Origin of the sequence: Belliella alkalica (assembly GCF_022549785.1) — a bacterium.
Lineage (GTDB): Bacteria > Bacteroidota > Bacteroidia > Cytophagales > Cyclobacteriaceae > Belliella > Belliella alkalica.
In genome coordinates this window covers 230,687-288,357 of record NZ_JAKZGO010000004.1, presented here as the reverse complement: position 1 = coordinate 288,357, position 57,671 = coordinate 230,687, and the positions used below count along the sequence as shown (strand labels likewise).

Sequence of the window (57,671 nt, the reverse complement as noted above, 5' to 3'; positions counted from 1 at the left end):
TTCCGGATCTTATCAAAACGACAGTGGATTCTATAGCCAAAAAATTTGGCATCTCTTCTTCAATGAAGAATTGGGTATCAACCAAAAAAATCAAATTCGCGGAGGAACTTCTATTGCTTCAACAAAAAAGTCAGTTACAGCCTCATTATATTTCAAATAGTCTTGCAGTATTTCTATAACCACAGGTGTTGGAAGGTTGGCGTCAACCTGAGTAGCTACAAATTGTCCAAAATCAATGGAAAAGGAATATTTGCTGTTTTGCTCTTGTTTTTCCCTTTCGGCTTTCAATTGCTGAGCAAGGTAACATTTACCATCGCACTTTAGCTCAGGCTGGCTTTTGTTGACACAAAAACGCTCTACGATAGCCGATTTATTTAATTCATAAGATCCCTGTATCACGGAATATACCATGCCGTTCATGAGCAGAAGTGCACAAAGGAATATATGAAATAGGCTTTTCATTTGGCAAGCAAAATTATAAGCCAAAAAATCATTTACCAACTTAAATCAAACAATTCTCACTTAAATCTCCATACTTCAATACAGCCGTCAATTGATTAGTCAACCTGTTACGCTCTTCTTTCCAGAGTTCGATTTGAGTTTTTATATTTTTTTCAACAAGTTATAAATTCAAATTATGTATATCCGTTTTCATACCAGTAGAATCTAAATAATTGAATTAACCTGTGATTTCGAACCAATATCTATTAGTATCAGTTTGCCAAAAAACCTTCGTTTAATTGATTAGTGGCATGATTGCGGACAATCATAATTCAAATTCATTTGAAACATAATAGCTAGTATCAATAAATGAAACCCACCAAGGTTTTGGAAATTTCTAAAAAAACCAATATGTTAGTTTTATGATTAAAATTTTTACCAAAATACAACTGATACTTTTCGTTTTTATCTTTGGATTACGCTTTACATCCTATGCGCAGGAAAGGAAAATAATCCCATTGAACGAGCACTTTTTTGCTATTGAAGCTGGAGGTGGAGAACACGTCTTCAATAATGTCATTAGCGCTGCAATTGAAAAAGAGCTAAATGAAAAGATTTATACTTTGGACAATCGACTGGTCATGTCAATTAAGCATACTTTTGGAGATGAGGAAAAAGAAGTGCTGCTGTGGACACAAGAACAAAAACTAGAATCAAACGGAAAGCTTCAATTCACCAAATTGAGTTTTACAAATGCTGATACAGCTTTCACAAAAATCATAGTAGACGATAATCTTATTTTGGATTTGGCTTGCCTTTACAACAATTGTAATGGCTTATTTTTGAAATCAGATGGAGATGTGGAAATAATTGATAGAAACATTTTTGAACCCAGCTTCAAAAGTAAAATGATCTGGCAGGAATTTTTAAATAGCAACCTAACTTACCCCTTGGCCGCAAGAAGAGTCGGGGCTCAAGGTGAGGTTATGGTTGGAATGCAAATCAGTGACTCAGGTGAGGTGATTGAGAGCAAAATTTTAAATTCAAAAATCATCAACCAGGCTTTAGTCAAAGAAGTGGAACGTATAATTAAAAAATATGATAAAGGATTTGTTCCTGCGAGAGACTTGAATGGCAAAAACATGACTGCATGGCTGTACTTTCCAGTAAAATTTGTCCTAAACTGACTTTTTCTAACTTAATCTAAAATACAATACAAATTTATTTGATCATACAACTATCTATCGTAATATTGCAATGTAATAACAAATGAAATAAATTTGAAATAGACTTTCAAAGATTCATCCTTCTACCTTCTTAATTTCTCCTTTATAAAATGGGTGTTACCAAAACAGATCTCTTCACCGACCACCAAAATGAATTGGCCAAAGTAGCCAAAGTATTTGCACATCCTGCCAGAATAGCCATCCTAGAATATTTGATTCACGCAGACTCTTGCATCAATGGAGACTTGGTTCAGGAACTGGGTCTTGCTCAAGCGACCATCTCACAACACCTACGCGAGCTCAAAGAAACCGGCCTGATCAAGGGAAGCATCGAAGGTGTATCAGTATGTTATTGCATCGACCCGATCCGCTGGACAGAAGTACAAAATTTGTTTCAAGGACTATTTGATGGCTTCCCTAAGATCTCTGGATGCTGCTAGATTAAGATACAAGAAATTAGATGCAAGATTCAAGACTAGGTTAGTTGTAGTTTCAAGTATCCCGTCAAATCACAGTTTAAAATAAATTTATCAAGTTCATTTAAAATATATCGTGAGCCAAAGACAGCGTTTTAAATTTAAAAGTCTTATGTCTTGCGTCTCATATCTAAAATCTAAAAAAATGAAAACTAAAGAATTTATACAGATCCTACAAGAAAACCCTGAAAAGGCACTTTTCTTCGAGTATCAAAGCGGTCAATATGTAAGAACTGACTTCCACATCACTGAAATCAAAAATGTCAATTATGACACTGTGGACTGTGGCGGAATCCGCAATCAATGGTCTGAAGTACATATTCAGCTTTGGGAAAATGAAATCCCTGAACCTGATCATTCAGTGGATAGTGACAAAGCTCTAAAAATCTTTGAAGTAGTGAACAAAGTAAGAGAAACCTATCCTGATACTGAAATTAAATTCGAATATGGCAATTCTCTATTCCCTACTGCCGTACTTCCAATCCACAATATCAAAGACACCGGCAATGCCTTGATCGTACAACTCACACCTGACCAAACGACCTGCAAAGCCAAAGACAGAGCTACTACGCCTGAAGAAAAAGCTGCTGCTTGCTGCGGTCCAGTATCCGAAAAACCAAAAATAAGAGTTTCCCTAGCTTCCCTTCAGACAGCGAATAGCTGCGAACCTGGATCGGGCTGCTGCTAAGAAACCTTTGAGGTCTTAAAGACCTCGAAGGTTTAAAGAAACCGAAATATTATTTAAAAGCTTCAAAACCATAAAAACCTCGAAGGTTTGAATGTATATCCACAATTTTAACTAAAAACCTTCGGGGTTATGGAAACCCCAAAGGTTACTGCAATACACCATGAACCTATACCCAGCACTCCAAGAATACATAGAGAAGGCTCAGGCACTTCCGATCTCAGAAGAGCGAAAAGCTGTCCTTCAAGTTCTGATTGATTATATCCAAAAGAAAATCGATCAAGAACAGGATATCAATCTGAATTATATCTGCACGCACAATTCCAGAAGAAGCCAATTTTCTCAAATTTGGGGAAAAGTCGCAGCTGCATATCATGGAATTCATATGAGCTCTTTTTCAGGAGGCGTAGAAGTTACAGCATTCAACGAAAGGGCGGTTGCTTCTATCAAAAGATTTGGTTTCAAAGTCAGCAAAGAAGGTGAAGACAACCCAAAGTATTTTGTCTTATACTCAGATGACGAAGAGCCAATTGTGGCATTCAGCAAAGTATATGATGATGTAGCCAATGCCCCTACTGGCTTTGCAGCAATCATGACATGTTCCCATGCAGATGAAAACTGTCCATTTATTCCAGGTGCAGAAGCCCGGATCCCAGTCAGGTACGAAGACCCAAAAGCATTTGACGACACAGATCAAGAAGCTGAAAAATACGATGAACGATCACTTCAGATTGCTTCGGAGATGTTATTTGTTTTTTCAAAAATTGTAAAAGTTACAAATTGATATTGGATATTCTTTGATATTGATCTATTACAATCACCAGAGAAGAGAAGCTATATTATCCGCAAAGGTCTGAAAAATAATATCTAAAAATATCGCATAGCTAATATCCATCAAATATCAAATCTTACAATATCACCCTATTTCAATTAGATAAAAAAATGCCTGAAACTAAGAAAATAGCCTTTTTTGAAAAGTATTTGACCCTCTGGGTCGCCTTGTGTATAGGTGTAGGAATCCTGATCGGGCATTTGGCGGGAGAGGATATCACCTTTTTGTCGGACATGGAGATCTACAATGTCAATATTCCAATAGCGATATTGATATGGTTGATGATCTATCCGATGATGTTGCAGATTGACTTTAGTAGTATCAAGGGAGTGGGAAAAGCACCAAAAGGATTGATCTTGACTTTGGTGATCAATTGGCTGATCAAACCATTTACCATGGCATTCTTTGCTTGGATATTCTTTGACAAGTTGTACTCAGCTTACATCGATCCCGATCTTGCAGGAGAATATATAGCAGGTGCTATCCTTCTGGGTGTAGCACCTTGCACGGCAATGGTTTTTGTTTGGTCTTACCTTACTGATGGCGACCCTAATTATACTTTGGTACAAGTTTCTGTCAATGACTTGATTATTTTGGTGGCATTTGTCCCTTTGGTGGGCCTTTTATTAGGCATTACTGATATCACGATCCCTTATGGAACTTTGGTTGCTTCCGTTTTGATTTTTGTGGTTGTGCCATTGGTGGCAGGAGTAATTACAAATAAAATAATGATCAAAAGCAAAGGTGAAACATGGTTTAAAAATGAATTTTTGCCAAAGTTCAAGCCTGTCAGTATTTTCGCCTTATTGCTTACTTTGGTGCTATTATTCGCCTTCCAGGGACCAAATATTTTGAACAATCCATTGATCATTGTCTTAATTGCTGTTCCGCTAATCATCCAAACCTACTTTATTTTCTTCATCGCTTGGTTTGGTGGGCGAAAGCTTAATCTTCCGCATGCCATCTGTTCCCCTGCTGCGATGATTGGAGCAAGCAATTTCTTTGAGTTGGCCGTAGCAGTTGCGATTGCTTTATTCGGATTGCAAAGTCCAGCTGCTTTGGTAACTGTGGTGGGTGTATTGGTAGAAGTTCCGATTATGCTCAGCTTGGTGGCTTTGGCAAATAGGTGGAAGTATTAGGAGGGAATTTTATGAATTAATTTTTGAAAATAATAGAACTAGATTGATGGCAATAGGTACAGTATGATCTACGCTTTGATTGAAATCATAAAGTATTACAGTAAAGAAATTTCATTTTATATTTTTTAATTTATACTTTAATTCTGGTTAGGTTTTTTCTTTTATATTAAAACTTTGGCTTTTCTATTTCTCTCAAAGAATCAGGAGAAAAACTGTTGATTTATAATTGATTAAATTATTTTTTATTTAGAAATAATTTAACAAAATGGCTATTGCAAATGATTTGATTTCTATCTAGATTTCGAAAGATTATCCTTCCTATATGAAAAAAAAACTTTGGCTATTTGCACTTCTTTTTGCATTCCAATTTCAAATTCAGGCTCAAAGTGAAAAAGCCACGGTTTATATATTAAGACCTGATGGACTTGATGATTTTGTCCCATACTACACCTATTTCAATCAAAAATTAATAAGCAAGTTGGGCGAAGGAAAGTATTCTACTCACCAAATCGATCCAGGATTCTACGAAATCCATACCCAATACAGAGGAAAAATTAAGCAAGACCCTGAAACAGTTCTCTCACTAAATATTGATGCAGGCCAAACTTATTATATTACCCTCACTACAAAAACAAAAGCCTTTGGAAAAGGGAAGTTTTACTGTAATCAAATATCCGAAGAAGAAGGGAAAAAATTGATAGGATCTTCTGGAAAATAAAGATTGTCTATAAAAAAGGTCTACCTAAATAGGTCAAATAAACCCTTTTGCTAGATCACTGAAACATTCTAGTCCTCAAATAGAACCTCTTTATTTATTGCCATAAATAGCAAAGCAACAGCCCTTTTTGTTTACTCACCAAAAAAACTTCCTGCCATAAAAAATTAACGCACCCCTTTCCTAAAATCAAGTGTATTCTTCAAGTTTTAATAACCTTAAAAAAATCATATGAAAAAAATAATTCTTGCTTTGAGCTTCTGTCTTTTTTTTACTAATTCGCTTGTTTTCTCACAAGAGGCTGAGAAAGCAGTTAGCGTCAAATTGCTTTTCGAAGGGGGCTTCGAGTTTGGTGGTGATGAAATATTACAAGTATTTTTTACCAATGGTGGTGATCAAAAGATGCGCGCTGGGCAGGGTATCAACCTTGGCCTTGGAGGAGAACTTCAATTTGCCAATTTAAAACAGTTTATGGTTCGCTCTGCAATAAGTTTGAAGTGGACTCCCACAGCAGCAGATGATGCAAACATTATGTTTTTGAGGTTCCCAGTCCACTTGACTCCGTTTTGGAAAATAAATGATGACTTCAGACTTGGGGTAGGTATTACAACGCATTTGAACCCAAAACTAAGAGGTGATGGTTTCTTCCCTGATGTCACTTACACCAGCACATCTGGACCGCGATTTGAGTTTGGATACAAGTGGGCAGCCTTGACATATACTCCTATGACCTATAAAAATAAACAAGGTGAGTCGTTCTCGGGCAATTCTATCGGCATCTCCTTTTCGGGTTCACTTCCATCTAAGAGATAACTCAATAGAAAGTAATTTTACTCAGTGAAAAGATTGGTTGGATGGCTGAGGAAATTTAGAATTGACAACTATTTAGTTTATAAAACCATTCTCTTTAAGTTTACTTGCAAGTTCTTTAGATATACGATCATACAATTCTGTAAATTGATTTGTACCTCTTCCAATGGCATCCGATTCAGCAATCCATACATTTTGGTAGTCGTATTTATCTATCAAAAACATGTGAAATTCAGCATTTAGTCTTATTTCTAAAATGAATGTTTTGGTTAAGTTGAAATATGTATGATTTTGGTGATTATCTTATAAAACATTGACTTCAATTTTAACCACAAGGAACACTAAGATTTCCACAAGGGGCACTAGGAAGGAAAAAAGTGTCATTTAGGGGAAAATTGCCGCCGTGCACTTTGGAAAAGTTAAACCCTCAGTAAACACGCCTAATTTTTCGAACGTAATCGAAAAATTAGGCGTAATTTTTAGATTATAATCTGAATATTAGGCTTAAAATTTAGATTACATGATTAATTTTTCTAAATTTATGAGTCAATTTTAGTATTTATGGTCAATAGAGAGCTTTTAAATAAAATCATAGATAATTGCTTCAAAGGAAAAGTGATCCTGTTGCTTGGAGCCCGTCAAGTAGGCAAAACCACCTTGTTAGAAGAATTGACAAAAAAGATCAACCAACCTTCCGCATGGCTCAATGCCGACGAAGCAGACATTCTTGAGGCATTCACCGATGCGAAGACAAGTACCCAACTGATTCAATTAATAGGCCCTAACAATAAGTTGGTCATAATCGACGAGGCTCAACAAATCCCAGATATTGGTAAAAAGCTAAAATTGATATACGACAGCAAAACTGAAATCCAAATAATCGCAACAGGTTCGTCTGCATTTGATCTCCAAAACAATACAGCAGAACCGCTTACCGGACGGAAGAAAACTTTCCAACTCTTTCCTTTGAGCTATTCTGAAATAGCCCAAAACACGTCTCTTTTGGAAGCAAAGAGGCTTTTGGACACAAGATTGATTTATGGCTCATATCCAGATGTAGTCAACAACCCTGGAAATGAAAAGGAAATATTGGTAGAAATAGCGCAAAGCTATCTCTACAAAGACATTTTGCAAATTGACAATATTCGCAAACCAAGCCATATAGATAAGTTGCTCAAAGCTTTGGCATTTCAGATCGGCAGTGAAGTCAGTTATCACGAACTAGCCCAGACGATTGGAAACATTGATACAGCCACTGTAGAAAAGTACCTTGACTTATTGGAAAAAGCTTTTGTTATCTTCAAACTTCCTGCATTCAACAGAAACCTTCGGAATGAAATCAAAAAGGGCAAAAAGTACTATTTTTTCGATAATGGAATCAGAAATGTCCTGATCAATAATTTTACAATTCCTGAAATGCGTTTGGATAAGGGAGCTCTATGGGAAAACTTCCTCATCACAGAGAGAATGAAATCCAACCATTACAATCGTAAGTTTGTCAACACCTACTTTTGGAGAACACATGACAAAGCTGAAATCGATTATATTGAAGAAGAGGGTGGAATACTTGATGCTTATGAATTCAAATGGAAAGATCAAAAAGCAAGATTTCCAGCATCTTTTCTCCAAGCTTACCCTGAACACCTGACTTCATTGATCAGTAAGAGCAATTTTGTAGAATTTTTATTTCAATAAGTAACTTTTCCAAAGTTCAACCTTCAGAAAATCACGCCTAATTTTTCGATTACGTTCGAAAAATTAGGCGTATTTTTTAGATTATAATCGAAAAATTAGGCCTTATTGAACTACATCAACCTCAGCTTCACTCCTCCATTGATCACAAATCCATCCAATGGCGCATAGATTTCCCTGAAATTTGGATTGTCTATATTGCCTGTGAAAATGGTGTCAAAACGCGTTTGACGGGCATCTAGGAAATTTTCGAAATTAATAAATACCGAAAATTTCTCCCAAATCTTCTCCGCCATAAAACCCATGATCCAATAGGACTGCCCCACCGAACCATCACTCAAGCGCTGTTGGCTGAAATAATAGGACTCCCAGCCAATTTTCCACTTATCATGTACTTCGTAGAATAGCACGGAATTGATTCTATGTTTTGGAGTCAATGGATTGTCTCTTCTTATCCCATTCGAATTGATCCTAGCGTGGGTATAGGTATACCCCATAAACCATTTGAAATCCCTAAACATCCATTTGACATTGGTCTCTGTTCCTTTGGTATCACTATATCCATCAATGTTTATGAAGCGATAATCTGTTCCACCTACTTGCTCCAAGAACAATGGATTGTTCAGATATGTGTAGAAAAACAAATGGTTGACGCTGAAAAACAGTTGGTCATTGAATAAGGAAGTCTTGTAGTTCAAATCCCAATTGAGTCCATAACTTTTCTCCAAAGTATTGAAATCAGCGTCGATTGGCTGAATATTCTGATACTGCAACCTTTCACTTTCTTCGGTGAAAATCGTCGGAGCCTTGTAGCCCAATCCTCCTCCAAACCTAGAACTGAAATTCATATTTGCCTTGTACATCAAGGCTACTCTTGGTAATATTGCCAGCCCATAATCCATCACATAATCCGTTCTCAGACCAGACTCCAAAACCCACTTTTGACTCAAGTTAGTATTGTTCTGTACAAAAGCACCAAAAGTATTGAGGTTATAATCTCTCACTGGAAAGCTGTTGGTCTGCTCTTCCTTGAATGCTTCCGTCCAGAGATTCCCTCCTATTACCCAATCTGTAGCTTCACCATCTATCTGGTAATTGATTTCAGTGAATGTAGATTGTTGCACCGCATTGAAATCATAAGCATTTGTCCCGAGTTTACGATTGAAGACATTGTAACTGTTTTTTACCTGAAGCCTTTTCTTTTCTTCCAAGCGATGGTTTAAGACAAACTGAGTGCTGAGTCTTTCACTTTGGTTTCTTTCAAAAAAAGCATCTGGATTTGACCGATTTCCCTTAAGATAATCCATATTTCCCCCAACCCTGTCTTCCAAAGACAAGTTTACGCCAAATTCCAAGTCAGTAGAGCTGGAAGGATAAAGAAAGACTTTTGGATTGAAAGTAAAGCGGTCAAACTTCGGAATTGCACTCAATCCAATTGACGATGGATCGAAAGGTGAATTGGTGTTGTAAGCCCCGAAAACAGTCGTGCCTATTTTATCATTTCGCTTACCATAGAATCCTGAGGCATCAAAACCACTAGCATTGGTGGCATTGAGCACAAAGCTCAACTCTCCCTCTTCATCAGGTCTTTTTGAGATCAAATTCACCAATCCAGCGATGGCCCCTCCACCATAAAGTGTAGATGCCGAACCCTTGATCAGCTCCACTTGCTGCAGATCCAAAGGTGGGATCTGCAAAAGCCCCAATCCACTTGCCGCACCGGAATACAGCGGAAATCCATCTTTCAAGATTTGGGTGTAGCGGCCATCCAATCCTTGAATTCTGATCCCTGCATTGGCTGAAGTTGGAGAAGTCACCTGTACTTGAATCCCTGTACTTTCACTCAAAAGCACCCTGATATCTCCAGGTTTCATATTGACTTTTTCGTCCAATTCTTCCCCTGCTATAAATTCCACCCTGGTAGGGATATCCTCTATGGTTCGCGAACTTCTGGTGGAAGATACCGTCACAGTCTCCATCTCGTCATGGGATTCATGCAAGGCTACTTCCAAAGGCATTTTACCAACATCATCTGGCCAATTGATAGTGATTTGCTTCCTCTCATAACCGATCAACTGAAACCTCAGCGTCAGCTTCCCAGCAGGTGGATTTGGGAAAATGATCAAACCATTCTCATCCGAAACAGCCCCCTGCTTATTCTCCAAGATAAGCATCGAGACTCCTATTAATGCTGTATTTTCGTGTTCATCTTTGACTACTACTTGTAGGTCTTGAGCCATCAAACAGCAAGTCAAGCTCAGCCAAAAAAGGCCAAGCATGCAGATTTTTTTCATAAGTAAATATTGTAATATGATTAAAAATAAATTTTGACAATCCTCTCAGTAAGAAGTGGAAATTGCAATCTTACCTTATGAAAAAGAGGATGTATAGACTCCTTTTGTGCACACTTCGCTACAAAAGGAATTAGAAAAATTTAGGCAAGCTTGGGTGGTTGCCAGATTTGGATGTTGGATGTTGGGTATTTTGACTGGATCAAAACAGTATTTGTAATTTGAACAGACTCAAATTCAAGAGATTCAAACTGCCAAATCATTTGATAAACAAAAAGCGAACAAACTTTGCACACCGAAAAAGGCGGGCAGCACTGATTCTCAGCATGATCAGATTCATGTTGCTCCGTGTGTTCGGGTCCATGATCACATTGATCTGCTTCATGAAGGGGTGCTATCAGCAATAGCATCAAATAGCCAAGCAATATGAAAGAAATAATATTGTTCACATTTTAAATGTAAGCATTTAAAATAAAAAAATCTATTCATCCCGTGAAGCGATTGCATATTGTGCTTGAAGCAATTCCTTTAATGCCAGAATCCTTTTGGCATTATAATGTTGCTCTGCATTTTGGACCATTTCTAAAGCTTTTACTACCTCTCCAGAATTATTAAAATAAATAGCACGATTAAAAAAAGTCAATCCATGAAGCTCCTGTAGCTTGATTTTTTTGAAAATAATTGGGGAAAAAACCTCAGCTAGCAATTTGTGGTTTGGCTCAAGGTAAAAGTCTTTCGCATCCACAGTCTTTAATTCAAAATCATTAAAGAAACCCTTTACTTCTTCAGTATCCGTGATGAAGCCATTATAGGGATCTGTTGATTCCAAAATGAGTTCCTTTCCATCTATATTCACACTGATAAATACATGAAAGGAGGTTTCAACAATTTGATAATCGAAGTCATATTTTTCCAAAAATACAGCTAAAAGCAAAGAGCCACTTACACAATCATAATTCCCATCAGAAATCAAAGCATCGATTGGGGCATATTGTTGATAAGATTTTAGCAATGTTTTTTGACTTCGATAAAAAAGTAGTTTAAGAAATTTTTGGCTGTGACCGTATTTCAAAAAATCAGATTCGATTTTGATGTTTAGTTTCTGAAAATTCAGGTCATTTTGGCTCCAAAATTCAATGAAATTGGTAGCAGAAAAATTCACTTGAACATTCTCCGCAGAATTTCCAGTTGCCAAACCACTAAAGTTCAGTATAGTTGCCGAAAAAAAAGTGAGAAACCATTTCATATTTTAATGTTACCAAATTGTTAACACAATTTAACATTAAAATAACATTAAAACAAAAAAGCCCTCACCTGAAAGGAGAGGGCTTAGAAATTTTCTATAGTTTTATTACTTACCAAATAGCATATCTAACACTCAAAGAAACTCTACGACCTGGTCTAAGTGACGAGAAAAATTGTTCTTCAGCATTATACATCCTAAATACCTCTTGTTTTTTATCATCTAGGAGATTGACCACATTCATGGAAGTCTGAAGCCTATCTTCTTTACCCCAAGTTTTGTTGATATTGAAATTCAGAGCATGAAAAGGTACTGTGTAAGTATCTGTTCTGTTACCAAACCCGACATAATTCAAAGTAGATCCTTGAACGTTATAAAACAATCCTGCCTCAATTCCAGAAATCATATTGTTGTACGAAATCCCAGTATTGATAATATAAGGAGCTTGGCCAGCCATTTGTCTAGTTCTTGATACATTTTCGCCATCTCTAGCAGTAAGCTCTCTCGACCTAAATTCGGACTCAGACATATCAATTTTAGACTCTACAAAGGTTAAGTTCGCATTAAAAAAGAAGTTCTTCATTGAAGGAGAAATTAAATCAAGTGATTTTCTTAGCTCCAATTCCAAGCCTAAAACTGAGCCATTTCCAACATTTCTAGGCTGGAAAGATCCAGGGTCAGAAAGAAATTGAACCATTTCTATTGGACGATCAAACATTTTGTAGAAAATACTCGCTGAGAAAATTTCATTTCTCCCAGTAAACTTTTCCCATCTTACATCAAAGTTATTGATCCTAGTTGCTTGAAGATTTCCATCCCAAAGAATTTCTGTTCCCCCTTCAGAAGTTTCAGGAAACAATGCCCCTATGAATGTCCTTCCTGTGATAGGGTCCAAAATCTCTGCAAAAGACAACTCTTTGAAAGAAGGACGAGCTATAGTTCTCGAAGCTGCCAGTCTAAGATTTTGGTTTTGTCCAATGGCCTGAACCAAGTTTAGTGTGGGAAAGAAATCCAAGTCATCCAATACTTTTTCATTATCAAAAATAATTGTATTGGTTTGATTCGTGCCTGTATAGTATTGTGTGTATTGCTCAACTCTCAACCCAACAATTGCTTTCAAGTTTGGCAGAGGATTAAATTCATTGGAAACATAAGCTCCAATATTTGCCAAGTTAGAATTGTATTGATTAGGATTGATTGGGATAAATGTGGGCTCGTACCTGATTCCATTTCTATTTTCAGCCGAGAAAAGGTTTTCTTCCAACAACACTCTATTTGGATCACCATCAAATTGGGTATTTCCAACATTAAACTGGAAGCTTTCGATCAAGAAATCTCTATTTTTATAAACATAAGCACTACCAAATTTAAGTTTAGCTGCTTTGCTATTGAACATATAGCTTTTTGTCAAATCCACATTTCCAAATAAACTTTGTTCTTCAAGACTCCTCCAAATTCTCGTAGGTAGACCTACCTCAGTTCCTATAGTGTTTGTTGGTACTCTGAACCTTGTAATTCTCACATCCGGGTCATTGATTGTGCTCAAGGTAGGTGAGACTTTCCAGTTCAACTGCCACTTTCCTCCATCAATAAAATGACTTGCACTCAAAAGCAAATTTGTCAAAGCCCTTTCACTGTATTCTACATTATACTGATCTGCTTCAAATTCAGCTCCTAAATTTGTATTGATAAAATTAAATTGAGCGACTTTGGATTCCCCACTTTGAATTCTCAATAAATTCAGTTTGATTTTCGTAAAATCAGATTTGTAAGCTAATCCGGCAATCCCGCCCAACAAAACATTGTTTGTAGAATAGTCTCCTGACGATCTCTCCAGAGCTTCAAGCTCAAATACATCAGATGTTCTGGGCTTTCCAAACAAATTAAATTCTGCTTCTTTGTAATACTCGGTTTCGTTTCTGTATGTCAATGCGAAATTATATCCTATTTTCTTATCCTTAATATTAAACTGATCACCGACAGAGTAACCTAATCCAAAATCCATTGGACTACGCTGTCTTGTTCCGCCCAAAGTAGGATTAAATTTCCTCAATATGGATTGGAACTGTTGTCCTCTTTCAGAGTTAGGACTACCGATAACATCCGGAAATTGTGGTATGTCTGCCACACCAGCAGTCGGAATCTCCCTCCCACCATCATCAAAACCTAACCAATCAGTTTTACCACCCCCGACACTTAGTGCATTAGGATTAAAATGCATGTTTGGATTGTAACCACCAGAAACACTGAAGTTCATTGTTTTCTCTTCTGGAAAATCTTTGGTTTCTAAGTTTACCACCCCACCTGTAAAATCTGCTGGTAATTCTGCAGTAAAGGATTTAGACACAACGATGTTGTCAATAACATTTGTAGGAAAGATATCCATTTGGATGGTATTTCTATCAGGATCAAGTCCTGGGATATCTACTCCGTTTAATACTGTTTTTGTATAGCGATCACCCAAGCCTCTGATATAGACATATTTGCCACCTTCGACTGAGACACCAGTCACTCTTTTGATAGCACCGGCAGCATCACCATCTCCAATTTGTCTAAAAGTAGAACTTGAAATTCCATCCATTAAGTTTGAAGCGTTTCGTTTTACCGACATCAAAGCAGCTTCTGTTGTCCTAATTGCTTCAGCAGAAATGGTAACGGTCTCCAAATCGGAAGTAAATTCAGCCATGACCAGATTATCCAATACCAATACTTTGCCCGCTTCAACCTTAGCATTAGGTATTTCTACAGTATTATAAGATACATATGAGAGTTTTAATGTATGAACACCTGCACCGATTTGGATCTCAAAATCACCATCAAAATCCGTGACAGCGCCGATTTGTGTCCCTACTACGAGTACAGATACTCCAAATAGCGGCTCGCCGGTACCTTCATCTATGACAGTACCTCGTATAGTCCCGTTTTGTGCGGAGGAATAAATTGGAAAAGCTCCAAGTAAGATGATGGTTATGGTAACAAGTAATGATATTTTCATATTTCAGAATTTTAATACAGCAACAGAAATTTTATATTTTAGTGGAAAAAGTAAAAGGAAGAGATTGTGCATAGCAACCTCTTCCTTAGAAAGTTATATTGATATTATTTCAATGCGTCAAGTTTTCCTGCTACAGCAGTCCAAGACCATCCAGCAAATGCCGACTTATCAGCACCAACTGTATTTTCATTTGCAGCCACTGCAGTCACAGAAGTATGCACTCCATTTCTGAAAGCCACATCTAGTGCAACACCCGAAGCAAGAGTAGTTTGGATATTATTGAATTTTAGCACACCACTTGCAAGGTTGGCCAAACTCTTGTCTCCACTTATAGAAAGATCTCCTCTACCATTACTTGTCGCTGGGTCAGGAAATCCTATGAAATAAAGATTCTCAAAAGTACCTCTTGCTCCATCTCTGAAATCACCCATCTCAGCAGCAGGATGACCGACAATAGTCCCGTTTTTCACTGTGTGTGCTGCATTGAATGAACCTTCAGGGCCATCGATCTCTAAAGCATGATCAGTAGTAGGACCACAGATAACGATAAAGTTATCCATAGTTCCAGACCAAGCTTGATCTGTATCCAATGCATCATCTCCAGAGTTCCAAACTACCGCATTCTTGACATTTACAGTACCTCCAAACCATTCGATTCCATCATCCTGGTTAGCAATCACTTCTACATTTTCTATAACAGTTCCAGAACCTACTCCTCCGAGTGTAAGGCCATTGATTTCGTTACCTTCGCCAATGTTGGCACCACCATGTCTAATTGATATATATTTTATTACACCTGAATTGTCATTAGGGATATTTCCTCCATATCTTCCATTAGTGTCAGAAGCTGGTATACCTTCGATTTGTATCTCAGATACATCTCCAGCAAAAGAACTTGGAGCTCTACCCAAAACAATCACACCACCCCAAAGACCGTCAAGATCCGGATCCAAGTTAGGACTTGCTATCATTCCTGATTCAATTTCATCAGCTACTGATGTAAAAATAATCGGTGCTTGTGCAGTACCATTAGCGAAAATCTGACCTCCTCGAGCTACAATCAAGGCTGTTGCATTTGCTCCAGAACCTGCTTCACCTTTGATAACTGTGCCCGCTTCAATAGTTAATTTACCACCATTTAAAACGAATATTCTACCTCCTAAAATGTATGTTTTGTCAGCAGTCCAAGTAACCTCACCAGTAATATTGGAAGTTATCCTAACAGAAGTAACGGCAGCTCCTACTGTCAATACGTGAGTAGCAGTACCTTTAGACCCATCTCGATCTACAGCTTCAAATTCAAATACAAGGTTTTTTCCAGCATCTGCGGCAACAGCCGTGTATGTGAATTCATAAGTCCCCGTGGTAGCTCCATTAAATTGTTTTGTATCAATAGAGGCGCCATCTTTTTTGACTGTCAAAGAAACAAGTCCATCTGGTGCCGAAATCTGGGCAGTAACTGGACCTAATGTTGCACCAGCTTCAATAGTTGCTGTGGCAGGGATCCCTGTAATACTCACTTGAGCATCAGGTGTTTCTTCATCTCCACAGCTTGTCAAAACCATGATGGCAGCAACAAACATAAAGAGTAAGGAGGTAATTTTTTTCATTGTTGTGAAAGTTTAGTTTTGGTATGAATTTTAACCGCTACAAAACTGACACAAAAAATCTTCAGGATAGAAAAAATGGAATTATGCTTACTTTAAAAATAATTTCAGAATTTAATATTCATTTAAACTTAAATACAAAAAATCCTCCGTTTAAAGGGAGGATTCTGTTTTTTAGCTCAACAAACGCTATTTCAATGTTACGCTTTTGTTAATCGGTATTTTGTCTAAGATGATCTTGATCAAATCTCTTGTATTGATATTGTCTGCCTCAGCTTCGTAATTCAGTATAATTCTATGATTCAACACATCTTCAGCGATCTCTTTGATATCTTCTGGCAATACAAAATCTCTCCCATCCATAAATGCAACCGCACGGGCAGCCAAGTTCAAATTTATACTTGCTCTTGGTGATACACCAAACTGAATGTATTTTGCCTCTTCCTTCAAACCATATTTCTCAGGGAACCTTGTGGCGAAAACCAATTCAATGATATAGTTTTCCAATGGTTCTGCGATTTTCACTTCATTGATCTTATTCCTGATAGCGAAAATATCCTCTTTGGAGAGAATAGCGTTGACTTCAGAATTGAAAGTCATATTGGCCATTCTTCGCATTACTTCCAATTCATCACTCTTCGATGGATAATCTATGTGAACTTTCATCATAAATCTATCCACTTGTGCTTCAGGAAGTGGGTAAGTACCTTCTTGATCTACAGGATTCTGTGTTGCCAATACCAAAAATGGTCTATCCAGCTGATAAGTAGTATCCCCTATCGTAACTTGCTTCTCCTGCATAGCTTCCAAAAGTGCAGATTGTACTTTTGCAGGGGATCTGTTTACCTCATCTGCAAGGATTATATTGGAAAAAATAGGCCCTTTTTTGACTTCAAAATTTGCCTCTTGTTGATTGTAGATCATGGTACCAATCAAATCAGCAGGTAAAAGATCTGGGGTGAATTGAATTCTTCTGAAATCTAAATGAAGCACTTTGGCCAAGGTATTTACCGTAAGTGTCTTTGCCAAACCTGGCACACCTTCCAACAACACGTGCCCATTGGTAAACAAGCCAATCAAAAGTCTATTAACCATTCGGTCTTGACCTACTACTATTTTCTTTACTTCTTCTATGACCTGTTGTATCTTCTCCTGATGCATGGGATGTTTAATTATTTGTTTTATTTCTTATGTTGATGAAGTCTGAAACTAAATCAAACTTGTGACATATATCTACTTGTCAATAGTCAAAGGTCGTCTGACAACAGCGTTTTAGCGCACAAGCTTCTACAAATTTGAGAACGTAATTCATTTTATTACTGTAGATGAAAATTCAAAACGTTAATTTCTCCGATGACAACTATCAATGAAATGAACGAGCAAGCTTCTTCAATCTTATCTCAAATAGGTTTTTTCTTGATTCTTTTTTCAAACTCAGGCTAAATTAGGACAAAATATGTTTTAAGCCAAAATGTTAGTCCTAGGAAGCTGATCTTTAAGTAATTTTTAACAATTCGTAGATTGACTTCTTATCAAATTCACTGATTTCTCCGACTTCATAACCTGCAATTAACAAATCTTCCATGGCATACCTCACCAATCGGAGAGTAGGAAAACCGACCGCTGCTGTCATTTTTCTTACTTGTCTGTTTTTGCCTTCGATCAGATTGAGTTCAATCCAAGAATCGGGGACATTTTTGCGATAGCGAATAGGCGGATTTCGTGGTGGAAGAATCGGTTCTTCTTCGAGCAAAAGTGCTTTGGCTTTTTTGGTATGGTACATTTTTCCATCTACATTTATCTCTACTCCATTTTCCAGTTGGGTGATCGCTTCTGAAGTAGGAATACCTTCTACTTGTGCTAGATATGTTCTTTTGTGTGCAAAGCGGGGATTGAGCAGATGGTGATTGAGGGACTTGTCATTGGTCAGAAGCAGCAAGCCTTCACTGTCCTTGTCAAGCCTACCAACTGGATAGACATCAGAAGGAAAATCACCAAGTTCTTTCAAGGTGTTGGCATCACCACTGAACTGACTCAGAATTCCAAAGGGTTTGTAAATGATAAAGTAGCGGTTTTGTGGCATGGATTGATGATTTGCTTGCAAAGTAAAGTTAGGATAAATTTCTTTATCTCATTTTTATAAATGAATCACTATGATAAATTATAATCGAGGTACAGAAATCCTGAACACATATCAATATTGACTTCACCGTTTTGATTTTTCTTGGAGTAGGCTATTAATTTCGCTCCAGAAGGGATGAATATATCACAAGATGATCCAAAGCCTCCGTCACTTCTGCCATAAACTAAAATAGATTCAAGTTTTTCAGCTTTGAATAATTCATTGACTTCAATGTCAGCCTTATACCAATGTTCATCCTTTTCATTTACACTTAAAAATAAACAATATATCTTTCATAACTAATTGTCACTGTCAAAAATCACTCTTTTCGAACCCTATATCATTTGCTCAAGAAATACTTTCAAAATTTTATTCAAATGCTGTTGATAATCGACGCAAAAAATGCGGTGATTAAATAGGTTAATCGTTGCATAGGTTTAAATTTTTAGAAAAATTAGTAAGACCATAATTGAATTCCCAGTTTTGAAAAGTAAGACACAAAAGGCTATTGCTCAAAAACCGAACTTTAAAGAATTTTGATATCAGCCATCTAAGAAACCTATAGGTTAAACTAAGAGTAGGTTTACCAAAACGGTATCTATAATATTTTTTATCCCTGTTAATCAATTAATTAAAAATTCACCCTAAAAATAATTTATGTTTTATGTTTTATGTTTTATGTTTTATGTTTTATGTTTATAATTAATAGTCGAAAGAATAAAAAAGACTGCGCAGGAATTTTTAAGATTTTGTCACTGGCACTTTGCCAAAATTTAAATTATTTCAAAAAACAAAATTTCATTAAGTATGAGAAAGTTATTTTCATTATTATTTATTCTTGGAATGATAACTTATGGTGGTCATTTGTCTGCACAAGAATCTGTAGATCCTGTAGGACCGGGAATGGGAGACATTAAAGTAAGGACAGATGAAGAAGTTGTGAAAAATAGATGGGGCGATGTTATTGCAAAAATTTGTGAAGATTGCAACGAAAATGGGATTTGTTATGTGTTACAGTGTAAGCTAGATTGAAATTCTTAATGGATTTTTATCTTTAAACAACAAATTCTAAATTTAATTTTAATAAGGTGATTGTTAGGTTTATTTATAATTCTAGACTAGACTCAAAATTAATAGTTAACCATATTCCAACAATCACCTTTATTTTATTATATAATATACATGAAAAATATAAATTATATTTTAGTATTTCTATTTTTTTTCCAAGCTTGTTCAAAAAATAATTCGCAGCTTGAGGATTTTGATTTTACAGTTGAAAAGCAAATTGAAATTGAAAATGATGTTTATTCTCTTGATTTTTTAAACTTCACAAAAATTAATGATTCCTTGATTTATGGTTATGATGTGACAAAAGCTGTAGTATTTAAATATGACAATAGTGGAGAACTCATTAAGTCAAATCGGTTTCAAAATGGAATTAATGAAATTGATTTCTTGCATATAGGTCATTTATACTCTCTAAATAAAGACTCTATTTTTATTATAGAAAGCGCACGTGGTAACATCATTTTGCTTGATAGCGAACTTGAAATTAAAAATTCTTGGAACATTCGTAAATTAGTAAAAGAAAAAATTTACACAGGGGGAGGTAAAAGTCAAATAATAAAGTTTGAAACCTTAAATAATGAACCATTTATCACTCTTTCAGCTGGTGACAGGAATTACCAATCAAATCAAAAGATGTTTTTTGAAAATTCTTTTCTTGCAATTAAAGTGAATTTAAATACTGGCGAATTTCTACCTCTTTTTCAATATCCGCTAGAAAGTCCTTACAGGCAATATCTTTTTTGGGGAGATGAAACACCTCACTTTATTTATTATGATGGAGAATATTTTACAAGCTTTCCATTCGATCCCAATATTTATATTTTTTCTGAGAAGTCTAATGAATACAAAATTATTCAATATAATGGAGTCCTCAACAAAACGGCAATTGGAGTAGATTTCAATGTAGATCAAGGTGAGTTTCAAAAAAATCATTATATAGATGTAAACCATAATCTAAATGATTACAATTTAATCTCAGAAAATCTATTATCAATTTCAGGGAAAAAGTATTTTGTTAGATGTGTAAGAAAGGCACTAAATCAAAAAAATCTTGAAATTAAAGATTTAAATACTTATGCGATATCATCTCCAAAACACGATTATATCATTCAAATAGTGGATTTGAACAAAAAAGAACCATATAAATGGAAGGAATATGTTTTACCTCAAGAATATAGAAATTTCACATACATTGATAAAAACGGTAAATTTTATTTTGAAAAAGTTAATAAAGATAGTGAAGAATATAAAATTGATATCGTTAGTTGGGATATTAATGATTAATATAAGTTGTGGTGAAAATAATACTCACTCAGTATTTAATAAACTAAATATTAGTGATGATTCTTATAATTTAATATTAACTACAAATATTGATTGTAGCAGTTGTATAGATCAAATTATTTTTGGGAAAAGAGATTCAAAACCATATTACGGCGTAGTATTTTCGCATTCACAAAAATCAAATTTGGAAGATTTTAGCTACGCTGTAGATACTAAAGATTGGGTTTCTTGGCATTTAATATCCGATAAAGAATTGTTTCTAGCAATCCTTGATTTCTCAGAAAATAGACAAACTCCTTTATTGTTTGAAATTGAAGATAATGGAATCAAAACTGTTAGATCTCTTAAGTAAGATAGGGTTATTAAAAGATGTTAGACAAAGTTATTATGAGATATCATAGTTTATTTCTTTTGTTATTTTTATTTGTTATTTCTTCTTGCTCCAAAAGTGATGATATAATCACAGAAAGAAATCAAAGCTTAGAAAACATCTTAACTGAGGATTTTCTTAAAAACCCGAGCCAAATGAAAGCTTCAAGTGATGGGAAAATGGTCATCATAGATGAATTTGGGGTTAATGGGTTTATCAAAGTCTTGGATCAGGACTGGAAATTGCTTCATAGCGTGGGTAAACTAGGGGAAGGTCCTGATGAGTTTTCAACGTACCCATCCTTGTCACTTGGAGATGATGGAAAACCCTATATATTTGATGGTTTCAAAAACACCTTATATAGTTTGGATATAAATTTTGGAGCCTTAATTCAAGAGGAATTTTTAGTCCCTGAAAGAGATATAGTTGAAGAAATAATTTCTATTTCTCAATCTGAATATGTATTCCGGCCTGGAGGTCATACCAATCTTTTTACTAAGATCTCTAGAGAATTAAGAGGACCAAAAAAATCATTTCCCCTATCGATCAAAAATTCACACTTCCAAAGTCAAGACAATACTAAAAAACTAACTTTCTCCTCAAATTATTTGACAAAGAAGCCAAATGAAGAGTTGTATGCCTCGGTCTTTAACTATTATGATGAATTGCTCATAACAGATGGAAAAGAAATCAAATTTCATGAAACGCTTTTTGGCAATTTGTTATATGATACCGACCAGACTAATATAGCCTTTACGGCAATTGCCAGTACTGATCAAAACATCTATGCTATCTATTATGGGAAAAATGTCACGGAATTAGAAAATCCTAGTCAATGTAACTTGTTGGTTTTTGATTGGAAGGGAAAGTTAAAAGAAAACATAGCATTAGATCATCCTTTAAATTTCATCACTATTGACCAAGCGAATGGTATTTTGTATGGCTTCAATCCTATGAATGAAGATAACCCGATCTACAAGCTGAAAATGGAATAAAAAAAGTTTGTCTTGTTTGACCAATCTCAATATTTATTGAATCGAGAATGGTCTAAATCTGCGTCCATCTGTGGTAAAATCCAACCCTAACTAATCCTACTCCAATTGATCTCATGCTTCTTTTGAGCGCGGATTTGTCTTAGGACTAGCGCATTTTCAGGTTGGGAGAGATCGGGGTCGGATTGTAGGAGTTCTTGGGCCGCATCTCTTGCCAAGGTCAAGATTGCTGCATCTTTGCTCAAGTCAGCTATCAACAAATCAGCAACGCCACTTTGCTGTGTGCCCATCAAATCACCTGGGCCTCGGAGCTTCAAATCAACATCGGCGATTTCGAAGCCATTGTTAGTCCTTACCATGGTGTCTAGGCGGATTCTGCTGTCTTTGGAGAGCTCGTATTTGCTCATCAGAATACAATAAGACTGATCTGCACCTCTACCTACTCTACCTCTCAACTGATGCAACTGAGAAAGCCCGAATCGTTCTGCATTTTCTACGACCATCACCGAAGCATTGGGCACATTCACACCCACTTCGATCACTGTGGTGGCAACCATGATTTTGGTTTCTCCTTTGACAAAGCGCTGCATTTCGAAGTCTTTGTCAGCGGCTTTCATATTGCCATGCACGATGCTAATCGGATACTCAGGAAATGCCCGACAGATACTTTCATAGCCATCCATCAGATTCTTTAGATCCAAAGTTTCGGATTCCTCAATCAATGGATAAACGAGATAAACCTGTCTTCCCAATTCGATCTGCTTTCGCATAAAACCAAAAACTTTCAACCTGTCTTTGTCATATCTATGCACAGTTTGGATCGGCTTTCTCCCCAAAGGCATTTCGTCAATCACTGAGATATCCAAATCACCGTAAAGTGTCATCGCCAGAGTCCGTGGAATCGGCGTAGCCGTCATCACTAAAACATGGGGAATAAACCTTTCATTCTTAGCCCAAAGCTTAGCCCGCTGCGCAACCCCAAATCTATGCTGCTCATCGACTATGGCCAATCCTAGGTTTTTGAATTGTACGATGTCTTCTAGCAAGGCGTGGGTTCCGATGATGATATGGAGATCACCCGAAAGCAACGTTTCGTGGATTACTTTACGTGCAGATTTCTTGGTAGAGCCAGTCAGCAGGGCAATATTCAAACCCATCAAATCGGCATATTCTTTCAGTCCTTCAAAATGCTGATTGGCCAAAATCTCCGTCGGTGCCATCAAGCAAGCTTGTGCTCCAGAGCTGATTGCTATCAAAATACAGATAAATGCCACCATGGTTTTCCCACTTCCCACATCCCCTTGGATCAGGCGATTCATTTGTTTGCCTGATTTCATATCCGCAAATGATTCCCTAACCACGCGCTTTTGTGCTTCTGTCAATTCAAAAGGTAAATGCTCTTTGTAGAATTTGGTGAGCAACTCTGTCTGATTGAGGATTTGCCCTTGGGATTTTTCCGTTCGGGTAAGCTTCAGCTTTAGTAGCCTCAATTGTACGTAGAAAAACTCTTCGAATTTCAGTCTATACCTAGCTCTTTTGAGGATTTCGGGGTTTTCGGGAAAGTGGATTTGCTTGAGTGCTTCTTTTTTGGGAATCAGATTGAAGCGTTGCAAGACATTCTCGGGCATTGTTTCCTGAATCTGAGGATAGGCTGTTGCGACAAGCCCTTCCATAATTCTTGATATCCCTTTAGAATCTAAATATTTAGCCCTGAGTTTTTCAGTAGTAGGATAGACAGGTTGGAAAGAATTCCGCTCTTCTTGGGCAGTTGTGAACACATCCATCTCTGGGTGGGCTATGCTAAACTTCCTTCCAAATTTGGCTGGTTTGCCAAAAAACACATAGACAGCTCCCGTCACCAGCTTTTTGACTACCCACTGAATACCTTTGAACCAAGTCAGTTCCATTTCTCCAGTCTCGTCAAAAATATGGGCTACGAGCCTCTTTCTTCTACCTTCTCCTATTGTCTCTACACTTCTTACCCTAGCGATGACCTGGACATGGTCAAGGTCTTCATTCAATTCTCTTATTTTGAAGAATTTTGTACGGTCCTCGTATCGAAAAGGGTAATGCTGTATCAGCTCACCAAAAGTGAAAATATTCAATTCTTTATTGAAAAGGGCGGCTTTTTGCGGACCCATTCCTTTTAGAAATTCTATCTTGGTATCAAAGAATCCGGACAATGATCAATGGCTTTTGTTAAAAAGTCACAAATTAACCTATATGATTTTAAAAAGCTAAAAGGATAAAGAAATTGGACAAAAAGAAAATCATGGCCATTCACTGACCATGATTTTCTTTATTTATGATTGATTTCTAGTTATCCATATATCTCTTCCAAAGCCTGTGCAAGCCTAATACCTGCAGCAATCAATCTTTCTTCTGTGTGGTGGTAGTGCTTGTAAATATATTCATATCCAATTCTGCCATTTTCAGGTATATCATACATATCTGGTCTGATGGCAGCTGCTTCTCTCAACCAATCCGCTGGAGTAGTTTTGGTGTACTTTTCAACCAAACTTGGATTGATTCTTTTCTGAAGTTCTGTTGCTATTTCGGAATAACTCATTTTTTTACCTTCGATCAGATCAGAATCCCAGATCGCATGGATATTTGTTTCCTTGTTGAAAAAGCTCACTTTCACATCATTTCCACCACGATCTCCTGGCTTTCCTACATGAAATGGTTGATGCAAATCTCCTACGATGTGAATCAACATTCTCAATTGATCTCTTTCTTCTTCTGGAGTCAATTTTCCACTCTTCAAATTTTCTTTCAGTCTTAAAAAGGCCTCATAAGCATCACCTGCTTCTTCTTGGATGGTTGGATCATATTCCCCATCTACTGTAGTCACCCAATGCCAAGTATTGGTATAATTGTATTTTTTGTCCGAACGAATGTTATCCATCCAAACACCTACACCAGAGATTGATTCTTGCTTCAATACAGCCTCTACTTTCTCAACAGTTGAGGCATCCATTTGCCATTCGGCAAGTTTACCGATTACATAATGCCCAATCGCACCCCATGCGAAAGACTGAGTTTGAATCCCCAACACTAAAACTAGAGCTAATGCGATTGATTTAATTTTTTTCATAATTCGATTTGAAATACTCGAGAAATATTGATAAAATACTTTTGAAATTTATAAGCCTGGATATATATAGATATTATGATATACGGATATACGGAACTTTGCCACTAACTAAAAACAAGCCTGACTTAGCTTAGATCCGATATTAATTGATATTAGATACTCATAGATATTGAACATTAGCAAGCAATCAACCTTGAAATTAAAGCTACTGGCAAAGAAGCGTATAATCATATTATGATATTTGGATATTGGGCTTACGATTCAAACACAAATATCCTTAATATCTAGAATCTCTCTGTATCTGAAAGTTTTTTATATGACTATCCGTTTTCTTACACGTAGCCAAACAAAAGATTGTCGGATGAACGATTTGTGGTTCTATTGACTGTAAGTTGTTGTCTGTTGACGAGTATCTGCAACTTACGTGGCTACTTCTTACCAAACGTACAACATTGCGGATACTCATGTTTTTTTATGCTTCCAACTCTTTAACAGCAAGGTACGCCATCAAACCCGCACCAATTTCCAGCGCATCTTCATCAATATCAAATGTAGGTGTATGAACGCCAGAAGTGATTCCTTTGGCTTCATTCCTTGTTCCCAATCGATAAAAACAGCCGTCGATCTCTTGTGTGTAGTAAGAAAAATCTTCTGCTGCCATCCATATATCCAAATCGATTACATTTTCTTCGCCTAAATAATCAATAGCTGCATGCTGAGCACGATCTGTGAGTTCTTCAGCATTTTTCAAAAATGGATATCCCTTTCTAACTTCAAAATCCACTTCACCACCCATTCCTTCTACGATTCCTTTGGCTATGCTAATCATGTGCTGATGCGCTTTTGCTCTCCACTCTTCATTAAGTGTTCTGAAAGTACCTTGGATCTTGACTTCGTTTGGGATGATATTAGTCGCACCCAGTGCTTCAATTCTTCCAAAAGATAGCACCGAAGGAATCTTTGGAGATGCATTTCTGCTGACCACTTGTTGTAAGGCAACAATCATATGTGAAGCAATCAAAACTGGATCTACCAAAGTCTCTGGCATGGCTCCATGGCCACCTTTCCCTTTCACAGTGATATATAGCTCATCCGCACTAGCCATATACATCCCTTTACGGAAACCAACTTTCCCTACTGGGATCAAAGGCATCACATGCTGACCAATAATACTAGAAGGCCTAGGGTTTTCCAAAGCTTTATCTTTGATCATTAACGAAGCACCTCCTGGTATCAACTCCTCTCCAGGCTGAAAAACTAATTTAATTGTCCCTTCAAATTCAGTTTTCACTTCATTCAAAATCTGCGCAGCTCCGAGTAAGGAAGCAGTGTGAACATCATGTCCACATGCATGCATAACACCCGGCTTTGTTGATTTATACGGAACATCATTTTGCTCGATAATCGGCAAAGCATCCATATCTCCACGCAAAGCGACCACTTTTTTTTCTGGGTTGTTGCCTTTGATCAATACGACAAGGCCTGTTTCTGCTTTGACTTCAAAATCTGTGACACCCATTTTCGACAATTGCTCTTTTACAAAAGCCAAGGTCTCAAATTCATGAAAAGATAATTCTGGATTGGCATGCAAATGCCTTCTATTGGCAATGACTTCGGATTTATACTGATTTGCGAGTGATTTGATTTTTTCCTTGATCATTATTTAATTTTCTTCAGAATCTACATACCCATTTCTCTTGAATCGATCTTGAATGATTCTCGTCATGGGAAATGTCTCTTTCAATTTATTGTAATAAGCTTGCGCTTCTATTCTATTGGTGAATTTCCCAACTTTTACCAAATATCGTGGCTGCTGGTATTCCATTTCTGTTTTGATATCTGGAAAATTCATGTAAAGATCATTCCTTGTCTTGAATGCAGCATCTCTATCCACTCCACTATAGACCAAAACTGTGAAACCTGAATAGTATCTTTCTGACCTATTTTTGTCTGCATTTCTTTTTAATGCATACTCCAAATCAGAATCCACAGCCAAACTACCACTAAAAGACTCGCCTTCTGCTTTGTCTTCAATTTGGTTTTCCATACCAGGAAAGCTAATTCGGGTAGCGGACAAATCCTCGTTGTATGAATCAAATTCATTTGTATCATTGCTAACCTTCTTGATCACATTACATGACCCTAGCAAGAAAATCAGCACTATTCCACTTAAAAATGATTTCATCATAACTTTAATTTAGCCTTCTATAATTATACATTTTCCTGCTGCCACATCTAGTTCTACACTTTTGAACTTCACGTCTTTTTTGACAGTACCATCTGCATATTGTGCTGTAACTCTGTCATTTCTGCCATAAGCTTTCTCAGATTTCCTTGGAGCTACTACTTGCTGTTCAGCTTGTCTATTGGCCACTGCTGCAGCAGCTTGCCTATTTGCTCCTGGATTTAGAGTACTTCCAACTTCTGCTTTTGATGCCTGCACATTTTCTTGACTTTTTGGTGCTTGGGCAGCTTTTACTTGACTTGGATCTTGTGTTGGCAATTCTGCTTTGGCCAAGAATGAAATTACATCTTCATTCAATCTTCCTACAAAACGCTTGAACATCTCAAAAGCCTCAAATTTATAAATCAACAGCGGATCCTTTTGTTCGTAAACAGCATTTTGTACAGATTGCTTCAAATCATCCATATCTCTTAAATGCTCTTTCCAATTTTGATCGATGATTGCCAAAGTAACATTTTTCTCTATGGCCCTGATCAGATCGCGACCTTCATTGGTCACAGTGGATTCTAGACCAACAACTACGCCAATCTGCTTCAATCCATCAGTTATTGGAACCATTATTTCCTTTACAGTAGCTCCTCTTTGTACATACACATCTTTTAAGATTGGAAGTGCTTTTTCAAGAATCCTTTCGTTTTTGGAAACATAGCTTTTGTATGATGCGTCAAAAAGTTCTTGGGTCAATGCATACACATCTTTATTGGCAAGATCCTCAGCTCTAAATGGATGGTCAATTCCTAGGGAACTGAAAATATTCATTCTCAGATTCTCCAAGTCCTCAGTGGACTTTGCCATCTGAATGATATCAGAACAAACATCGTACATGATATTCAAAATATCCAACTCCAATCGCTCACCCATCAAGGCATTTCGTCTTCTTTTATAGACTACTTCTCTTTGGGAATTCATCACATCATCATACTCAAGGAGACGCTTTCTTGTACCGAAGTTATTCTCTTCGACTTTTTTCTGAGCTCTTTCTATGGATTTGGAAATCATGGAATGCTGAATTACTTCTCCTTCTTCCAGTCCCATTCTATCCATCAGCTTTGCGATTCTTTCCGATCCAAAAAGTCGCATCAAGTTGTCTTCCAAAGACACAAAGAACTGTGAAGATCCCACATCTCCTTGACGACCAGATCGACCTCTCAACTGACGATCGACCCTTCTTGACTCATGTCTTTCAGTACCGATGATAGCCAACCCACCTGCAGATCTTGATTCTGGAGTAAGTTTGATATCTGTACCTCTACCAGCCATGTTGGTAGCAATCGTGACCGTTCCTGGCTTACCTGCCTCAGCGACCACATCTGCTTCACGGGCATGTTGCTTCGCATTCAAGACTTGGTGTTGGATTTTTTTGATCGTCAACATCCTGCTGAGCAATTCCGAAATCTCTACTGAAGTAGTACCTACTAGCACCGGTCTTCCAGCTCTTGTCAGTTCTACAATTTCATCTGCTACAGCATTGAATTTCTCACGGACTGTTTTATATACTTTGTCGTCCCTATCTTGTCTTACTATAGGTCTGTTCGTCGGAATGACTACTACATCCAATTTGTAGATTTCCCAGAATTCCCCAGCCTCTGTCTCTGCAGTACCTGTCATACCCGAAAGCTTATGGTACATCCTGAAATAATTCTGCAAAGTGATCGTGGCGTAAGTTTGCGTTGCATCCTCTACTTTCACATTTTCCTTCGCTTCTATCGCTTGGTGAAGTCCGTCAGAATATCTTCTTCCTTCCATCACACGACCTGTCTGCTCATCGACGATTTTCACTTTTCCATCCACCAAGATATACTCAGTGTCTTTTTCAAACATACAGTATGCCTTCAAAAGCTGGTTGACAGTGTGAATTCTCTGTGCTTTTACACCGTAATCTTTGATGATTTCTTCTTTTCGAATCAACTTTTCCTTATCGTCCAAGTCTGGATTTTTTTCCATCTCAGCGATTTCGACTCCTATATCAGGAAGAATAAAAAATTCCGGGTTTTCGTTTTTCTTGGTGATAACTTCAATCCCGTTGTCAGTAAGCTCTACACCATTTGTTTTTTCTTCAATTGTAAACAAAAGCGGCTCATCTGCCTCAGGCATATTTCGCTTGTTGTCTTGAAGGTAATAGTTTTCCGTCTTCTGAAGAATCACTCTAATCCCTGGCTCAGAAAGGTATTTGATCAATGGCTTGTATTTTGGCATACCTCTGAATGCCCTGAAAAGTGCCAAACCACCATCTTTTTCGTTTTTCTCTGCAATAAGCTTCTTTGCTTCAGAAAGATATCCTTGAACCAATTTACGCTGCTCATCAACCAAAGTGGCAACTCTCGGCTTCATGTCCATAAACTCATGCTCATCCCCTCTCGGAACAGGACCAGATATAATCAAGGGTGTCCTTGCATCATCGATCAATACTGAATCGACCTCATCTATCATTGCAAAATGATGCTTGCCTTGTACCAAATCACCTACATCACGAGCCATGTTATCTCTCAGGTAATCAAAACCAAATTCATTGTTGGTTCCATAGACGATGTCAGCTTTGTAAGCCTTTTTCCTTTCTTCGGAATTTGGCTTGTATTTATCTATACAGTCCACTGATAAACCGTGGAATTCAAATAGGGGTGCATTCCACTCCGAATCTCTTTTTGCAAGGTAATCATTGACTGTTACCAAATGAACACCTCTTCCAGCCAGAGCATTGAGGTAGGAAGGCAAGGTAGAAACCAAAGTTTTCCCTTCACCAGTTGCCATCTCTGCAATATTGCCTTTATGCAATACCATCCCACCGATCAGCTGTACATCATAGTGGACCATGTCCCACACTACTTCCGTTCCCGCTGCCATCCACTTGTTGTGCCAGATAGCCTCATCACCTACTATCTCAACGTTTGCCTTTTTGACCGCCAATTCTTTGTCATAAAGATTGGCTTTGACTTTCAGGCTTCCAGCTTCTTTGAATCTTCTTGCTGTTTCTTTTACTACTGCAAAAGCCAAAGGCATTACTTTTTCCAAGACAACTTCCAGAGCTTCGTCTCTTTCCTTTTCAGTCTTGTCGATTTCATTATAAAGAGCATCTTTTTCATGAACTTTATCTGGTGCCAAAGCTTCAATTTGATCTCTAAAACCTTTTATTTTATCATCAAAAGATTTCAAATCCCCGTTGATAATTGACTTGATCTCTGCTGTTTTACCCCTTAATTCATCATCAGAAAGGTTTTTAAGCTTTTCAAATTCCTGATTGATCAACGCTACTTTTGGAGTTAACTCTTTTATATCTCTATCTGACTTAGTTCCAAAAACTTTTGCCAGACCTTTTGCTATAATTTCTAACATATCATGCTTTATATAATTGCGGCTTAAAATTACTTTGTTTTTATTACAATAGAAAATAAGGAAATGGATGATGAGGCATTAAAAAAGCCAAAAATCACAATTCAATTTTTCTACTAGTTAATTATTTATACTTCACATTTAAATGAAATTTTTATTGATCACTTTTCCATTTTCCCTGAAAAACCTGTTTCGCGGGTCCGATCAAAGTGATATTTTTAAATGAACCATCTGCTAAGGCTGTGAATTTGACTTTCAAGTTCCCACCTTGCGTCTTGATAATGACTTCATTGAGAGAATTTTGGTATCCATACACAAGGGCACAGGCCGTGACTCCAGTTCCGCAAGAGAGGGTTTCGTTTTCTACTCCCCTTTCGTATGTCCTCACGTGAATTTCATCTGATGAAAGGGGTGTTACAAAATTCACATTTGTCCCTCCAGGTTCATACATTTTACTGTATCTAATCTCTGCCCCAGTTTCCACTATTGGATATTGTGCTACATCTTCTACAAATCTGACATGATGAGGAGACCCTGTATTTACAAAGAAATCCTGTCCAGAATTGGAAAGACTCTTTACATCTCCCATTCCCAAAGAAACGATATCATCAGAAATCGATGCTTGATGCGGACCATCTATCGCAAGGAAAGATGCTTCTAAAGCTACTATTTCCAAGAACTTCGAAAATGCAACAGCGCATCTCGCCCCATTGCCACACATACTTTGGGAGCCATCCGCATTGAAATAAATCATTTCGAAATCAAAGCCTTCTTTGTTTCGAATCAAAATCAAACCGTCAGCACCAATCCCGAATTTTCGGTCACATAGCTGCTGGACAAGACTTAGATCTCTTTCAGGAAAAACTTCACTTCTGTCATCAATCATGACGAAATCATTTCCAGTTCCCTGATATTTATAAAAAGATATTTCCATTCTACTAAATCTCAATTGCTCAATGTTTGTAATAATAGGTGGATATCTTCCTTTATTTAAGATGAAATTCCTTTTTCCAACTTTAATAAGGAGAAGCTTATCCACATTCCATAACCCAACTAACCCTAATGATAGAATTACAGATAAAACTTTAATTCAAAAACCAAACCAAGGGTTATTGGTTCTACAAACATAAGCAACTTGTCATAAAATCAGACTTATTGTCCGAAATATGGTTTTATTATCGGCATGAAATCTTTAACTTAGGCCAAATTGAATATAATTGACCCAAAAAAAGCTATCTAAATAACGCAATCAATTAAAAGGAAAACCATAAAAAAATGAAAAAATCATCCTTTAATGTATCAAGAAGAGTATTTTTGAGCCAAAGTTCTAAAGCAACATTTGCTTTAGGTCTCGGATCTAGTGTCATTGGTTCTGCTTTTCTTTCAGCTTGTGGAGGTGGAGCCAGCGAAGAAGAAAAAATAGCGCTGAGTACTGGCTTTGACCAAAATCAGCTCCCATATGACTACAATGCACTCGAACCACATATCGATGCCATGACAATGGAAATTCACCATACCAAGCACGCTGCCGGTTATGCCAAAAACTTAGCTGAGGCAGCTGCTGAAGAAGGTGTAGATGTGAGCAAGCCTCTTGAAGATGTTTTGATGAATATATCAAAGTACTCTACGAAAATGCGCAATAATGCCGGTGGCCATTATAATCACGAGTTGTTTTGGAAAACAATGGGTCCAGATGCTGGAGGGAAGCCTGAAGGAGACCTTGCTGCAGCAATAGATGCCGAGTTTGGTAGCTTCGATGAATTTGTCAAAAAATTTGAAGACGCCGGCAAAACGAGGTTTGGATCTGGCTGGGCATGGTTAGTAGTTGGAAATGACCAAAAACTCGCGGTGGGCTCTACACCAAACCAAGATAATCCATTGATGGATGTCTCTGATTTCAAAGGAACTCCTTTGTTGGGAATTGATGTTTGGGAACACGCTTATTACTTAAAGTACATGAACGATAGAGGTGGGTACATAGGAAATTGGTGGAATGTAATCAATTGGAAAGCTGTATCTGAAAGATATGCTGCATTGACTTAATTTCTTGAAGTTATCTGGATAGTCGCAATCAGCTTATCGATTGCTTCAAGTAGATCTTTTATCTAGTTTCTGCAAAGGAAGTAGATCTCCACTTATCCAATATTATAGGAATGGACAAAAAGGTGAAAGTTGAAAGGAACATTTCCTTTTAACTTTCACCTTTTTCATTTCATACAAGAGTGCTGATATTTCGAATATTTTTTATTTTTTGAACCTCCTATTTGGAGCAGAATGTCATGGCTGCTAAAGCCAAAAATCAATGTTTTTACACCTCTAAGTAAAAGTTAACAGTAAAAAGGTTTAAAATCTCAATATAATGTCATTTTTTAATCCATTCGTTGGCATAGGCATTGCGTAGGTATGGTTCTAAACCAACATATTATGAAGATGAAAATTTTAATGAAAAACTATCAAAAAATTGCTTTTGCTCTAGTTATTGGACTAATCTCTTTTTCTTGTACAGAAGATGATGATGTGAATGCAAATGAACCACAAAGCAATGTAGCGTTAAGTGCCACAGCCTCTAATAGTAATACTGCTGGCGCCCGAATCAATGAAAGGGTAAACGTGAATGGGTTTGAAGTAAGCCAATTTTCAGTCGGAACAAAGGATGTCGAAATGAAGTACGCTGCTAAAGCGGACTTGTTGGCAGGAATCAGCATTGGGGACATTACTTTTAAAACCAATGTAAATACTGCATTCCATACAGAAGCTTCAAAATCGAGAAACCTCATCCTTGTAAACAATGGCAATGTGATGGTTTCTACACTCGCAGAAGGCAGAAGCCCTGATGGGAACTACACAGAAGTTGATTTTAGGTTATTCAAAAAGACAGAAGGAAATGAAAATGACCCAATGTATGAGAAATCTCTATGGATAGCAGGTGAAATCGATGGGAAAATATCAACAATCTGGTTGACAAATGAAAAGATTCTAAAAGCTAAATCTGAAAATGCAACTGGAATAGAAGTAGATGGTGAAACAGAAATGGTTCTTTCATTCGATATGAGCAAGCTTTTTGCAGGAGTAGATTTTAGTACAGCAGTAGATGCAAATTCTGATGGAAGGATAGATATCGGGCCAAATAGTGCTGATGGAAATGCGACTATCTTATCTAGAATCGAAAGCAATCTTGAATCTTCAGTGATTTTGAAGAAAAAATAAAAGGTTTTCACAAAAACTACTTTATTAGGAATTAATTTTTATGAAAAAAGGCCGGATAATTTCGGCCTTTTTTGTTTTCTTTAAGGTTAAATTCAATGCAATAAATCAAAAACCTATTTACCTATGGAAGAACCTAGCACACTTTCGGCAGTTGCTGAATTTCATCAAACCTTCAAGCACCCAGTATTATCAAGCCCGCAGATTCCCGACAAAAAGAGGTGTGACTTGCGCGTATCACTGATTGCCGAAGAGTTAAAAGAACTAGAAGAAGCCATAGCCAGCAATGATTTAGTGGAAGTTGCAGATGCACTGTGTGATATACAGTATGTCCTTTCTGGTGCAATATTGGAATTCGGCTTAGCAGATAGATTTAAGGAATTATTTGACGAGGTACAGCGTTCTAATATGAGTAAGGCTTGTAAAGACATTTCCGAAGCTGAAGCAACTGTCAAACATTATCAAGATAAAGGTGTTTCATGTTTCTATGAAAAGGAAGGGGAACTTTATTTAGTCTTTAGAGAAGGAGATAGAAAGACCCTTAAATCTGTCAATTATTCTCCGGCAGATATTAAGAAGATTTTGGCTTACTAATATTTATTTCCTAACTTTAAAACAGTTCACATTACTATTTTAACGCAAGTCTTAGCAAGGCCAAGAATATCTTAATTCTGTGAAGTAAGGAAGCTGATTGAAAAAAAATCAAACGGTAAACTTACATAAAGGCCATACCCAGCCATCATAAATTAAATTATTCCAATTACCTATATGAACCAATCCATTAAGTTCGTCGACTCGAACAATTCTCAGTTTTTTGCTACTATCAAATCCAGAATTGACCATTATTTCCAGAGTAATAATATATCTAAAACAGCCAACGGTTTGATGGTTTTCAAGACCATCCTATACCTTACACTGTTTGTATCTTTTTATTTTCTGATTCTATTTGAGGCATTTTCACTTTGGGGCAGTCTTTTATTAGCTATTGGACTTGGAGCAACAATGTCCTTTATAGGTTTCAATATTTGTCACGATGCCTTACATGGTTCTTATTCCAAAAAGCAATGGATCAACAACTCCTTGGGATACATATTCAATTTGATCGGTGCAAACGTATATATCTGGAAAATCACACACAACAAAGTACACCATACTTACACCAATATTATGGGGCATGACGGTGATTTGGATGTGGCTCCAGGCTTGATTCGTGTTTCTAAGGATGAAGAAATCAAACCAATTCATAAATACCAGCATTTTTATGCGTTTTTCCTTTATTCACTTGCTTCTATTTCTTGGTTTTTTAGAAAAGACTATGTCAAATTCTTCCAAACAAGAATAGGTGCGCACGTCAATAATCATCCAAAAATTGAATACTTTAACCTGTTTTTCTACAAGTTAGTATATTATACAATGTATATCATCTTGCCATTGGTGATCATGGACATCACATGGTGGCAGTTTTTGATTGGCTATTTGGCTATGAATTTCACGATGGGATTAGTATTGGGTTTGGTATTTCAGTTGGCTCACTTGGTAGAGGAAACACACATACCACATCCCAAAGAGAATGAAAACATTGAAGAATCATGGGCAGCACATCAGATGAGAACAACTGCAAATTTTGCTAGAAAAAGCAAATTAGCAGCCTTTGTTTGTGGTGGGTTGAACTTTCAGGTGGAGCACCATCTTTTCCCAAAAATCTGTCACATACACTATCCAGCTATATCAGAAATAGTGAAAGAAACAGCGCATGAATTTGATTTGCCTTATCACGACAATGAATCTTTCTTTTCTGCACTAAAGTCTCATTACAACTTCCTTAAAAAAGCGGGACAGGCGGCATAAGGAAGATTAAAAAAAAGAGGTTTAAAAATGAAGCTGATATATTTTTCATTTTTAAACCTCTTTTTTAATTCCATCATTTCCTGATTTATCTCACTCAACAGATCTTAAATTGTACGAATACCTTTGAATAATACTAAGCAATGACATTTCGAGGTATATCAAGTGGTAATCTTGTAAGCAATTCGTAATTAATTTGTTGAATAGACTCGCCAAATGAAGCAACTGTGATTTCATTCTTTTTTTGCTTTCCTATCAATACTACTTCATCACCCTTTTTGACACCACTCAAGTCAGTAATATCTATTGCAATGCTATTCATGGTGACTGTGCCTACTACAGATACGATTTTGCCTGAGATCAATACTTTCCCTTGGTTGCTGAGTAAGCGACTATATCCATGTGAATATCCTATTGGAACGAGAGCAATTACCATATCCCTTGGTGCCATATAACTAGACCCGTAGCCTATAAAGTCTCCCATTTTTACCTTTTTCAAACTCATGATACTGCTCTTCCAATTGATCAATCTCTTCAATGGATTTTTGTTGTTTTCGGGAAGTGTCTTGAATTTGTACATATATGTCTCTTGCGTCGGCCAAAAACCGTAAGACGCAATCCCTATCCTCACCATATCCATAATCGTCTCAGGATAGCTAAAAGTAGCGGCTGAACATGCCGTATGGAACTTTTCGAATAGTAGTCCTTTTTCAAGGAGCCAATCTTTATAGGCCAAGTATTTTTTTATTTGGTCTCTAACTCTCACATAATTTGAAACACTCTCCGCACCCGCATAATGTGTACACAATCCAGAAAGTGTCAAATGTTCTAAATTAGAGCTTAGTGTTTTGAATAACTTTTCTCTGTCTTCCCATTCAAATCCAGTACGGTGGAAGCCAGTCTCCACTTCAATGTGAACTTTTGCTTTGAGCTGAAGTTTTTTGGCGGCTTTGATTGTTTCTTCAAGTCTATCAAATTCGAATACAAAAAAACTGATCCCTTTTTCGATCAACCCCTCCAAATCAGTGTTTTGGAGCATACCCATAATCATGATTTCTGATTGCTTTTTACTGGAATTATAAACTCTAATAGCCTCGTCAGCACTGAATGCACTGAAGTGACGGATTCCAACTCCCTCAGCTATAGGTACAATATTTTCGATCCCATGTCCATAGGCATTTCCTTTGACCACTGCCGATATCGTGGTGTTTTCACCTACTTCCGATCTCAAAAAATGAATATTCTTTTTGTATGCTGACTTGCTTATTTCAATATAAGAGGTATGATTCATAGGGAATTTGATAGATTCTAAAGGAAAAACAAGAGGTTTGGGGTAATGTTATACTTTTCAGACAGTTTGTAAATCACAACTTCCATTAGAGGTAAATGAATTAGAGTTTTGATTTATAACGAATCCCTGATTTGCATGGGCTCTAAACTAAATATTGGAATGGATTTTATCCATGTATTTGATTGATGATTTCTTCAAACATCTTTACTCCAGCAGGAATAATGTCGTCTGGAAAATCATAATTGTTTTCATGAAGTTGCGGTTGTTTTTTGCCAGCTCCTAAGCCAAAAAGAAGCGTTTTGGTGTTGTTGGAAAAATGTCCAAAATCTTCAGACCATCGGAATGGAATCCTTATATGTTTGGTCTTAAGTTTTAATTTTTTTGCTGCTTCATTTGCAAACTCCCAAGACTCCTCATGATTATGAGTAGCATCAAATCCTTCCACATATTCAAAAGAAATTTCAAGCCCATACTCTTTTGAAATTTGTGTACAAAGTTTTTCTGCATAAGTGACTAGCAAGTCCCTCGTCTCCGTTTCATAAGCCCTCAATGTCGCCATCACAGTAGCATCTCCTGGTGTAGTCCCAAAAGCAACTTCACCTAGCCTAGCATGAATTACAGTAATCAAAGTAAACTTTTTCATCGCATCAGGCAACTTTTGCAAAGCTACGATGGTTTTGGACATGGCTTCAGCGGGGCTATTACCATCTTCGGGATGTGATGCATGCGCATTTTTCCCTTTTAGTTTAATAATCATGCCAACAGAAGCAGCTGCAAATGCTCCTTTTTTCATCACTATTTGATTTTTGTCATAGCCTGGCAAATTGTGAAGTGCAAAGGCATAATCAGGTCTAATCTGCGAAAACTTCTTATCCTTGATCACCGATTCTGCACCTTTACCAGTCTCTTCAGCAGGCTGAAAAAGCAATACAACGCGCCCTTTTTTTGGACGGTGGTCTTTAAGATGTAATCCTAAACCTGCAACGATTGCCATGTGGCCATCATGCCCGCATAAATGAGAGATACCAGGAACTTTACTCCGATGTTTTATATTGTTGTTTTCTACGATTGGCAAAGCATCAAGCTCACATCTAAAGAGTGAGGTCATTCCTTCCTCTTTCCCTTCAAACACAAATGCCAAGCCGTTTCCTCCAAGCTTATTGATCGTTAAATCAGGCTTAATCAATTCAAAAAACTTTACCACACGATCGGCAGTTTCTTTCTCTTCACCTGATAATTCAGGGTTTTGGTGCAATGTTTTCCTGAACTCTTTTAGTTGATCGAAAATCACTTTCTCCATTGATTTGAGGGTTTTAGGTTAAAAATAGAAACTAACATTATTACTATAAGTGACAAAAATTGTACAAGGATTGTTCCTTTAGAGAAGAAATTAAAGAAATAAGACAATCCGCTTCTTTGTCAGGAAGGAATAAACTAGCTATAATTTTGTGGATAATTGTCAATTATTACACAAAGCAGTCAGCAGATTGGATATAACATCTGCTGGAAAAAAATTAAAAGCCTCATGACAATTTCAGCCACAAATAAATTAAAGTTCTTAGGGTCAACAGTGTGAAAATTTTACAGAACTTTTTTATATTGAAAATCGATTAGAATAAAAACCAAACAAATTATGACTACAGAACAGACCACATCACTCGAAAAAAGAATTGAAGAATTGAAGTCTAGCCTGACTGGAGACATGTTTCAAGACATGGATACAAGAGATCAAATCCACAACTTGGAAATGCAACTCAAAGGAGTAAAGCCGATGGATAGCCACATCGACTGCGTTGGTTGTGGAAGTTGATTTTTGTTAAGTTAAATATTAAATGCAAAACCCTCTGAAAATCATTTCTGGAGGGTTTTTTTATATGAGTATTCGCAATGTTGAATGTTGGGTAAGAAGAGGCAAGATCAGGTGGATACTAGTCGACCGACTACAGCCCATACTTGTGCGCCGCGGCGTGGTCAACCAACTTGAAATCACTCACCCAACAAGCTATCGATTGGCTACGCGCAAGAAAGCGGATATACATATTTTTATATAACAGTCTTTAGAAATAATTTATTGAATAGTGAGATTCCACTAAATGGTAAAATAAAAAATGCTACCTAACCTTTATCTTGGCTGTTTTTATTACAGGATCATCACCGCTGTCATCAGACCAAGCTAAGACAATTGTTTCATCATCAATAGTTAACTGTGGAAAACCGCTCGATCTTTTTTCAGATGAGGAGGCGATAAGAATTGGCTTTGCTGTCACACCATTTACATTGACTTCTCTTAGATAGATATTGGAACCTTCCATCCAGGACACAACTGCTGTTTCTTCATCCAAAAGCGCTATATCTACCCTACCAATTGTTTTCCCTAAATCTATTTTGATTGGCTTATCAAAAGTAGATTCACCTGATTGGATAAAAGACACCTTTACCTCTGATTTACCATTGACTCCAGTGTACCAAACCACAGCGGAGGTATTTCCAAAACTCGCTGCTCTAGGACCATTTACAGGACAGCCTTCGACTTTCCAAAAATCATTGTAAACAGGTTGGGTCTCTTGCCAAGTGTTGTCCACAAATCGAATCATCCCAATATCTCTAACTTCTTGATGTGATCGATCTCTGAAGAATACCATCGGCGAATTTTCAAAAAGTATAATTGCTGTTTGACAACAATCACAAACACGGTCATCTAAAAGCCATTCATCCAACTTCACCCCCTCATTCGTCAATATTGCTGCTCGAAGATTCATTTGACCTGCATGTCCATTATGGTTTGCATGATCGTGACTGCCTTCTTGCGTATTCCTTCCATCAAGCCAAGTTATCAACATGTCATTCCCCCACGGAAACATCGACCCAAAACCATGCTCAGTTTGGGTACCATCATCATGAATTACCATTGGATCTGACCAATCAAGACCATTTTGCGAAACCGTAGTCTTGATATCGTAAGAAAAAGTCCCTTTCCCATTTTTTACCAAAAAGAAGGCAATTAAAGTACCGTCTTCAAAAGCTGCTAATTGCGGATAATCTGCCCAATTCACAAACCAGTCTGAGCCTGATGCAATTTGAATTGGGGGAGACCATTCACCATCAAATAATTGAGAATATTTCAAGTAATTAATCTCTTCTTCCACCTCGATCCATGAAAGATAAACTTTACCTTTTGGAGAAGTAAAGAGATAAGGCTCTCCAAATTTAACATTTGGTTCAGCAAAAGTGTGAATACTTTCTATGCTAAACACTTCAATTACCTCTTCATTTCTGGAAGCGCACGAAAACATGAATGCTATGAGAAAAAGAATTGTGGAACGCTTCATAATGTAGAATAGGAGTAACATGAAATTATTCTTCTGGCAAGGCCTTGATATAGCTTCTTACTTTCATTGCGCGCAAATAAATTGTGATTAATGGAATTAGCCAAAGTAATTCTGTGAATACAAGGTGGAAAATAGTCCTTTTATTCCATCCTAATTCAGGAACAAACCCAAACCCAAACCAAAGAGCAAGAGCTAATTTTCCAGCAATACCTACTACAATAAGGTAATGCCATGAAATAGGATAGAAAGCACTGAGAAAAACCAAGAAGCCTACAAGCATCCCAAAGCTACCCAAAGCTGTTGCACTCAAACCAACAGGCGCAACAGACTCCATAGATAACCACCTCAAGAGGTCTTCTCCAAAATACCTGAAAAAAGCAGACCAAGCAAAGCTGTACATTCCTGTAAGTAATAACAAGCCTCGCATAGGCATTGGGAACGTCGGTGTAAGACTAGTGTTATCCATATTATAATTTAATTATCTTCAGAAGAATTAACAAAAAAGCACCATTGAGGTTTCTTTTCTATAACAAAACTACATGAAGGATTTTACATTCACCCGCAGAATAGGGATAATTATTATGGTTCCCGTTTTATTATTGACTGGTTTCATTGTCGGAAAGAAAGTTGGGGAGATAACCCCTCAAGCTATCGAAGGTGCGGAGACATTGATAGGTTTGTCATTTTCACCTTCAGAAAAAGACAGCATGATCCAAAACCTTAAAAATTACAAGTCAGGTTATGAAAAAATGCGGGAGAAAAAAATTGATAATTCAATCAGTCCTTCATTGATTTTCAATCCCCTTCCCCAAGGGTTTTTCCCAAGCCAAAATCAAGAAACGCTAAAATGGGGTTTACCATCAGAGGTTGATCTTCCAGAAAAAGATCATGACATCGCATTTTTATCTGTCGCCGAGCTTTCTTCACTAATCAAAAACCAAAAGATTACGTCAGAAAGATTGACAAAAATCTATTTGGATAGAATCAAACTCTACGGAGACACCTTGCAATCTGTGATAACACTTTTGGAGAAAGAAGCGCTAGACCAAGCCAAAGCAATGGACATAGAAATCAAATCAGGAAAATATCGAGGACCACTTCATGGAATACCTTATGGAATCAAGGATTTGTTTGCAGTCAAAAATACCAAAACGACATGGGGAGCAATGCCATATAAAGACCAAGAGATTGATGAAACGGCCACAGTTGTGGATAAGTTGAATGATGCTGGAGGGGTATTACTTGCAAAGTTTACACTCGGAGCACTAGCTATGGGAGATATTTGGTATGGAGGAGTTACCAAAAATCCTTGGAATCTCAATCAAGGAGCGAGTGGTTCATCGGCAGGATCAGCATCTTCTGTAAGTGCTGGGCTGATTCCGTTTGCCCTTGGTACAGAAACATTAGGAAGTATTGTGTCTCCATCTACAAGGAATGGAGTCACTGGATTACGCCCTACTTTTGGAAGAGTCAGCAAACATGGCGCAATGGCCTTAAGCTGGAGTATGGACAAAATAGGGCCAATTTCGAGATCAGCTTTGGATAATGGTTTAATACTCTCTGTACTCAATGGTGTTGATAAGCTAGACAAAAGTACGATTCCCGCAGCTTTTAATTACAATGTGGATAACACTATAAAAAACCTGAAAATCGGATACTTAGAAGATTTTTTCGAAGGCGAAAGGCAAGGCAATGCTTTTGACAGGCAAGTTTTGGAGGATATCAAGAAAATGGGCGTAGCTCTTACTCCCATTAAGCTTAAAACTTCTGTTGATGTAAGCAGCATTTTGATTATGCTACAAGCAGAAGGTGCTGCTGCATTTGATGATATGACCAGAATGGATTTGGATGATTTGATGGTTAATCAACGGAAAAATGCTTGGCCAAACCTTTTCAGGTCAGCGAGGTTTATCCCAGCTGTGGAATATATACAAGCTAGCAGGATGCGATCCGTTTTGATTGAAGAGATGCATCAGCTTTTCCAAGAATATGATGTAATCATCACTCCGTCTTATGGGGGAAATCAACTTCAAATAACCAACCTCACAGGCCATCCTGCACTCTGCATGCCTAGTGGATTCTTAGAAAACGGAAGTCCCGTATCGATTACCTTCCTTGCAAATTTATTTGAAGAAGAAAAATTGATTATGCTAGGAAGAGCTTATCAAGAAAATACAGATTGGCAAAAAAAGAGACCTCCCTTATTCAACAAATAAAAGAAGTCGCCAATAAGGTTAACTGATTCTTTCCAAAGACTGCAAGAGTATCATCTGGTTTTTTGCCCGATGCAGATTTTGCTTTTCATATTTGGTTTGGTAATACACATTTCCATTTAAAAAATCTGTAAGAAATCTAAATCCAGTGATACAAGTCATCATTTTTCCTCCAAAATGAAGAGATTTGATTTCTTCATTCGTAAAAACACCTTTTCCTACATCAGTAAATGCTTGGTGAAGGCTGGCATATTTGGCTTTATCAACATAAATCTCGTCCCAATTTATAGAGTTTTCTCCCTGTGAACACGCTACAGTCCTAACCAAATCCCCAAAATCGTTGAAAACATAACCTGGCATAATTGTATCCAGATCAATAACAGCCTTTACACTTTCTAAATCTTCAGAAAAAATAAGGTTATTGATTTTAGTATCATTGTGTGTTAGTCTTAAGGGAAGCTTTTCCTTCAAAACTTTATATTCCTCCACCAAAAATTTTCGGGAAGTAAAGAAATCGACTAATTCCATAACCTCACCCTCAATTGGTGCTTTTGACTGTTCGATAGCTTCTAGGAGTTGATTGAACCTTAGCTCTAAGTCCAAAAAGCCAGGAATTACTTCCTTGAATTCATCAATTTCTAAATTGTTACCCGAAATGATCAATTCAGCGAATGCCTTGGCTGCCAAATAGGCATGTTTGGGCTCTACTACTTCCTCTAAGCATACACCATCTACAAAAGGAGAGATCCGGAAAAAATCCTCTTTTATAGCCGAAAGGGTGAAACCTAAAATATTTACAATTGGAAGTGGAAACTCGAAAGGTAAGCTCAAATAATCCATATATTTGATCAAGAGCTCGTGGTTATGTGAAATGATCTCAGGGTTCTTAAATACAGATTTATTGAATCGTTGTAGAATATAGGTCTGCTGTGGATCAATCACTTTATATGTCTGGTGAATATGTCCACTACCAAATGGCTTGACTTGCTTACCCTCCCAATTAAGATTGTAAAGACCATTGAGTTCAGGTAAAAAAGAAAAAGAATCCATGCTTGAAGAAATTTATTTTGCAAAAGTAAGATTTTTGAATGAATCATTCATTTAAATTAAAAACCTTAATCTAAAGGCTCTTTGTGTTTGGGAAAAATTTATATACATTAGTAAAATTTTTATTTAAGTATTATAATTAAAATAAAAAAATTAAATAATAAAATCAATAAAATATGAACATATCGCTACTAGATTGGGGCATCATTGCTGCTTTTTTTGTGATTTCAATGCTTATTGGAGTGTATACATCAAAAAAGGCAGGTACATCAGCAAAGGAATTTTTTCTATCTGGGCGGAATATGCCTTGGTGGCTATTGGGTGTATCCATGGTAGCGACAACATTTTCAGCTGATACACCAAATCTCGTAACAGATATAGTTAGAACAAACGGAGTATCTGGAAACTGGGTTTGGTGGGCATTTTTATTAACAGGAATGTTGACAGTTTTTGTCTATGCAAAATTGTGGAGAAGGTCAGAGGTGACCACAGACTTGGAATTTTATGAATTGAGATATGGCGGGAAGTCAGCTGCATTTTTGAGGGCGTTTAGAGCTCTTTATCTTGGGGTATTTTTCAATGTAGTAATCATGGCAACAGTATCATTGGCTGCCATCAAAATCGGCGGAGTGATGCTTGGGTTAAGCCCCATTGAAACCTTGTTGATCGCATCGATTGTAACTGTAATCTACAGTTCATTGGGTGGTCTAAAAGGTGTGTTATTGACAGATTTCTTCCAGTTTTTTATAGCAATGGCTGGAGCAATTGGAGCTGCATATTATATTTTGGATCTTCCGGAAATTGGCTCTTTGGACAATTTACTCACCCATCCAAATGTAGTGGGTAAGTTGAATTTTCTTCCTGATTTCAATGATATGAATGTTATTGTGCCTTTGTTGATCATGCCTTTGGCTATACAGTGGTGGGCTACATGGTACCCTGGTGCTGAGCCAGGTGGAGGAGGCTATATAGCCCAAAGGATGCTTTCTGCCAAAGATGAGAAAAATGCCATTGGTGCGACTTTGTTTTTCAACATTGCACATTATGGAGTGAGGCCATGGCCATGGATCATCATCGCTTTGGGTTCCTTGATAATTTTTCCAAATATATCTGATATGCAAGATGCCTTCCCACATATTCCAGTGGATAAGATGGGACATGATTTGGCATATTCCGCAATGCTTACGTTCTTACCAGCAGGCTTGATAGGCTTGGTGTTAGCTTCTTTGATTGCGGCAGTTATGTCAACATTATCCACACATCTCAATTGGGGGTCTTCCTATGTGGTAAATGATTTCTACCTAAGATTTCTCAAGCCGGAAGCAACCGATAAGGAGTTAGTTATGGTAGGTAGAATATCCACAGTAGTTTTGATGGGGTTAGCTGCTTTGCTGGCACTGGCATTATCAAATGCTTTGGAAGCCTTTGAGATATTACTTCAAATCGGAGCAGGAACAGGAGCAATTTTCATTCTTCGTTGGTTCTGGTGGAGAATCAATGCAAAAACCGAAATCGCTGCCATGTTGATTTCTTTGGTTGTGGCAATTTTCTTTCAATACATCAACCCAAAATTTAACATCATTCCTATCGCAGAAGGCCAAGAGTATCTTAAAATTTTATATGGCGTCATTATCACTACAATCGGATGGGTTTCTGTGACTTTATTTACCAAGCCTGAAAAAGATGCTGTTTTGCTTACATTTTACAGAAAAGTAAAACCAGCAGCCTTTGGGTGGAAAAAACTACTGGATCGCTACCCCGAAGAAGAACAAGAACAAGGTCAATTGCCAATGGAAATTGGTTTGATGTTAGTCGGATCAGTGATGGTTTATGCAACCCTATTTGCCGTAGGCTTCTGGATATATGGAAATGTAGCAGCTGCTTCCATAGCTACAGGTATTGCGATTTTGGGTGGCATTATTATTTTTAGAAGTTGGAAAAAAATGAGGTGAGAATTTGTATAATGGCCTTTTATAGAAAGTAAAATGCCATTCCATAAATCTTTTTACAAAATATGGATATACGGAACTTTGCCACTAACTAAAGAAAAGCCTGATTTAGCTTAGATCCGATATTAATTGATACTAGATACTCATAGATATTGAACATAAGCAAGCAAACAACTTTGGAATTAAAGCTATTGGCAAAGAAGCGTAAAATCATTTAGTAATCCCGTCCAGTTTGCAATATGGACGGGATATTTTTTGCTTATTCCTGAACTGTCTCTTCCTGAAAATACTTGACACAATTTTCTATTGGTTAGAGAAGTTCAACCCAGTCTGACGCCAGAGAGGAACTTCGTGATGGGTCTCTTCTTCTCGTTTCTTAATCCTTAATTATCAACATCTTAATGTTCGACCCTTTCAGGGTCGTGCGACGCCATAATTGTGTTTTCATCCCCCGGTTTCACCGAGGGTTAATGAAGTTGTTAAAGACTTTCAGGCTTCTCACTCTCTCTCATTGTCGCGTCCTGAAATTACTTGACACTCTGTCGCGTCCTGATTTTTCTTGACACTTTATTTATAGATTTCTTTTTATTCTCTTTAGCTATTCAATTGCCCTGTCAGGGCAAAAGCGAATCAGACATTTACCATTGTATTGGGTTACAACTCTAAGCTAATGTCAAAAGCCTCCCAATATCCTCGGGACAGGCCTTACAGGGCATATTCTCATCTCTTTGTCAGGACATGACATTTAAATGTCTAGCATCTCACTCCTTATGACTAGAGTTTAGCATCTTGGTGTCTTCCACATTACTTGACAAATTCCAAAGTATTGATCAGATGCATCATATCTACTTTGACATGTTCGATGATTGGGGCGAGTGAATCGTTTTTCATGGCAGTATCAAAATAAAGTGCCCCACGGAGGAAATGCTTGGTAGAATCCGTGACAAAAAACTGGAATTGTGTTGGAACTTCTCCACTCAACTCAGCCACTACTCCTGTGTAGCCCTTAGGTGTCAAAAACACTGACTCTTCAATGCCATAAGCTTTGATTTGATGCTTGGCAGTCAAATTGATCGCATCATTCAAGACCATTTTGACATCTCCACCTTTGCTCCCCAATGGCAAATAAGTAAGGTGAACTTTGGCACCGAATTTTTGATAGTTAAGATTGATCCAGTCTTTTTGATTCAAATTGAAAGAATCTTGCTCAACCTCTACTGCTATTGGAGAATCAAATCGGTAAGGATATTCGCCTTTGATTACTTCAAAATCATGCGTTGGAAGGTCTATTCTGTTATAGCCTGTTGGCCTTGGAAGATAATCCCCTCCACAGCTACTAACCAACAATAAAATAGTGATCCAGTAAATGTTCTTAAATGACATGATTCAAAGTTATCAAATTGAATTGATTTGCGCTTTGGAATAACGATATTTATATAAAATTCAAAAATCAAAACTATGAAAACAAGCAAAACTATCCTTCAAAGTGCATTCGTCATCATGCTCCTTTTTGTGGGTCAAACTGTGGCTACAGCTCAGACTAACATGGAAGAATTTATGATGAAATGGGAAAATGGCAAGAAATTGACCTTAGCAGTAGTGGAGACAATGCCTGATGATCTTCAAAATTACAAGCCTCACGAGACTGCCATGAGTTTCAATGAACAAGTAACTCACTTAAGCTCAGCCATTGTTGGAATCGGTGGTGGTTTTTTGATGGGAGAAGATTCTGGAATAGATCTAGAAAAAAAGCCAACCACAAAAGCTGAATTAAAGGCATTGGTAGAGGCTTGCTATGATTACGGCAAAGCTACATTTTCAAAGTTGACAGAAGCACAACTAGCCGAAAAAATCGACATTTTCGGATATACTGCCAGCAGAAGACAAGTATTGGGATTGATAGATGATCACTGTACCCATCATCGTGGTGCAGCGATTTCTTACATCAGAGCCAATGGAATCGAACCACCAAGATTCACTGCATTATAATGAAAAAAGCCGGGATGAACCCGGCTTTTTTCATTTTTCGTTAGTGTAAGCTTTAGTATATACGTTAGAAAAAAATACTAATCCACTAAAGAAATCCTGTAGCTGTAGGAATACTTCTTGTCCAACAAAAGGTATTCTCTATGAGGATACCTTCCCCAACTGTCGTCTCCACCAAGTCCACGCTGTTTCCAATCGATGTGTAGGAATACGGCATTTTTTGGCTTGAGGTCAGTAGGGTGTTGTTGTTTTTTGGAAAACCCTGGATCCAAATCCTCCACTGACAAGTTCAGTGCAGAGAATGCTATTTCCTGAACACCTTCAATTTTCAATCCTTTACCATCCATGTTGGTTAATTTCAACCATCTCACATCAGATTTATTGCCTGATTCCTGTGGTCTGATATAGTTCCAATTATACTGATTGGAAACTTTGTCTTGGTAAATGCCGATGTGTGAACCTGATTTTCTATCCTCATAATTTTCCCAAGGACCACGACCATAGTATTCAAGGTTTTCAAATTGACCCGGCAGCTGCATGCGCATACCAAAACGTACCAGCTCTGGCAATTCTCTATCTGTGAAATCCATGCTTGCGGTAACTTTGATCTGTCCATCGTGTTGGATCAAATAATCGACTTGGTAGTCCACCATAATGTTGTTTAGCAAGTATTTCACTTCAATCAGGATTCCATCTTCGTGGTTTTTATTGACTTTGGATTCTACAACCTTTCTATCTAGGTGTGCTGTTCTCCATACCGCAAGTCTTGTTGGCATGTGATTTCCAAAATCATTGTCCGTAGGCGCTCTCCAGAAATAAGGTTCCGGGAAGTTTCTGATGATCCCCGGATCGGAATCTTTCAAAGCGTATTTCTTGAAGCTTGCATTTTTGAGATCAAACTCACCTATGATAGAAGCTGTTTGGAAATGTAAGACCCCATCTTTTTCCTCGTGGGTGAGAGAACTTGAGGAAGATTTCTCGATTTCAAAATATGTGGTGTTACCAATCACCAACTGCTCAGATGCGATAATGTGATTGGCAGGCAAAGCTGCTGTGGCATTTTTGGTTTTAGCATACACATTCAACAAATATTCTGCATCATCCCCAATTACAGGAAGTTTCAAACTCACATTCTTTTCACCATGGGCAGGAAGTTTTACCTCGAAAGTTTCAGACTGTACCACTTCCCCATTTCTCAGCAATTCCCAATAAAATGCAAACTGATCCAAATCGGTGAAATCGAAATAATTTTTAACCCAAAGCGAGTTGTTTTCATTGAGTTTGAAATGAACATTTTGATATACTTTTTTCACTTCATACAAAGATGGGTGGGGCGTTCTGTCTGCTGCCACAAGTCCATTGGCATTGAAATTTTCGTCATTTTGGAAATGAAAACCTCCCAAATCGCCACCATAAGCCCAAAATGCCTTTCCATTTTCGTCATGCGTCAACAAGCCCTGATCTACCCAGTCCCAGATAAATCCTCCCTGCATGTGCTTACTTCCCAAGATAATGTCCCAGTATTTCTGGAAATTTCCTACACTGTTTCCCATTGCATGTGCATATTCACACATGATAAATGGTCTCTCTTTGGATTGATCATCGGCGTATCGTTGCATGTGTTCGATAGACGGATACATCGGTGCTACAATATCTGTATTTCTGTTTTCACCTGCCTGCTCGAATTGGACAGGTCGTGTTTTGTCATTTGCCTTCAACCAGTCATATGCATCATAGAAAACAGGCCCGTTTCCAGATTCATTTCCCATTGACCAGATGATGACTGAGGTACTGTTTTTATCCCGCTCAAACATCCGCTGCACCCTGTCCATATGGGCTGCTTTCCATTCCTCTCTGTAGGCAGGATGTCTCTCTTTGTTAAACCAACCTTGTAATTCAGCTCCCATTCCATGTGTTTCGATGTTGGCTTCGTTGACTACGTAAAGTCCATATTCGTCACATAGCTCGTACCACTCCTGATCGTGTGGATAATGACTCATTCTCACAGAATTCATGTTGAATTGTTTCATCAACTGAATATCCTTGATCATGATATCCCTGTCTGGCACATGGCCTTTGACCTCGTGATGCTCGTGTCTGTTGACCCCTTTTACCAAGACAGCTACACCGTTGACCATCAGTTGGGCATTTTTGATTTCTATGGATCTGAAACCTGTCTTTTTGCTTACTGCAGAAAGCAATTTCCCATTGCCGTCTTCCAGTTTGATCAAGTAGGTGTAGAGGTAGGGAGACTCTGCTGACCATTTGTTGACTGAATTTATTTTTCCTTCGAATGTAATGGGATAGTTAAAGTTTGATGTAGATTTCTTTTGAGAATAAACTTTCTTGCCGTTAGCATCCATTAGCTCAAAAGTCACATTTGCCGAATTCAACTTATTTCCCTCTGAATTTTTTAATTTGATATTAGCTGCTAGTATTCCATTCTTGTATCCTGCATCTAGACCAGACTGAATAGTGAAATCAGCTATCGATAGTTTCGGTGTGGCCTGCAAAAATACATCCCGTTCAATTCCACTCAATCTCCAAAAATCCTGATCTTCCAAATAACTTCCGTCATGCCATCTGAACACCTGAACCGCCACAAGATTTTCTCCTTTTTGGACATGATTTGTGATGTCAAACTCAGCAGGAGTTTTTGAGGCTTTGGTCATTCCTATTTCTTTACCATTGAGAAATACCCTTGCATAACCCGAGATAGACCCAAAATGCAAGACAATTTGCTTATCTGACCAATCTTCCGGAACAGAAAATGATTTCCTATAGCTCCCTACTGGGTTATAATTGTTATCCACAAAAGGAGGTCTTGCAGGAAAAGGATAAGCTACATTGGTGTAGATAGGTATATCATGTCCTTCCATTTCCCAATTGGAAGGTACTGGGATCATATCCCAATCTTTGTCATTGAAGTTGCTCTCATGGAAATTTTGAGGTCTTTGGTCGGGTGTTCTTACCAAATTGAATCTCCACTGCCCATTTAAGCTTTTGTAATAGTGGTTGAATTGAAGGTCTTTTTTGATTGCTTTTTCTTCCGAATCGTATTGGATAAAAAAAGCGCGACCAGCCTCTTTTCCCCTATCAAGTATTGTGGGATTTTCCCATTCGTTTTTTTCATTTTGGGAAAAAACAAAGGTGCTCAAAAGCATAAGGGGAATAGCAAGTAAATACTTCATGATTATTTTAGGTTATTTCAAGTTAATGGGAGCTACTACCATCACACTTGTTGTTAAGTGAATTTTGACTTCAGAATTTGATCACTAAGTTACAGCCACCACAGTTTTTGAAGGGTGACATATTGGTTTTATAAGGTGGTCAAATAGTTCTATTTTGTCTATAATCATAAATAAAAGAGACTACATGAACACAAATCAATCGAATAGAGACAAATCCCAAGAATCTCTCCATTGGACGATAGGTTCACCAGAATCGAACTTCAATGGAAGCCATATGTATGGACTATTTCTCAAATCCTGAGGCTGCCAACGATCAGCGATGAAAATGAATGCATCTTTTTTACCTTGAAGTGATAGGATATAAGTTGATTGTCCATCAAATGATTTGTATGGTTTTTGGATTTTGTATCATTGGATCACTTACTTATTCTAGCACCACACCATCAATTGTAGGTTCTATTTTTAGGATATATCCATTTTCGTCAAACTCCATTTTATCTATACACACTTCTCTATGAAAACCTGCTGATTGACCCATTCTGATTCCTTCAGGCCTCTTGAAGCGGTGATAGACGATCATCCAATCATCGGTATCCTTGACATTGATCACTGAGTTGTGACCAGTTCCATAGATTCCCAACTTTGGGTTTTTGCTCAAAATCAGGTTGTTTTCAGGGATTTCCAAAGGGCCGACTGGACTATCTGAGATAGCATATCTCACCCGATAGTTTTCTGATCTGGTATCATCTTCTGACCACAGGAAGTAGTATTTTCCATTTCTGAAAAACACCTCCACACCTTCTCTAAAAGTCTGGTCAGGGGTCATTACTGTGATTTTTTCCTTATCAAAACTCTTCAAATCGTCATTCAAGGGAACTGCGGCCAAATAGCCATTGCCCCAATAGAGGTAGGTAATATCTGACTGCGGATCTTTGAAAATATCTGGATCGATTTCTTGTCCGCCGGAAACACCGTTAGGTTTGAAATCAATTAATGGCTTACCTGAATCTGTAAAAGGTCCAGATGGGCTATCGGAAGTTGCAACACCTATACTTTGACTAGCTGTGAAATAGTAAAAATATTCATATCCGTCTTCTTTCTTCACTTCCAACATTGTAGGAGCCCAAGCATTCCTGTCACTCCAGGATACATCCTTCTTCAGATCCAAAATCACTGCTTCTTCCTTCCAATCGCGAAGATTTTCTGAAGAAAATGTCTTGAAATAGGTTCCAGACCAGCCATCATATCCATCACTTGTAGGATAAAGGAAGTATTTCTGCTCTTTTTCAGAATAGATGATCTCTGGATCAGCATAGTAACCTTTCAAAACAGGATTACCAGAAACTACCTCGTCGGCATAGCCAAATTCCTTGATCAATCTTTCCTTTTCTTCCAGACTGATCGGAAGCACAGAACCATGCCTAGGATGGAAATCCATACTGATTTGCTCATCAATAACAGTGAAATTTTCCAAGTCAGTACTTTCGGTAAACTGATAGGATCCCTTCATATAGACATCATACATGAGTATGAATTTCTCTGAATCATTTAGTTTGAAAATCCCCGATCCTTCGACGGCCTCTTTTGTCTGCTGAAGGTATTTGTCCTGCATCTCATAACCTTCAGTCAACTTATCCGAAACTGCCTTTTTGAGACCATTGCCATGTCCTTCTGTTTTGAAAAATAAATGGTATTTCCCTTCATGAAAAATGATGTCTCCATCGATACAAGATTTTCCTTCCGGATGGAAAAAAAGTTGCTGTGGCTCATTTTCCAAAGCAGTAAAGTCACTGTTTGCATAAGCATAATAGATGATATCTGCTTCCCCTTCAAACTGCATGGACCAATAGACCATGTATTTTCCTGCCTTGGAATCAAAGATCGTTTGTGGCGCCCATACTCTCCTAACTTCACTGAATTTCTCAGGAAAAACCGTAGGAATGTGGATATTGCTGTGAGTCCAATTGACCAGATCATCTGACTTTAACAAAATCATGCTTTCATTGGTCCAGCCGTCATTTGGTACATAAAGATCTGTCAAGACCATAAAGAAACTCTTGCCATCATCTGATCTTAGGATATGTGGATCTCTGACGCCTCCTTGCTTGCTGATAACATCGTTGTCGATGATAGGAAGGTAGTTATTCAAAGCGCGGTAATTGAATCCATCGTCGCTGATTGCATAATGGACAGCTTCTTGACCAGGTCCATTGCCAATAAAGTAGGCAAATAAATAAGCTTCAGTCTTGACTGGCTCAGAGCAAGAGTTCAAAGTCAATATGCAGGCACAAAGAATACCGAAAAGAAGGTTCTTAAAGTTGATCATTTTTAATTATTTTGATAGGTTTTTATATCTTTTGATGGCTTCCAAGAAGTAGTAATCTCCATAAGTCAGTGGTGTATCCACTTCAGTATTTTCAGGAATATGTCCTACGCCATGCTTGAGGATAAAACCACCATTTGTCTTTGGTTCTGCCAAATAAGGGGCAGAGGAAAGAGATGTCAACATGGTTTCTGCATCGGTAAAGTATTTTTTGGAGTCTTTTTTATCTACGAATGTAGATAGCTCAAATAGCGCTGAAGCTATGATAGCACCTGCTGAAGAATCCCTCAATGCATCTGGAATATTTGGAGCATCAAAATCCCAATAAGGAATTTTATCTTCTGGCAAATTTGGGTGATCCAAAATCAAATTGGCGATGTTTTTTGCAAGGTCGAGGTATTTCTCATCTTTGGTAAATCTGTACATCACAATATAGCCATAAAGTCCCCATGCCTGACCTCTAGCCCATGCAGAATCATCAGCATATCCTTGTGCTGTGTGCTTTTTGTTTACCTCGCCAGTTTGTGGGTTATAGTTGACTACATGATAAGTACTGTAGTCCTCACGGAAATGGTTTTTGATCGTATTGTCAGCATGTGTGATTGCTATATCTCTGTAAGTTGGGTCTCCTGTCTCTTCAGATGCCCAGAAAAGCAGTTCAAGATTCATCATATTGTCAATGATCACCAAGTAATCACCTTCCTTCGAGTCCCAAGACTTTATCAATCCTACTTTTTCGTCAAATCTTGAGCTCAATGACTTTGCACTTTGAATCAAGATCTCCTTATAGTCGTTTTCAGGAGAAATGTCCAATGCATTTCCAAAACTGCAAAACATCATAAAACCTAGATCATGTGTAGTAGTATTGTACTTTTCTTTTTCGAGTACTTTCATGATTCTCTTGGCTTCAGCTAAAAGTTCAGCATCCTTGTTTTGCTCATACATATAAAGCAAAGATCCAGGGTAAAAACCGCTACACCACCAGCCTGAATTTGATGTTTCTAGTTTATCATTTTTCTCATGATAAGTTTTTGGAAATCTGTTTTCAGGCAGGATTTCCATCATAAATTTATACTGATTCGATGCCTTGAAAATGACATCGTCCAATTTGGCGTTCAAATCGGCCTCTTGTGTTGAAATACTATTACTTTTGACCTGACAATTCGAAAAAACAATCGAAGACAGTAAGATAACTAGAGAAAAAAGCTTTTTCATTTTTAAACTTTTATGATGTTATTGATTGTGATTTAATTCTATAATTCGAACAGTGCTTGACTTTCCCTCAGCTATTCCTTCCCCATCGATTTGTTCTACATTTTGCACAAATAAGTGTAGAGATTTCATCTTTTTCCAAAGTGAAATATCATAAGTTGGCTCCCATTGGCCGACTGGATCTTTTGTTAAATCTCTGATATCCCATTTTGATTTGTTTTGATATACAAGAGTTACCTTATTGTCTCTTTCTTCATCCCTATAGATGATATAGATCTTTTGCTGATCATCCACAAGCACCTGAGGTCTGGAAATCGGGATTCTTTTGGTTCCTCCACCGCCGAGGTAGAAGGGTTGAGTCCGGTGGTTTGGGCTTGCTTTTTTCCATGATCCATCCTTTAGGTAAATCACTTGGAGCTGAGGAATCTCTTCATCTGCCCAATAGGTGACGATATATGGATTGCCATTATTATCGGCCGTCATACCTGTTTGATTGATTAGGCTACTCTTCTGGGGAATTTTCCAAGCATATTCAGCTGAACTTTCAGTGATTGGGAGCTTGTATTTTTCTCCCGATGATTTTTCCCAAGTCAACCCTTGATCTTTGGATACAGCATAGGCCATGTCATGATTGGTCGATACATCCCAAGACTCTCTCCAAACCCAACTTAAGTGGATATTTCCAAGTTGATCGACGTAAGACTGCCAATATGCATTTCTTTGGTCTTCCCCATCAATCAAATTGGTATGGATTTGCTGCCAAGATTTTGATTTCAAATCATATTTATTAATCAACAAATTGCCTCTTCCTGAAGATCCTGACCTGTACATAAATATCAAATTCCCATTTGGTAATCTATGGAATTCTGGATAGGTTACTTTTGATTCCTGTAGGCCAGTGATTGATTCCTTTTCCCCCAACTCAAGACTCAATGGATCCTTGCTTTTGGCATATCTCAATTCATTGTCATGATGATCCCAAGAGATATGGAGATATCCTTCCCCATCCAAGGCAATGCTGATGGAATTGTGCGCATCGTTGACATTTCCCTTGTATGCTGTTTTGTTTAGCACCCATGTATCTGATGACAATTCCCTTTTGCCAAGCACGACAAATCCTTCTGGATCGTAGTAGGCAATAAACTGATGCTTGCCATCAGAATCCAAAGAATTTCTTCTGAAGATAACTGTATTGACAGAGTTATTTGCCCAGCCTTCTCCTACATTACTTGTGGTGATTTGAGCCTTTTCTAACTTTTGGGCTTGACAAGATGACATTATTAGCAAAAGCAGCAGAAATGATATCTGAATTTTGTGGATCATTTTAGAGTGCTTTGTCAATCACTGCCTTTTTTCCACCCCAGATTTTCTGCTGTGTCCATTCTTCTTTAGGCTTCGCCCAAAAATCTGAAGAAGCAGGCAAACCTAGAACCAAGAAGACTTCCGAACATAAATAAAGGCTTCCTGTAGAAATATAAGGCTCAGCCAATTCGGGTTGATTGCCATGAAAACCGAGTTTCAACCAGCCATTCTGGTCAAACATTGAATCAGACTGCATGTGTTTGTCCACAATTGCCATCAGGGCTCCACGAACTTGTGAGGGAGCAATTTCTTGTGGCAATTCCTCCCAAAGGGCTATTTGGGAAAGTGCTTGAAATGCGCCAAACCTATAGGCCATGGACCTTCCAATTACGGGATAAGTTCCTTCTGGCGAAATCAATCTTTCTTGGATTGCGGCATATCTTCTTGCTCTTTTGAGGAAAAGCTCAAACTCCCCTTTGTTCCCTTTTCCTACTTCCAGCAATGTTTTTGTAACATCCAAAATCATCGGCTGAATCACGAAGCTATTGTAATAATCAAAATGAAAATCAGGACCATCACCATAGACACCATCTCCAAGATACCACTCTTTATGCTTGTTGAGGGCATAGGCAATTCGAACTTGGTCACCTTCACCGTCAAACTTGATCAAAGCTGCTTCTACCATGGCAGTAAAAAGCAGCCAATTACTATAATATGGAGTGATACTTCTAGATGATTTTAAAGCTTCAATTGTGTTCTTTTTGGTTTGGGAATCAAGCCTGTCCCAAAGTTGGGTGGGTGCACGTAATAAGCCTTGGGCTAGAAATGCCGCATCCACCAAAGGCTGACCACCTTCTGTAAAGTTCATAAAATCCTTTGCATTGGGATCTGTGGCATTTTTGAGTGACTGATGAACCAAAAGGATGTATTTCTCTCTCAACTTACCTTCCTCCGTGTCATCAGGGCCAAGTTCCAACCAAGGAGCCATACCAGACACAAGTCTTCCAAAAGCTTCTAGGTAAGTCACTTTATCCCTATCTCCATAAGCATTTGGAGCAGTCTCCACAGGCATATTTTCCTTGAGCTTATCCTGACTTAGATTCGTCAAAACCGGATCTGCTATTTTGGTAAGGTGGGAAATAAAGGTTTTTCTATCTTCTTGATTATTCGCTTGGGCTGTACCAATGGTATAAATAAGAAGGATGGTGTAAAATAGGTTTATTTTTTTCATTTTTGAAATTAACTATTTTTTAACCCCACTTAGAGTACGTAGAAGGGTTTTGACAAATTTGCAGTAAATTCTTAGCGGATAAAAGTAAACTTTAGTGAAATAAATATGCAACTACCAGACAAAGTCCAGTAGTTGCAATTAAAACTATAAACCCTAATTAATTACTTCTTTATATTGCTAGAGAATCATGTAAATCTTTTAATCTGTGACTTGAAGCCACATTTACAAGATTAATACCCTTCATTTTGCTTCAGCTCAGCGTCTTTATTTAGATCTATTTCTGATTGAGGGATTGGTAGTTTCATATGAAAATTTTGAAGACCAGCTGTAGTTTCAATTTCACCATTTGCTAGAGGACTTGTGCCAGTCAATCTTCTTGCTCTTTCCACGAGCGTTCCTGTTCTTACAAGTGTCATTCTTCTATTTTCTTCAGCTAGGAGTTCTCTTACTCTTTCATCCAGGATAAAATCTAGATTCATCTGAGCTTCGGTCACCAAAGGTGCATTTGCTCTTACCCTCAAAACATTGATATCTGATGCAGCTCCAGCAAGGTCACCTTGTTTCATTCTAGCTTCAGCTCTGAGCAAGTAAGTTTCACCCAAGCGCATCACCATAAAATCTTTCCACATTGCATAGCCAAAAGGGTCTCTAGTATCATACTGTCCCCATTTCATAGAGTAAGGAGCCATTCTCCAAATTGTATCAGCAGGAAAAATTCTAACGACATTTCCATTTGTAAGTGTAAACTCACTATTTACTCCATAAGGGACTTCTTGACCTCTTATATTGTTATAAATGCTCCCAGAGTGATTGAAATAAAGTTTTCTTTTAATATTATATTGAGAATTACGCATATCACCATCATCATAGAGACCATAGAGTACCCAGTTG

The 57,671-nt window shown here is 37.6% G+C and carries 46 protein-coding genes (1 of these 46 cut by a window edge); 20 read left to right on the top strand and 26 right to left on the bottom strand.

The window, feature by feature from the left end; genetic code table 11:
• Positions 1–90 precede the first annotated feature (90 nt).
• Entirely contained in the window at positions 91–462 is a 372-nt protein-coding gene (locus MM213_RS06835) for a hypothetical protein (protein WP_241410743.1), read from the bottom strand.
• Between the two features lie 401 nt (positions 463–863).
• On the opposite strand from MM213_RS06835, the gene MM213_RS06830 reads away from it, so the two are divergent.
• The 8 genes from MM213_RS06830 to MM213_RS06795 all read left to right on the top strand — a co-directional run bounded on the left by MM213_RS06830 (position 864) and on the right by MM213_RS06795 (position 8,019).
• The gene (locus MM213_RS06830; RefSeq protein ID WP_241410742.1) at positions 864–1,628 is read left to right on the top strand and encodes an energy transducer TonB; all 765 of its coding nucleotides are present in this window, start codon (positions 864–866) and stop codon (positions 1,626–1,628) included.
• A 149-nt stretch (positions 1,629–1,777) separates the two neighbouring features.
• A complete protein-coding gene (locus MM213_RS06825) occupies positions 1,778–2,107 on the top strand; it encodes an ArsR/SmtB family transcription factor (RefSeq protein WP_241410741.1) in 330 nt (109 codons plus the stop codon).
• Positions 2,108–2,288: 181 nt separating this feature from the next.
• Positions 2,289–2,831: a DUF6428 family protein gene (locus tag MM213_RS06820; protein WP_241410740.1), complete on the top strand. Its 543-nt coding sequence runs from the start codon at positions 2,289–2,291 to the stop codon at positions 2,829–2,831.
• A gap of 160 nt (positions 2,832–2,991) precedes the next feature.
• Positions 2,992–3,612, top strand: a complete 621-nt coding sequence (locus MM213_RS06815; RefSeq protein WP_241410739.1) for a low molecular weight phosphatase family protein — start codon at positions 2,992–2,994, stop codon at positions 3,610–3,612.
• Between the two features lie 158 nt (positions 3,613–3,770).
• Entirely contained in the window at positions 3,771–4,799 is a 1,029-nt protein-coding gene (gene arsB / locus MM213_RS06810) for an ACR3 family arsenite efflux transporter (RefSeq protein WP_241410738.1), read from the top strand.
• 322 nt (positions 4,800–5,121) lie between these two features.
• Positions 5,122–5,517: a DUF2846 domain-containing protein gene (locus MM213_RS06805; protein ID WP_241410737.1), complete on the top strand. Its 396-nt coding sequence runs from the start codon at positions 5,122–5,124 to the stop codon at positions 5,515–5,517.
• A gap of 228 nt (positions 5,518–5,745) precedes the next feature.
• Positions 5,746–6,327: a hypothetical protein gene (locus MM213_RS06800; protein WP_241410736.1), complete on the top strand. Its 582-nt coding sequence runs from the start codon at positions 5,746–5,748 to the stop codon at positions 6,325–6,327.
• Positions 6,328–6,885: 558 nt separating this feature from the next.
• Positions 6,886–8,019: an ATP-binding protein gene (locus tag MM213_RS06795; protein ID WP_241410735.1), complete on the top strand. Its 1,134-nt coding sequence runs from the start codon at positions 6,886–6,888 to the stop codon at positions 8,017–8,019.
• Between the two features lie 110 nt (positions 8,020–8,129).
• Here the strand turns inward: MM213_RS06795 and MM213_RS06790 are convergent, their stop codons facing one another.
• The 7 genes from MM213_RS06790 to MM213_RS06760 form a co-directional block, all read right to left on the bottom strand.
• Complete coding sequence (locus tag MM213_RS06790; RefSeq protein ID WP_241410734.1) at positions 8,130–10,310, bottom strand: TonB-dependent receptor; 2,181 nt, start codon at positions 10,308–10,310, stop codon at positions 8,130–8,132.
• 140 nt (positions 10,311–10,450) lie between these two features.
• Positions 10,451–10,756 carry a hypothetical protein gene (locus MM213_RS06785; protein ID WP_241410733.1) on the bottom strand — a complete coding sequence of 102 codons (306 nt, stop codon included), beginning with the start codon at positions 10,754–10,756 and terminating at the stop codon, positions 10,451–10,453.
• 32 nt (positions 10,757–10,788) lie between these two features.
• Entirely contained in the window at positions 10,789–11,553 is a 765-nt protein-coding gene (locus MM213_RS06780) for a hypothetical protein (protein ID WP_241410732.1), read from the bottom strand.
• 109 nt (positions 11,554–11,662) lie between these two features.
• A complete protein-coding gene (locus MM213_RS06775) occupies positions 11,663–14,545 on the bottom strand; it encodes a TonB-dependent receptor (RefSeq protein WP_241410731.1) in 2,883 nt (960 codons plus the stop codon).
• Positions 14,546–14,649: 104 nt separating this feature from the next.
• A complete protein-coding gene (locus tag MM213_RS06770; protein WP_241410730.1) occupies positions 14,650–16,155 on the bottom strand; it encodes a beta-helix domain-containing protein in 1,506 nt (501 codons plus the stop codon).
• Between the two features lie 186 nt (positions 16,156–16,341).
• Positions 16,342–17,313 (bottom strand): AAA family ATPase, encoded by a 972-nt coding sequence (locus MM213_RS06765; protein WP_241274491.1) that lies wholly within the window; start codon positions 17,311–17,313, stop codon positions 16,342–16,344.
• A 334-nt stretch (positions 17,314–17,647) separates the two neighbouring features.
• Positions 17,648–18,235 carry a pseudouridine synthase gene (locus tag MM213_RS06760; protein ID WP_241410729.1) on the bottom strand — a complete coding sequence of 196 codons (588 nt, stop codon included), beginning with the start codon at positions 18,233–18,235 and terminating at the stop codon, positions 17,648–17,650.
• 846 nt (positions 18,236–19,081) lie between these two features.
• On the opposite strand from MM213_RS06760, the gene MM213_RS06755 reads away from it, so the two are divergent.
• The 4 genes from MM213_RS06755 (at position 19,082) to MM213_RS06740 (ending at position 21,991) form a co-directional block, all read left to right on the top strand.
• Positions 19,082–19,306: a hypothetical protein gene (locus tag MM213_RS06755; RefSeq protein ID WP_241410728.1), complete on the top strand. Its 225-nt coding sequence runs from the start codon at positions 19,082–19,084 to the stop codon at positions 19,304–19,306.
• Positions 19,307–19,456: 150 nt separating this feature from the next.
• Positions 19,457–20,626 carry a hypothetical protein gene (locus MM213_RS06750; RefSeq protein WP_241410727.1) on the top strand — a complete coding sequence of 390 codons (1,170 nt, stop codon included), beginning with the start codon at positions 19,457–19,459 and terminating at the stop codon, positions 20,624–20,626.
• Positions 20,619–20,978 carry a hypothetical protein gene (locus MM213_RS06745; protein WP_241410726.1) on the top strand — a complete coding sequence of 120 codons (360 nt, stop codon included), beginning with the start codon at positions 20,619–20,621 and terminating at the stop codon, positions 20,976–20,978. Before MM213_RS06750 ends, MM213_RS06745 begins: the two co-directional genes overlap by 8 nt.
• 17 nt (positions 20,979–20,995) lie before the next feature.
• Positions 20,996–21,991 carry a BF3164 family lipoprotein gene (locus MM213_RS06740; RefSeq protein WP_369413886.1) on the top strand — a complete coding sequence of 332 codons (996 nt, stop codon included), beginning with the start codon at positions 20,996–20,998 and terminating at the stop codon, positions 21,989–21,991.
• Positions 21,992–22,077: 86 nt separating this feature from the next.
• On the opposite strand, the gene recG is transcribed toward MM213_RS06740, so the two are convergent.
• From recG to dapF, 6 genes are all read right to left on the bottom strand, one after another.
• On the bottom strand, positions 22,078–24,171 hold the full coding sequence (gene recG / locus MM213_RS06735; protein ID WP_241274485.1) for an ATP-dependent DNA helicase RecG: 2,094 nt from the start codon (positions 24,169–24,171) through the stop codon (positions 22,078–22,080).
• 137 nt (positions 24,172–24,308) lie between these two features.
• A complete protein-coding gene (locus MM213_RS06730; protein ID WP_241410724.1) occupies positions 24,309–25,085 on the bottom strand; it encodes a S1/P1 nuclease in 777 nt (258 codons plus the stop codon).
• A 472-nt stretch (positions 25,086–25,557) separates the two neighbouring features.
• Positions 25,558–26,745 carry a M20 metallopeptidase family protein gene (locus MM213_RS06725; protein ID WP_241410723.1) on the bottom strand — a complete coding sequence of 396 codons (1,188 nt, stop codon included), beginning with the start codon at positions 26,743–26,745 and terminating at the stop codon, positions 25,558–25,560.
• Positions 26,746–26,748: 3 nt separating this feature from the next.
• Entirely contained in the window at positions 26,749–27,273 is a 525-nt protein-coding gene (locus MM213_RS06720) for a hypothetical protein (RefSeq protein ID WP_241410722.1), read from the bottom strand.
• A gap of 9 nt (positions 27,274–27,282) precedes the next feature.
• On the bottom strand, positions 27,283–30,660 hold the full coding sequence (gene secA / locus MM213_RS06715; RefSeq protein WP_241410721.1) for a preprotein translocase subunit SecA: 3,378 nt from the start codon (positions 30,658–30,660) through the stop codon (positions 27,283–27,285).
• A 151-nt stretch (positions 30,661–30,811) separates the two neighbouring features.
• The gene (gene dapF, locus MM213_RS06710; RefSeq protein WP_241410720.1) at positions 30,812–31,591 is read right to left on the bottom strand and encodes a diaminopimelate epimerase; all 780 of its coding nucleotides are present in this window, start codon (positions 31,589–31,591) and stop codon (positions 30,812–30,814) included.
• Between the two features lie 341 nt (positions 31,592–31,932).
• Between dapF and MM213_RS06705 the strand changes: the two genes are divergently transcribed.
• From MM213_RS06705 to MM213_RS06690, 4 genes are all read left to right on the top strand, one after another.
• A complete protein-coding gene (locus MM213_RS06705) occupies positions 31,933–32,700 on the top strand; it encodes a superoxide dismutase (RefSeq protein WP_241410719.1) in 768 nt (255 codons plus the stop codon).
• Between the two features lie 381 nt (positions 32,701–33,081).
• Complete coding sequence (locus MM213_RS06700; RefSeq protein WP_241410718.1) at positions 33,082–33,864, top strand: hypothetical protein; 783 nt, start codon at positions 33,082–33,084, stop codon at positions 33,862–33,864.
• A gap of 123 nt (positions 33,865–33,987) precedes the next feature.
• Entirely contained in the window at positions 33,988–34,455 is a 468-nt protein-coding gene (locus MM213_RS06695) for a pyrophosphohydrolase domain-containing protein (RefSeq protein WP_241410717.1), read from the top strand.
• Positions 34,456–34,629: 174 nt separating this feature from the next.
• Positions 34,630–35,709 carry a fatty acid desaturase family protein gene (locus tag MM213_RS06690; protein WP_241410716.1) on the top strand — a complete coding sequence of 360 codons (1,080 nt, stop codon included), beginning with the start codon at positions 34,630–34,632 and terminating at the stop codon, positions 35,707–35,709.
• 133 nt (positions 35,710–35,842) lie between these two features.
• On the opposite strand, the gene alr is transcribed toward MM213_RS06690, so the two are convergent.
• The gene (gene alr, locus MM213_RS06685; RefSeq protein ID WP_241410715.1) at positions 35,843–36,997 is read right to left on the bottom strand and encodes an alanine racemase; all 1,155 of its coding nucleotides are present in this window, start codon (positions 36,995–36,997) and stop codon (positions 35,843–35,845) included.
• A 166-nt stretch (positions 36,998–37,163) separates the two neighbouring features.
• A complete protein-coding gene (locus tag MM213_RS06680; RefSeq protein ID WP_241410714.1) occupies positions 37,164–38,297 on the bottom strand; it encodes an amidohydrolase in 1,134 nt (377 codons plus the stop codon).
• 333 nt (positions 38,298–38,630) lie between these two features.
• Here MM213_RS06680 and MM213_RS06675 point away from each other — a divergent pair, with 333 nt between their 5' ends.
• Positions 38,631–38,807, top strand: coding sequence for a hypothetical protein (locus tag MM213_RS06675; protein ID WP_241410713.1), 177 nt, complete (start codon positions 38,631–38,633; stop codon positions 38,805–38,807).
• 301 nt (positions 38,808–39,108) lie between these two features.
• Here MM213_RS06675 and MM213_RS06670 read toward each other — a convergent pair whose 3' ends face one another.
• Both MM213_RS06670 and MM213_RS06665 read right to left on the bottom strand, forming a co-directional pair.
• On the bottom strand, positions 39,109–40,326 hold the full coding sequence (locus MM213_RS06670; protein WP_241410712.1) for an exo-alpha-sialidase: 1,218 nt from the start codon (positions 40,324–40,326) through the stop codon (positions 39,109–39,111).
• Positions 40,327–40,351: 25 nt separating this feature from the next.
• A complete protein-coding gene (locus tag MM213_RS06665; protein WP_241410711.1) occupies positions 40,352–40,792 on the bottom strand; it encodes a hypothetical protein in 441 nt (146 codons plus the stop codon).
• Positions 40,793–40,865: 73 nt separating this feature from the next.
• On the opposite strand from MM213_RS06665, the gene MM213_RS06660 reads away from it, so the two are divergent.
• The gene (locus MM213_RS06660; RefSeq protein ID WP_241410710.1) at positions 40,866–42,542 is read left to right on the top strand and encodes an amidase; all 1,677 of its coding nucleotides are present in this window, start codon (positions 40,866–40,868) and stop codon (positions 42,540–42,542) included.
• Positions 42,543–42,560: 18 nt separating this feature from the next.
• On the opposite strand, the gene MM213_RS06655 is transcribed toward MM213_RS06660, so the two are convergent.
• Positions 42,561–43,589 carry a phosphotransferase enzyme family protein gene (locus MM213_RS06655; protein WP_241410709.1) on the bottom strand — a complete coding sequence of 343 codons (1,029 nt, stop codon included), beginning with the start codon at positions 43,587–43,589 and terminating at the stop codon, positions 42,561–42,563.
• A gap of 173 nt (positions 43,590–43,762) precedes the next feature.
• Here MM213_RS06655 and MM213_RS06650 point away from each other — a divergent pair, with 173 nt between their 5' ends.
• Positions 43,763–45,538 carry a sodium:solute symporter family protein gene (locus tag MM213_RS06650; protein WP_241410708.1) on the top strand — a complete coding sequence of 592 codons (1,776 nt, stop codon included), beginning with the start codon at positions 43,763–43,765 and terminating at the stop codon, positions 45,536–45,538.
• An 801-nt stretch (positions 45,539–46,339) separates the two neighbouring features.
• Here the strand turns inward: MM213_RS06650 and gldD are convergent.
• Complete coding sequence (gldD, locus tag MM213_RS06645) at positions 46,340–46,918, bottom strand: gliding motility lipoprotein GldD (protein WP_241410707.1); 579 nt, start codon at positions 46,916–46,918, stop codon at positions 46,340–46,342.
• 75 nt (positions 46,919–46,993) lie between these two features.
• On the opposite strand from gldD, the gene MM213_RS06640 reads away from it, so the two are divergent.
• Positions 46,994–47,524: a DinB family protein gene (locus tag MM213_RS06640; RefSeq protein WP_241410706.1), complete on the top strand. Its 531-nt coding sequence runs from the start codon at positions 46,994–46,996 to the stop codon at positions 47,522–47,524.
• Positions 47,525–47,601: 77 nt separating this feature from the next.
• Here MM213_RS06640 and lacZ read toward each other — a convergent pair whose 3' ends face one another.
• The 6 genes from lacZ to MM213_RS06610 all read right to left on the bottom strand — a co-directional run.
• Positions 47,602–50,712, bottom strand: a complete 3,111-nt coding sequence (gene lacZ, locus MM213_RS06635) for a beta-galactosidase, LacZ type (RefSeq protein ID WP_241410705.1) — start codon at positions 50,710–50,712, stop codon at positions 47,602–47,604.
• A 424-nt stretch (positions 50,713–51,136) separates the two neighbouring features.
• Positions 51,137–53,038, bottom strand: a complete 1,902-nt coding sequence (locus tag MM213_RS06630; protein ID WP_241410704.1) for a glycoside hydrolase family 43 protein — start codon at positions 53,036–53,038, stop codon at positions 51,137–51,139.
• 6 nt (positions 53,039–53,044) lie between these two features.
• Complete coding sequence (locus MM213_RS06625) at positions 53,045–54,250, bottom strand: glycoside hydrolase family 88 protein (RefSeq protein WP_241410703.1); 1,206 nt, start codon at positions 54,248–54,250, stop codon at positions 53,045–53,047.
• An 18-nt stretch (positions 54,251–54,268) separates the two neighbouring features.
• Complete coding sequence (locus tag MM213_RS06620) at positions 54,269–55,570, bottom strand: BNR repeat-containing protein (protein ID WP_241410702.1); 1,302 nt, start codon at positions 55,568–55,570, stop codon at positions 54,269–54,271.
• Between the two features lies 1 nt (position 55,571).
• Complete coding sequence (locus tag MM213_RS06615) at positions 55,572–56,780, bottom strand: DUF2264 domain-containing protein (RefSeq protein ID WP_241410701.1); 1,209 nt, start codon at positions 56,778–56,780, stop codon at positions 55,572–55,574.
• A 230-nt stretch (positions 56,781–57,010) separates the two neighbouring features.
• Positions 57,011–57,671, bottom strand: partial view of a RagB/SusD family nutrient uptake outer membrane protein gene (locus tag MM213_RS06610; protein WP_241410700.1) — the 3' end only. It continues 1,013 nt past the right edge of the window; only the last 661 of its 1,674 coding nucleotides appear in the window; the start codon falls outside the window, past its right edge — the gene reads right to left on this strand; its stop codon occupies positions 57,011–57,013.

Coding starts and splice junctions, on each gene's coding strand:
- MM213_RS06835 (WP_241410743.1), bottom strand. CDS start 462: ATGAAAAGCCTATTTCATATATTCCTTTGTGCACTTCTGCTCATGAAC.
- MM213_RS06830 (WP_241410742.1), top strand. CDS start 864: ATGATTAAAATTTTTACCAAAATACAACTGATACTTTTCGTTTTTATC.
- MM213_RS06825 (WP_241410741.1), top strand. CDS start 1,778: ATGGGTGTTACCAAAACAGATCTCTTCACCGACCACCAAAATGAATTG.
- MM213_RS06820 (WP_241410740.1), top strand. CDS start 2,289: ATGAAAACTAAAGAATTTATACAGATCCTACAAGAAAACCCTGAAAAG.
- MM213_RS06815 (WP_241410739.1), top strand. CDS start 2,992: ATGAACCTATACCCAGCACTCCAAGAATACATAGAGAAGGCTCAGGCA.
- arsB (WP_241410738.1), top strand. CDS start 3,771: ATGCCTGAAACTAAGAAAATAGCCTTTTTTGAAAAGTATTTGACCCTC.
- MM213_RS06805 (WP_241410737.1), top strand. CDS start 5,122: ATGAAAAAAAAACTTTGGCTATTTGCACTTCTTTTTGCATTCCAATTT.
- MM213_RS06800 (WP_241410736.1), top strand. CDS start 5,746: ATGAAAAAAATAATTCTTGCTTTGAGCTTCTGTCTTTTTTTTACTAAT.
- MM213_RS06795 (WP_241410735.1), top strand. CDS start 6,886: ATGGTCAATAGAGAGCTTTTAAATAAAATCATAGATAATTGCTTCAAA.
- MM213_RS06790 (WP_241410734.1), bottom strand. CDS start 10,310: ATGAAAAAAATCTGCATGCTTGGCCTTTTTTGGCTGAGCTTGACTTGC.
- MM213_RS06780 (WP_241410732.1), bottom strand. CDS start 11,553: ATGAAATGGTTTCTCACTTTTTTTTCGGCAACTATACTGAACTTTAGT.
- MM213_RS06775 (WP_241410731.1), bottom strand. CDS start 14,545: ATGAAAATATCATTACTTGTTACCATAACCATCATCTTACTTGGAGCT.
- MM213_RS06770 (WP_241410730.1), bottom strand. CDS start 16,155: ATGAAAAAAATTACCTCCTTACTCTTTATGTTTGTTGCTGCCATCATG.
- MM213_RS06765 (WP_241274491.1), bottom strand. CDS start 17,313: ATGCATCAGGAGAAGATACAACAGGTCATAGAAGAAGTAAAGAAAATA.
- MM213_RS06760 (WP_241410729.1), bottom strand. CDS start 18,235: ATGCCACAAAACCGCTACTTTATCATTTACAAACCCTTTGGAATTCTG.
- MM213_RS06755 (WP_241410728.1), top strand. CDS start 19,082: ATGAGAAAGTTATTTTCATTATTATTTATTCTTGGAATGATAACTTAT.
- MM213_RS06750 (WP_241410727.1), top strand. CDS start 19,457: ATGAAAAATATAAATTATATTTTAGTATTTCTATTTTTTTTCCAAGCT.
- MM213_RS06745 (WP_241410726.1), top strand. CDS start 20,619: ATGATTAATATAAGTTGTGGTGAAAATAATACTCACTCAGTATTTAAT.
- MM213_RS06740 (WP_369413886.1), top strand. CDS start 20,996: ATGTTAGACAAAGTTATTATGAGATATCATAGTTTATTTCTTTTGTTA.
- MM213_RS06730 (WP_241410724.1), bottom strand. CDS start 25,085: ATGAAAAAAATTAAATCAATCGCATTAGCTCTAGTTTTAGTGTTGGGG.
- MM213_RS06725 (WP_241410723.1), bottom strand. CDS start 26,745: ATGATCAAGGAAAAAATCAAATCACTCGCAAATCAGTATAAATCCGAA.
- MM213_RS06720 (WP_241410722.1), bottom strand. CDS start 27,273: ATGATGAAATCATTTTTAAGTGGAATAGTGCTGATTTTCTTGCTAGGG.
- secA (WP_241410721.1), bottom strand. CDS start 30,660: ATGTTAGAAATTATAGCAAAAGGTCTGGCAAAAGTTTTTGGAACTAAG.
- dapF (WP_241410720.1), bottom strand. CDS start 31,591: ATGGAAATATCTTTTTATAAATATCAGGGAACTGGAAATGATTTCGTC.
- MM213_RS06705 (WP_241410719.1), top strand. CDS start 31,933: ATGAAAAAATCATCCTTTAATGTATCAAGAAGAGTATTTTTGAGCCAA.
- MM213_RS06700 (WP_241410718.1), top strand. CDS start 33,082: ATGAAGATGAAAATTTTAATGAAAAACTATCAAAAAATTGCTTTTGCT.
- MM213_RS06695 (WP_241410717.1), top strand. CDS start 33,988: ATGGAAGAACCTAGCACACTTTCGGCAGTTGCTGAATTTCATCAAACC.
- MM213_RS06690 (WP_241410716.1), top strand. CDS start 34,630: ATGAACCAATCCATTAAGTTCGTCGACTCGAACAATTCTCAGTTTTTT.
- alr (WP_241410715.1), bottom strand. CDS start 36,997: ATGAATCATACCTCTTATATTGAAATAAGCAAGTCAGCATACAAAAAG.
- MM213_RS06680 (WP_241410714.1), bottom strand. CDS start 38,297: ATGGAGAAAGTGATTTTCGATCAACTAAAAGAGTTCAGGAAAACATTG.
- MM213_RS06675 (WP_241410713.1), top strand. CDS start 38,631: ATGACTACAGAACAGACCACATCACTCGAAAAAAGAATTGAAGAATTG.
- MM213_RS06670 (WP_241410712.1), bottom strand. CDS start 40,326: ATGAAGCGTTCCACAATTCTTTTTCTCATAGCATTCATGTTTTCGTGC.
- MM213_RS06665 (WP_241410711.1), bottom strand. CDS start 40,792: ATGGATAACACTAGTCTTACACCGACGTTCCCAATGCCTATGCGAGGC.
- MM213_RS06660 (WP_241410710.1), top strand. CDS start 40,866: ATGAAGGATTTTACATTCACCCGCAGAATAGGGATAATTATTATGGTT.
- MM213_RS06655 (WP_241410709.1), bottom strand. CDS start 43,589: ATGGATTCTTTTTCTTTTTTACCTGAACTCAATGGTCTTTACAATCTT.
- MM213_RS06650 (WP_241410708.1), top strand. CDS start 43,763: ATGAACATATCGCTACTAGATTGGGGCATCATTGCTGCTTTTTTTGTG.
- gldD (WP_241410707.1), bottom strand. CDS start 46,918: ATGTCATTTAAGAACATTTACTGGATCACTATTTTATTGTTGGTTAGT.
- MM213_RS06640 (WP_241410706.1), top strand. CDS start 46,994: ATGAAAACAAGCAAAACTATCCTTCAAAGTGCATTCGTCATCATGCTC.
- lacZ (WP_241410705.1), bottom strand. CDS start 50,712: ATGAAGTATTTACTTGCTATTCCCCTTATGCTTTTGAGCACCTTTGTT.
- MM213_RS06630 (WP_241410704.1), bottom strand. CDS start 53,038: ATGATCAACTTTAAGAACCTTCTTTTCGGTATTCTTTGTGCCTGCATA.
- MM213_RS06625 (WP_241410703.1), bottom strand. CDS start 54,250: ATGAAAAAGCTTTTTTCTCTAGTTATCTTACTGTCTTCGATTGTTTTT.
- MM213_RS06620 (WP_241410702.1), bottom strand. CDS start 55,570: ATGATCCACAAAATTCAGATATCATTTCTGCTGCTTTTGCTAATAATG.
- MM213_RS06615 (WP_241410701.1), bottom strand. CDS start 56,780: ATGAAAAAAATAAACCTATTTTACACCATCCTTCTTATTTATACCATT.